Raw genomic sequence first — 57391 nt, forward strand, 5'->3', positions numbered from 1 at the left:
CGCTTATGCGCTGGCTTGCCAGGGACGTCACGAGGGCGGGCTCATGGCTTTTCGCCCAGGATTCGCAATAGCTGAGCGCTCCGCCCTCTATAGCGAGGTAGTTGGCCATCGCCAGGATCTGCCGGTGTTGTTTTTTAAATTATCCGAGTTAAAATCGGGTTAATATTTTCAGAATAGATTGACAAGAAGCAGCGGATCGTCGGAATAGGTGGGTCTCTCGGAAGAGAGGCCTTTTTGTTTTAGTAAGGGCGGTGAGTACTTGGCAGTTCCACCGCCCTTTGATCACGGCGAACTGCGAAGTTCACCCCCAAAGTGATGAGCGATGATAGTAGAAGTTGCCATTGATGTCAATCAGATAAATGCAAAAGACCAAGGCCGAAGCTATGATTGGCCAAAGCCGGCGCGATGCCCCCGGTGCTCGGGTGGCAAAACATGGGGACATGGTTTTGTATGGGCATTTTTTGAGGGTTTGCAGATGGGCTTGTATTTGAAGCGTTACCGTTGTCCCGTTTGCGGTTGTGTCATAAGGATGAAGCCATCCGGGTACTTCCCGAGGTTTTCCGTGACCGTGGAAAAGATTAAATCCAGTTTGACGTCCAAATTGGAGGGATGGTCATGGTTAAAATGTTTGGGCGTCAACCGCCAGCGACATTGGCTTCGGTCGTTGAGGCGCCAGGTAACGGTGCATTTGGGCATCGCGTGGCTGAATCGGTTGTTGGATGGTTTTGCCGCCTTGATCAGCAAGGGTATGGTCCCCGTAAGTCGCTCATTCAAGACGTAACTTTTAGTGCATGACAGGCTCCCTACCGCAGGGTGTCGTTGTCAGGTTGCTGTTTCTGTCGTAAGGCCCCGGAAAATACAAAAAGGAGGTCATTTTGATGACGGAAGAGCAGAAACAACGGGTGGCGGTGTTCCGATTCGGGATCATTCAAGAGTTTTTGGACGTTGTCCGACTGGATCATGGCGAACAGGAAGAGCTTTTACGACGGAAGTGCGACCGCCAGTGGGATATCCCTTTCTCCGGGCGGAGCAGTATCGGCCGCAGCACGATTTTACGGTGGGTTCATCAATACAAATCCAGCGGCGGCAGCCTGGAATCCCTCTACCCCCGGGCAAGAAACGACCGAGGGAAAGCTCGGGCTCTGGATGAGGAGACAAGCCTGGCCCTTCTGGAATGCCGGCGCAAGCTGCCGGGATTGACGGTTCCGTCGCTCATACGCACCATGGGCGAGCAGAAGCTCCTTCCCGCCGGAATCTCATTAAATTCTTCCACTGTTTACCGTTTTCTTCACAGTCACAACCTGATGACAAGAGAAAGCAGCCCTGTTGACCGGCGCAAGTTTGAAGCGGAATTGCCCAACGACCTGTGGCAATGCGACGCCATGCACGGTCCCGCGCTTTCGTCCGGCGGCAAGAAGCGTAAGAGCTATATGATCGCATTTATTGACGACCACTCCCGGCTTATTCCTCACGGGCAGTTTTACTTTTCCGAGGGGTTGCGCTGTTTCATGGATGCGTTTGCCCAGGCGTTGCTTAAACGAGGGTTGCCCCGGAAGTTATACACCGATAACGGGTCGGCCTTCCGTTCCCGGCAGTTGGAATATACCGCCGCGACCCTGGGCATTGCCCTTGTGCATGCAAAACCATACACGCCACAGGGAAAAGGGAAAATTGAACGATTCAACCGAACCGTCCAGACGCAGTTCCTTCCCGGGTTCAAAGGCGATACGCTCGAAGAGATCAACGAAGCCTTTGATCTGTGGCTTTCCGGGGATTACCATTCACGTCCTCACAGAGCAACCGGACAGCCTCCGTTCAAGCGTTTCACATCCCAAATGGAGTGTATGAGATCGGCGCCGGAGAATCTCATGGACTTTTTCCGCAGAAGTATCCATCGCCGCGTCAACAAGGATCGCTCAGTGATTGTGGAAAGGCGTTTGTTCGAAGCTCCGGTGGCGCTGATCGGTAAAAAGGTGGAGATACTCTACCACGAAGAAAACCCGGAAGAGGTGGAGATCCGCCATCAGGAGGAATCATGGGGTCTTTTTCGCCAGGTGGATTTGCACGTCAACAGCCGGGTCAAAAGAGACAAGAACAGCCAGATTGAACTTTCCGGAGAGGGCGCCTGCGAATCCGGACAACTGTGGGAGGAAGCGTGATGGACGACAGCTATCGGCAGTTTTTTGCCCTGAAGAGCGAGCCCTTCCGGGCTGACATCAAACGAGGCGATATTATGGTAACGCAGGCGCTTTCGGCTGTACAGGATCGCGTCCAGTACGCCGTCCGTCTGGGCGCCGTCGCCCTGATCACCGGCGAGATAGGCAGCGGCAAATCGACCGCGCTTCGCTATGTCATCGGCGATTTCCATCCCTCCGAATATAGGATCATTTACATCACCGCCACATCGGGGTCGATTTTGGAACTTTACCGACAAATCCTTGCCGAGATGGGCATAGACGTCAAAGGCGTTTCCAAGGCGACGATGACGAGGTTGATCAAACTGGAAATATTGGAATCGAGGAGCAAGAAGATAAAGATTGCGCTGATGATCGACGAAGCTTCTCTTTTGCGTCTTGAGGTCTTCGCGGAACTTCACACCCTGACCCAGTTCGAACAGGATTCCAAGCCGTTTCTGCCCATCATCCTTTCCGGTCAGATCAACCTTGTTGACAACCTTCAGTACCGGAACTCCCTCCCCCTGGCCTCCCGGGTAATTGCCAAAAGCCATCTCAAAGGGATTGATCTGAAAACCATGGATGATTACCTCAGGCATCATCTCGCGATTGCCGGAGTGAAACAGATGCTTTTTGACGATGCCGCTGTCACCGCCATTCACCAAGGCTCGGGCGGTCTCTTGCGCAAGGCAAATCACCTGGCCCGTGGCGCCATTATCGCCGCCGCCAGAAAAAAATCGACAACTGTTACGGCAGAGCATGTCCGTCTTGCCGCAACGGAAATATTATGACGATAAGGAGAATTTATGAATATCTATGAAGATGAATTGCTGGAACAAAAACTCGAAGAGTGTACCGACCTGTTGGGACACCTCCTCCTTGACCTTCTTATTGTGAGCCTCAAAAAAATAGCTGCAGAAAATCAGGTATTCTCTGATATAGCCGATTCAAAATTATCCGCCCGCATGGATTTGCATGCCGTCTAAAGCATCCCGGGGCTGGGAATGCTCAGCCCCGTTTTCCTATCCGCCTTTCACCGTATCTCATCCATTGTGAAAACTTGGGTGTTGTTCTCAAATATACTGAAAATCTATGTCCGGATAATGGGGAAGCTTACAGCGTCCATCCAGATTATTGAAAAAGGGGTAACGGACTTTTTTGAGACCTGCGGTAATACGGTTTATGAAAGCGGAGCCATCGCCAAACTCGCCGTTTATTGCGGCAGTATTGCCCGGCTGGAAGAAGAAGTATATCCGTATCTCACCGGGACAATGAATATCAGGCCGGATGAAATACTGAAATACCATAAAGGAAATAAAATCTATAAAACCACCAAAGAGGCGGAAACGGAATTTAATTCGCTGGATACGCCGATTTCAAAAAAGAAGATCATCCTGCTGGTTCAAATCGGGAAAGAAGGCTGGGACTGCCGCAGCCTTACCGGCGTCATTCTTTCGCAAAAAGGCGATTGCCCGACCAACATGGTTTTACAAACTTCCTGCCGCTGTTTAAGGCAGGTTGACAGAGGCAAGCATGAAACCGCCGTTATTTGGCTCAATGAAGAGAATGCCAAGATCCTGGACAAACAACTGCAAGAGGAACAGAATACCAGCATTCAGGAACTCACCACGCTAGGGAAAGACGGCGAGCCGGTCATGGTGGACCGCATTTCACGTATGGATTATCTCAAACTGCCGAAGGTTGATTTTTATCAACTCCATGTGGAATACGAAACCATCGCTGTCGAAGAAGCGGCTAATCCCGGACAAAATTTGTCAAACGTGAATGTCAAGGATCATTTCGACACGGCCACGATCATTGAACGCGGCTTTTCCCCGGATGAATTAAAAACCAAGGATATCCTTGCCCGGATTGAAGGGGGACGCGCGGGATTCGATTTATGGATATGCGTCATTTCCCGTGAAAGTATGGGAAGCATCGCCAGAAGCGACCTATACCCGTACCAGCGTGAACTGAAAAGCATATTTGACGCAATTACTTTTGAAAAAGGCGCATCCCGTTATTTTAACAGCCTTTTTCGGCAGGATGAGATACGCGCCCGTATCCGCCTTTCCTTTCACAAACACCGCGAACTGGAAATAAAATCAGAAATTGTTCCGAAAAGTGCAAGTTTATTGGTTATTGAAAAACTTGCCCCAGTGGAAGAACAAGAGAAGCTGTATCCCAATGCTGCCGATGTGAAACAGATCGTACAGGCGGACGCAACCGGCAAGGACATTGCCCTGCTCCAGAAAGAGGTGGAAGAAGCACAGAGAAAAATCCAGGAGTTTATCGCTTCTCAGCCGAATCCCGATTTGTTTGCTATGGCGGGCTTCAGCGCGCAAACTGCAAAAATATGCTCAAAGACCGTAATGAGCAAAGATCGGACATTTCATTATCTCCCTTACAATTTCTCTCAAAGCCGGTTTGAATTAAACTTTCTGAAAGAAGTCATCTCGCTTACGACATTCACGAAAAATAACCTGGAAGTGTATTATAACGGCGAAGGGCATCTGACCGAATTCCGAATTGCCTGTTATTCTAAAAAAAATGAGCGCTGGCGGCGCGTCGGGCTTTACACCCCTGATTTTCTGGTCATCCGGCGTAAAGACGGAAACATCCATAAAATCCTGATTGTGGAAACCAAAGGAAGCGGTTTTGCTGCGCAGCCGAAGTTTATAGCGCGCAAGAGTTTTGTGGAGTCGGAATTCTTGCCTATGAATAACGAGAAATTCGGCTATAACCGCTTCGACTATCTCTATCTCCCGGATGACCGGAAAATGGACGAAAACCTTCTGTTGTTCAAAACGAAAATTGATTTATTTTTTAAGGAGAATTAAGCCATGCCCGTGAAATACATACCCTATTATCCCAATACCGTAACGGGACAGGCGATACTGGACAACATCACCCGCACCCGCAGGGTGTTGCGCTACCGGGACAATGGCAAAGTGGTTGACCGCATCAAACGGGGAATGCCGTATTATGAACTGGAAAAGATCGAAAGCGTGGGAAGCAATGTCGATAATCTTCTCATCCGCGGCGAGTGCATTTCCGCCTGCGCTTACTTGCAAGATCAAGGCGTCAAGGTTGATCTTGTCTATATCGACCCGCCCTTTGCCAGCGGCGCGGATTACGCGAAGAAAGTGTACCTAAGGCGGAATCCTGAGTTTGCCGAAAAAATCGCCAACGCGGAAGAGGAAATGGATCTGGAAGAACTCCGCTCCTTTGAAGAAAAGATGTACGGCGACATCTGGAACAAGGAAGATTACCTGAACTGGATGTATGAAAATCTCACGGCCATTAAAAGTGTGATGAGTGAAACAGCCAGCATTTATGTGCACTTGGACTGGCATATCGGGCATTATGTCAAGGTGCTGATGGATGAGGTGTTTGGCGAGGATAACTATAAAAACGAACTGATATGGCAAAAAACGACGGCGCCAAAGGCTCAATCCGGACAATTTGCTAATGTACACGATATGATATATCTGTACTCATGCACTGATGATTATCTATTTAATAAACTTTACACAGAGTATAGCGAACAATACTTACAAGACTTTTATAAATATGAAACAACGGACGGTAGAAAATACAGGATTTCAGACTTTTCACAAGCTGGGCAAGGAAGCCCAATGTATTTTGGAAAAGACGGAAAATCACTTTTATTAGAGCCTCCATCAGGAAAACACTGGATATGGGGTCAAAATAAAATTACCGATGGTGTGATAAATAAACGTATTATTTTATCAACAAATAATGTCCCCGGATTAATACGTTATTTAGACGAAATGCCCGGGAATCCATTAAGAGATATATGGACAGATTTAAGGGCAATAGGACCTGGGGCAAATGAGAATGCCAACTACGTCACCCAAAAGCCCGAAGCCTTGCTCGAAAGAATCATCAAGGCATCTTCCAATGAAGGGATGATCATCGCCGATTTTTTCGGCGGCAGCGGTGTTGCGGCCCAAGTGGCGCATTACCTTGACCGCAAGTTTATTCATGTGGATGTGGGGATCAATAGCATTCAGACCACGCGTGACCGGCTGATTGCCGCCGGAGCGCAATTTGATATTTACGATATTCGGGACGGTATATCGCTTTTCCGCAACCCCGTGCAGACCATGGATAAATTGAAACGCCTGATTGCCGGCCTGAAAAATGAGGATTCTATAGACAGCTTCTGGGAAGGCGCGGTGAACGACAGCAAACTCGGCCTTATGCCGGTATATGTGCCGAACCTTCTTGACCACAGCACAAAGGTGCTCGACATACCGCTTATGAACCGCATCATGAACGAAGCGCTGCCCGATCTGCCGGACGGCGTGAAGCAGGTCATCGTTTACTATGTGGACATCGAAAACGAGCCGGAACTGAAAAAGTTTATCGCCGACTGTAATGCGACCAATATTCAGATTGAACTGCGGGATTTAAAGAGCATTCTCGATGAATGCGTTATCAACGATGAAGTGGATTATCAGCTCGAGGAAATGGAGAGCGGATTTGAAATAGAATTTAAGTCCTTTGTCAGCGACCGACTTATTCAGAAAATTGACGTCTACAACCAGAAAAAACTCTTAAGCGACGCTAAAAATGGATCGTTTGATGAAAACGGTTCTGCAAATGGCGATAACGGCAACGCCGAAAACGGCAATGGGAACGGCAGCAAAAAACCGTTTACTCCGATAGAAATCAGCAACAATGGGTTGGAACTAATCGAGCTTGTCAGCCTTGATTGTACAAATTCAGACGGCGTCTGGAAAAGCGATATGGAACTCAAAGTGGATAAGAACGGCTATGTCATTCTGAATGGCCGCAAGACAAAGGAATACTGGAACGGCAAAATCGTTGCCGCAAAGAAGCCGTTGCGAATGAAGATACGGAATATCGCCGGAGACGAGTCTGTTATTAATTTATAGCAGATACTTGCACTGTTGTAACAGGGGGCTTGCACCCGGCTGATAGTCGTTCTTGTAAACAGGAACATGCGCCAATTGGCAGGAGCGGGGTTGAGAAACCGCGGCACGGGGTCTTTGTCTATTCTGTAGCTTCCGCCCTCTTCGAAGGTGCGGAACAGATTCTTTCCGATAAAGAGTAGCGTTGGGGTGCTTTGAAAATAATTCGGGGCATCTGCCGCCAGATTGAGTGGTACGGCGACCACAAGGAACGTAAAGGGCTATGACGAAAACACTGATTGTTTATCACTCGCAGACGGGAAACACCGAAAAAATGGCGCAGGCCGTTGCCGAGGGGGCCCGCCTCATTGACGATACCGAGGTGCTGATAAAAAGGGCTCAGGAGGCCACAGTGGAAGACCTGTTGGCGGCAAATGGCGTGGCGCTTGGAACCCCGGTAACGTTTGGATATATGTCTGGAATGATAAAGGATTTTTTTGACCGTACCTTTTATCCTGCCCAGAACAAGGTGTTCATAAAACCGTATGTGGTCTTTATCAGCGCCGGCAACGATGGCGAGGGCGCCCTGAAGAGCGTCGAGCGGATCGCCTTGGGCTATAAGTTTAAAAAGGTTCACGAACCGGTTATAGCGGCGGGGCCCCTTACCGAAGAGATCCTGGAAAAATGCCGCAACCTGGGAGGCGTGCTGGCCGGCGGCTGTCAGATGGGAATTTTCTGAGCAGGCTCCAGGAACATTAGACAAGGAATATCAAGGAAAGCAGGCATTATCAAGCGATTGCATGATTGTTGCGTTGGAAGGGGGAAAGCGAAAGACTTGGAAATTGCTGGTGATTGCCACGTATGATAATCAGGGAAAATGGCGCGAGCTGTTGCGCTTATAGTTCGTATTTGTACGAATTGGTAATTAGAAGTTAATATATGTCTTTTTCCTCTTGTAATTTTCTCCTCCATCACTTATACAGATCGCCTGTTTTTGAGAAGCGCCCCTCCGGGGGAATGTTTCCAATAGATGCACTGGGCGAATGGATAAGCGCGGGAGAACTTTATTATGGAGGAGAAAAAAATGAAACAAAGATTAAAAAGCGGTTGGATGGGAGCGATTGTCGCTCTCGCATTGATAACAGTTATGGCGCTGCCTTCCTTCGCGGCGGGCCCGGCGCAGAGGAACATAATCCTGGCCACGACAACCAGCACGCAGGATTCGGGGCTCTTGGACGTCCTGATCCCGGTCTTTGAAAAGAAGACCGGTTATTTTGTCAAGACAATCGCCGTTGGTTCCGGTCAGGCGATGGCGATGGGGCAAAAGGGCGAGGCGGATGTGCTATTGGTGCATTCGCCCGAGGCGGAGAAAAAGTTCATGGCGGAGGGATACGGGGTGAACCGCCTGATCGTGATGCACAACGATTTCGTTGTAGTGGGCGCGCCTGCCGATCCGGCCGGGATCAAAGGGGCAAAAAGCACGCCGGAGGCCTTCGGTAAAATTGCTGCCGCGGGCTCATTGTTCCTGTCGCGGTCGGACAATTCCGGCACCCATGCCAAGGAAAAGGGCGTCTGGAAGGCCGCGGGGATCAACCCCGAGGGGCAGAAATTCTATCAGCAAACCGGCCTGGGCATGGGGCAGACGCTGAACGTCGCGGCCGAGAAGAAGGGATATACACTGGCCGACCGGGGAACCTACCTTTCCATGAAAAAGAATCTGGGCCTGGATATCCTGAAGGAGGGCGACCCGATCCTGCTTAACGTCTATCATGTGATTCAGGTCAATCCGGCGAAATGGCCGAAAGTAAATACCGAAGGCGCGAAGGCCTTTTCCGACTTCATGGTCTCCGCAGAAACTCAGGGAATCATCAAGACCTTCGGCATCGCCAAATTTGGAGGGGCGCTCTTCTTTCCCGATGCGGGCAAGAAGGAATAGCGGAAACGGGGCAATATGGAACTGATTATTGAGGGGTTCAGGCAGGCCCTTTATCTGATCTTTACGCTGGATCGGGAAGTCATCGGGATCACGCTGCTGTCGCTCAAGGTTTCGGGAAGCGCGACCGTGCTCAGCATGGTCGGCGGCATCTTTGTCGGCACAACTGTCGCGCTTGCCCGCTTTCCGGGAAGGCAGTTGGTCGTGAGCCTGATCAACACCGGGATGGGACTCCCGCCGGTCGTCGTCGGTCTCTTCGTGACGATTTTCCTCTGGCGCAACGGTCCTTTAGGTTATCTGGATATCCTCTATACGCCGACTGCGATCATCCTGGCCCAGACCGTCATTGCCGCCCCGATCGTCACGGGCATAACGCTCGCGGCCATCCAGAACCTGCCTCCCAATCTTCGCCTCCAGATCCTCGCCCTGGGCGCCACGCGCCTCCAGATGGTCTGGCTGCTGGTGAAGGAGGCGCGCCTGCCGCTTTTGGCCGCCGTGATGGCCGGCTTCGGCGGCGTCATTTCGGAGGTTGGCGCCTCCATCATGGTCGGCGGGAACATCAAGGGCTACTCCCGTGTCCTGACGACAGCGACGGTGATGGAGACGAGCCGGGGGAATTTCGAAATCGCCATCGCCCTTTCGGTAATTCTGATGCTGCTCTCCTTTCTTGTGAACGCGCTCCTCACGAGGATTCAGCAGCGGGAGAGACCCCGATGAGTCACGCGGGCGAGCCGGAGGTTTTACTCAAGGCCGAGAATTTGCTGGTGCGCCGGGGCGGGGCGACCGTGCTCGACATTCCCGAACTGAACGTTTTGCCGGGACAGTTCCTTGTTCTGATCGGGCCGAACGGCGCGGGGAAATCGACGCTGTTGTTGACCCTGGCCGGTCTGCTTGCCCCGGTCCGGGGAAAGCTGCTGTTTCGCGGCGCCGGTATTGGCGCAAGGGGTTTCGACTATCGCCGCCAGATTGCGATGGTTTTTCAGGAGCCGCTTTTGTTTGATGCGACCGTCTTTGATAACGTCGCGGCGGGTCTGAAAATTCGCGGGCTGGGGAGAGCGGAAATTGGCCGGATGGTTCCCGAATATCTCGAGCGCTTCGGCATAGCACATCTGGCGAAACGTTCCGCCCGGAAACTCTCCGGCGGGGAGGCGCAGCGCACGAGCCTCGCCCGCGCCTTCGTCAACAAACCCCAGATCATTTTCCTCGACGAGCCCTTCTCCTCGCTCGACCCGCCAACCCGCGACGCCCTTACCGGCGATCTCGAGCGGATCATCCGCGAAACCGGGACAACGGCGGTTGCCTCGACCCACGACCAGACGGAGGCGCTCCGGCTGGCCAACCGTCTGGCGGTAATGGCGGAAGGACGGATCGTACAGATCGGTACGCCCGCCGAGGTGATGTACCGGCCCATAAGCGAGACCGTCGCCTCCTTTGTGGGTGTGGAAACGGTACTGCGGGGACGGGTTGTGCGGTTTGCCGAAGGGGTCTTTACTGCTGCCGTGGAGGGGGGGGGAATCGAGGCGGTGGGGAATGTCCGGATGGGCGAGGAGGTGCTCTGCTGCATCCGACCGGAGCATGTAACCCTTTCCACCAATACCCCTACCCAGACTACAAGCGCCCGGAACGTCTTTTCCGGAACAATCCGGGAGATTACACCGCTCGGCCTTTTCCAGCGGATCCGCGTTGATTGCGGATTCGGCCTGGTCGCCTATGTGACGCGCCAGTCACTCGAAGAACTCCATCTTGAGGAGGGAATGAGAGTCACGGCCTCCTTCAAGGCAACGTCCGTCCACGTCATCCGCCGCGGCGGCGGGACAGGAATCGCTCTTTCTGCGCCTCCCCAGCCCTGAGCGGACCTTCTCGACTCACCAATCACGCCCCAGGTTCAGCCTTTCTGATCCCGACCGTGTTTTTTGCTCAACAAGATCATGCGGCAGTCATTATAAAAAGCGCTGAGTCCGGCGAGGTTTTGTGCTGAACTTTTTTATGAGGCCGCAAACCTTAAGAAAAGTGTGACAATGATCAGCGCGACCAGGACGGCGAAGGCGCCAAGATCATGCCGAAAAAAAGTGAACTCGCAAAGCGTCGTTCGCACTCCGCCGCGCTGGTAGCCCCTTGCCTCCATCGCGAGGGCGAACTCGTCGGCGCGACGAAAAGCGGACAGCAGCAAGGGGACGACAAGCGCCACGACGGCGCGGCCTCTCGGAACGAGGCCCCCGGTTGTAAAATCGGCGCCCCGCGCCATTTGCGCCATGCGGAGCTGTTCATACTCCTCTAACAGCAGCGGGACGAACCGCAGCGCCATCGCAATCATCAAGGCAAGGTCCTGCGAGGGGATTCCCACCCTGGAAAGCGGCCGGAGCAGACGTTCAATGCCGCCGACAAGGGCGGAGGGGGCAGTGGTCAGCGTGAGAAGGGCGGCGGCCAGGATGAGGCTGGCGAACTGCCAGGTGACGTAAAGCCCGCGGAGCAGGCCCTCCTTCGTGATCCGGAGCGGCAGCGGGGCAAGAGTGAAAAGGGGAGTACCCGCGGTAAAGAGGAGATGCACGAGAAAGATCAATGCCAGGAAAAACAGCACGGGCCGGAGCGCCTCCAGAACCCGTGCGGGCGTCATCCGGGCGGCAACAACGATGGCGACGAGAAAGGCGCTGATGAGCGGTATTTCCACCGCCGTCGCCCCGAAAATGAGGAGGCTAAGCGCGACCACGGAAACGATCTTTACCCGGGGATCGAGGCGATGGAGGAGGGTATCGTCCGGCAGGTATTGCCCCAAGCTGATCATTCCGCATTATCTCCCGGGGGATGAAGCCCACTTACTGTCAGGGGTCCGGGCTTGCCGAAGATTTCCTCCGGCGTTCCTGTGCGCAGGAGCAATCCTCGGTCCATGACCGCGACCCGGTCCGCCTCCGCGACGTCGCGCAGGTCGTGGGCAATGTGGATAATCGCCATCCCCTCCAGGTTCAACCGCCGGATGATCGCGAGGATCCGTTCCCGGCTTGCCGCATCGAGATAGGCGGTCGGTTCATCAAAGGCGATGTAACGGGGGTTCATCGCCAGCACCCCGGCAATAGAAAGGAGGCGCTTCTCCCCGCCGGAAAGTGTATGCGGGGCGCGTTTCTCAAACCCCGTCATTCCAACCATCTCCAGTGAAACAGCGACGCGCCGGCGTATCTCCGGGGCGGGAAGGGCGAGGTTACCCGGGCCGAAGGCCACGTCTTCTTCCACCGTCATCCCGACTATCTGGCTGTCCGGGTTCTGAAAGACCATTCCCACCCGCCGCCGGATCTCGCGGACGGAGGAGCCGTCGGTCGTCAGCATCCCGTCCACGCAGACCGTTCCGGAGGCCGGAAACAGGAGGGCGTTCAGGTGCTTGATAAGCGTGGTCTTGCCGCAGCCGTTCGGCCCGATCAGGGCTGCATGTTCGCCCTCGGCAATCTCGAGGCTGATTCCCCGGAGAGAGTCGGGGGCTGCGGCTTCGTAACGGTAAACCAGGTTTTCGACACGAATCATGGGAGCTGTCCGTGCAGGCGTTCCCGGAGTTTGATCGCGATCCAGGCAGTCAGGACGATCTTGAGCAGGTCGCCCGCGAGAAAGGGAAGAACGCCGACAGCCAGCGCCTTCGGAAGCGGCAAACGGGCAATGAGGCTAAGCTGCAAAACACCCAGCGCATACACGACCGCCGTTCCGGCAACGAGCGATACACAAAGCCACGCAAAGCCGGGCCGCTCCTTGAGTGCGGTGAGTTTGCCGATGACGAAGGCGGCGACGACGAAGCCGATCAGATAGCCGCCGGTTGGTCCGAAGAGCACGCCGATCCCCGCCTTGCCGCCGGCAAATACCGGCAGACCAATGATGCCGAGGAGGAGATAAACCACCTGGCTGAGCGCCCCGAGACGTCCCCCGAGCAGCGTTCCGGCGAGACCGAGAAACAGGGTTTGGAGGGTGATCGGCACCGGCGGGAGCGGGATGATGATGTAAGCGCCCACGGCGGTCAGCGCCCCGAAGAGAGAGGCATAGACCATGCCGCGGAGGGAGGTCTGTTCTGGATTCATTTTGGGCCTTTCAATCGGTGTCGAGTGTATTTTCTGCGAGCATACCGCTCTCCCGCCGGATTTTCAATCTTTAATTGCACCGGGACAGACTTCCCGCCGCTGGAGCGACAAAGGCAGTTCCAGGCTGTTTGCTTCGAGAAACGTCTGGTTGGAGAGGATCTCCGCCGCCGGGCCGTCGGCGACAACCCTGCCGCTGCCGATCACAATGCAGCGCTCACAGACATCGAGGATCAGATCGAGGTCGTGGGAGGCGATGATCTTGGAGTGTTTGAAGGTCTTGAGCAGCGTAATCAATGAGCGCCTTGACCGCGGGTCGAGGTTGGAGGCGGGCTCGTCCATCGCCAGGATATCCGGTTCCATGGCCATCACCGCTGCGATGGCGACAGCGCTCTTCTGTCCACTCGACAGATGGTGCGGCGGTTTGTCCTGCAGATTGAGGCTGTTGACCATAGCGAGGGCCTTTTGCACCCGCTTGCGCACGGTCGCCTCATCCATCCCGAGGTTGAGCGGGCCGAAGGCGACATCGTCAAAAACGGTCGGCATGAAGAGCTGGTCATCCGGATTTTGGAAGACGATTCCGACCTTCTTCCGGATCTCCTGCCGCGTTTTTTTGTTCAGGGGCAGATCGCCGATGGTGATCGAACCCGCAGTCGGCAGCAGGTAGCCGTTCATCTGCTGGAGAAGCGTGGATTTGCCCGCCCCGTTGGCGCCGACGACACCGACGGATTCGCCGTGGGTGATCCGGAAATTGATCCCGTTGAGCGCCTCCGTTCCATCGGGATAGCGGTAGGAAACATCTTTGAATTCAACTATATGATGGCTCATTAAAACAGCTCCTGCACGACCCGGCCGAGCTTCTCGGCAACGGGGAAAAAGCGGAAAACTCCCAGAGAGGCGATCATCGCCGACAGGAACAGCAGATCGGAAAGCGCAATATGGGACTGTTTGAGGGTCGGGATGTCTCCCTGAAACCCCCGGGAGAGCATGGCGTAATAGATCCTTTCAGCGCGGTCCACTGTGCGCAGAAAGAGGATCCCGATCAGGCGCACGAACATCTTCATGCCTGCGCCGTGCGACCCGAAGGAACGCATCTCCCTGGCCCGGATGATCCGCATCGCCTCTTCCATCAGGACAAAGAGGTAGCGATATAAAAAGAGGAGCTGCGAAACAAACAGGGCCGGAACGCCCAGACGCCGGAGCGCATGGCAGATACCCGGAAACGACGTCGTCGCGATCAGCAGCAGCGCCGCGCTGACCGTTAGCGCAAATTTCAGTAAAATCGCAAGAAAAGAGAGCCAACCGGCAGACACAGCAAAACCGAAGAGGACAACCGCCGTTTGCGTGTCCAAAAGCGGATTAAAGATGCCGATAAAAAATGCAAAGGGCGAAACAATGAGGATCTTTCTGAGCAGGAACCGGACGGGGATTGCGCCGACGGTTAAAAGCAGCGCTGGAAACAGAAAGAACGGCGCCAGCGCGGCGACCTCATACTTGGGGAAGGAGACAACGGTGAACAAAAACAGGATGGTGGCAATCACCTTGGCCCGCGGGTCGAGACGATGGACGAAGGAGCCCCCGTAGGAGAGCCGGTCCAGCCGGCCGATATCGAAATAGCGCGCATCAAAGGTCATGGTTGCGCATCTTTGCCTCGGCAGGAGCGGATGCTGACGCCGATAAGCACGATAATTCCGAGCACGGCAGCAGCGCCGACCAGCCCGGATACGGAGGTTCCTGTCCCGACGTTCGGCCAGGATGGAGGGGGTTCCGGTTTTTCCTGATAATTTTTCCCCCGCTTGAAGCCGTAATCCGGCAGGAAGGCCGTCTTTTGCTGAATTGTCTTGAGCGCCCGCGCAATCCCCTTTTCCGTGTCCCGGAGTTCGCCGTTGCCGGTCACCTTTGCTATCGACCATTCGAGCCCGTCAGGATTGGTTGAGGCAAGCAGGGAAAGCACCCCTCCGGCGAACACCGCCAACGCCGCGAACGTGATCAGCACCCTCCGCAGCGAAAGTGTCGCGCCCGGCAGCCGGGAGGGCGCCATGCTCTCGAGAAGTTCCGGCCGGGCGTTCTGCACATAGCTGATAACCCCTGCCGTCACAATGCCCTCCACGAGGCCGATGGCCAGGTGGATCGGCTGCATCAGCAGGGTAAAGGCGCCAAAGGGCAAATCGCTGTTCCCCGACAGCAGCGTCTCCAGCACGACGGAAAAGGCGCCGAGTTGCAGGGCAAGAATGACGCTGATCATGGAGGCGGCCAGAATCCGCCCGCGCTGGTTGCTGTTGCCAACCCATGGTTTGTAGATAAACGGGTAGATGAGAAAGCAGGCGTAGAAGCCCAGATTCCAGATATTGCAGCCGAGCGCCAAAAGTCCGCCGTCGGCGAAGAAGAGCGCCTGGACCGTGAGCACCGAGGCCATGACGAGAAAGGCCGCATAGGGGCCGAGGATGATGGCGAGGATCATCCCGCCTGCCAGGTGTCCGCTAGAACCAGTTCCGGGAATCGTGAAATTGATCATCTGCGCGGCGAAAATAAAGGCGCCGAGCACCCCCATCAGCGGGATCATTTTGTCATCGAGCTGAACCTTCAGCTTCTTCGCGGCATATCCTCCTGCCACTGCCGTTGTGGCCCACAAGGTCGTCCCCACGGCGGGGGAAAGCAAAGCATCCGCCATGTGCATTTTGTCCAATCTCCTTCCTCTCGCAGGCACTCCGAAAAGTCGCATCCCTGAGGAGTTCTGCCTGCAAAAAACAACCGGTTTATTCTCCCGCAATCCGTTGCGGCGCCGGATTATGCCATGAATGCAACATTCGTAACACGACTACGAAAAAAAATAATGCCCTACTCGATATCCCTCCCGGTGCTGGACATGCTCAAGGTCGCATGGCGGACCCCCTTGATGGAGCGGAGCGCATCGGCCAACCGCTGCACATCCTCCGCCTTGCCGCGGGCGGCCAATATTTCCAGGCAGTTATGGTGATCGAGGTGGATGTGCTGGGTAGAGATGATCACCTCCTGAAAGTCATGCTGGGTATCGGTTACCCGGCACATGATGTCTCTTTTGTGGTGGTCGTAGATGAGGGTGATGGCGCCGGCCACATCGCACCCCCCCTGCCACTCCCGCTCGACCAGTTCCCGGCGGATCATATCCCGCAGGGCCTCCGAGCGGTTGGTGTACTGCTTTGCCCGGATCAGGTCGTCAAACCTGTCGAGGAGATTTTTTTCTAAGGACACCCCAAAACGAACCAGCTCCGACATCATTTCCTCCGTGTTACGCTGCAGCGGTTTGTGACACACACTGCCGACGTTGTCAAGCCTTTTTCCAAGGAAACCGGCAACAATCTGTCTCTGACCCCGGTTTTTACCGGATAAAGTTGGTAACCACCTTCTCTTCTTTGGGGGGCGGCATGATTTTGTCGGCAGTGGCCTCCTGCATCTTTAACAACCAGGCCATATTCTTGCCCAGCACCCTCATGATCTGTGCCCCTTCGTCATCCTTTATTGCTTCGCCGGGAGTTCGGCCATGTATCACATTCCAATACCGCGATGTGGCAATGATCATTTCGGAGTAGGTGAGATAATGGGTCAAACTATCCAAAGCCGCAGAACCGCCTGTCCTGCGCACCGCTACGACTGCCGCGGCAACTTTATGACGAAATAAATTCCCGTTCGAGCCGGCGACAAAGAACATGCGGTCCAGAAAACTTTTCATCGTACCCGGTATCCCCGAGTAATAGACAGGCGCGCCCAGGATAATGCCATCGGCTTGTTTGACTATCTGTATTAAATCGTTCAGTTCATCAGATTGAATAGAGCATTTTTCATCTTGACTTATGGCGCATTTTCCGCAGGCAATGCAGCCGTGGATCATTTTATGGCCGATGGGTAGTATCTCGAACTCGATGCCGGCGGCTTTAAGTTCATTGCCGACCATGCTTAGTGCATGAAAAGTGTTGCCCTCTTTGTGGGGACTTCCGTTAATGGCGATTACTTTCATTGATTGCAGCACCCCTTGTCCTTTCTATCTCTGAAAAGATATTGTTATTTTGTCGGGAAAAATCAGCTCCCTCACTTCAGCGAATCAAACAGGTATTCCAGCCCGTTGACCTTTATTTCATAGACGGTGCGCAACATTTTCCCCAGTTCCCCTTCCGGGAAGCCTTTCTGGGAAAACCAGACAACATAGCGCTCCGGCAGATCAACGAGGCGATATCCCGCATATCTCCCGAAGGGCATAGTTGCCTGAGCCAGCTTCAGGAAGGCATCCGCATCCTGACGAAGAGGCGGAGAAATTATTTGCTCATCTGCAGTCATTAAATATTCTTACCAGCGCTTACCGCGTGTTTTGAACCATTCCGCCCCATGCTCATGACCGGTCAACAATAATCAGCGTCAGCTAATTTTCTGCCTTCTCCTCCGGCGCCGGTTCGGCTGTTTCCGCGTCTGCCGCGGGAGCGCCCGTTTGCAGATTCTCCTTCTGCTGCTTGGCGGCAATGCGTTTTGCCGTCTTTTCCAACTGTTTTTGCTGGCGTGCTTTTTCTTTTACCTGCTTGCCATAGCTGTACATGGATTTTCCCATCGTCATGCTCCTTTTTTACTAAACCGTTATCATCTTGCCTGAAAACACGGCAGGTTCGGCTAATGGGTCAACCCAGCGGCGCCTCACCCCTTGCTTGTAAGTCAGGGCTTGCGCTTTGGCTGCTTATCAAGCTTGTGTTTTGCATTTTGCTTCTGTTTTTCAGCAGACTGCTTCTGCCCCTTTTCCTTGTCCTTCTTGCCGCCCTTGTCTCCCATTTCGTTTCTCCTTTTCAGATGTAGGATTATGCTGCAAAAACGATAGACGCATCTTCAATTTACTGCAATCTTGCATACTATTGCACAGGAGTCAATGAAGCTTTGGTGAATTTTTGTTCTCCCCCTTGTCTAAACAGTTCATTTATTATACTCTGCTCCGGCAAAAAAACATTTATCTGCCAAGGAGGCAAAAAATGGACGGACGGGGATTGGAACAAACGTGTATCAACACGATTCGTTTTCTGGCGGCGGATGCCATCGAAAAGGCCAAATCGGGACATCCCGGCATGCCGATGGGGGCGGCGCCCGCGGCGTTTACCCTCTGGACCAAATATTTGCAGCATGATCCGCGCGCCCCGCTCTGGCCGGATCGCGACCGTTTTGTCCTTTCCGCCGGACACGCCTCGATGCTGCTCTATTCGCTCCTTTATCTGAGCGGCTATGACCTTTCCCTGGACGATCTCCAGTCCTTCCGGCAGTGGGGCAGCAAGACGCCCGGCCATCCGGAGCGCCAGCATCCGCCGGGAACGGAGATGACGACCGGTCCGCTCGCTCAGGGGCTGGCCGCGGCGGTCGGAATGGCGGCGGCAGAGGCGCACCTCGCCGCCCGGTTCAACCGTCCGGGGTACCCGCTCGTTGATCACCGCACCTATGTTTTTGCCAGCGACGGGGATCTGATGGAGGGCCTCTCCGCCGAGGCGTGCGCGCTGGCTGGCCACCTGGGGTTGGGAAAACTGACCGTCCTGTATGACGACAACCGGATCTCTCTTTCGGGGGCGACTGCCCTTTGTTTTACCGAGGATATCCCCAAAAGGTTCGAGGCCTCGGGCTGGCAGGTGATCGAAATCGAGGATGGCAACGATACACAGGCGATCGCCCGGGCGCTGGAGGAGGCGGCCCAGGAAACTGATAAACCTTCGCTTGTCCGGCTCCGTACGACAATCGGCTTCGGCGCGCCGAAAAAGCAGGGGACAAGTTCTGCACACGGTTCGCCGCTGGGGGCCGAGGAGCTGAAGGCCGCAAAGACAAATCTCGGCTGGCCGCCGGAACCACCGTTTTTTGTCCCGGCGGAGGCGCTGGACCGTTTTCGGCAGGCGGCTTCAGACAGGGCCAAAAAACATCTGGAATGGAAAGAACTGCTGCGTCGTTATTCCGAGACCTGGCCGCAGGAGGCGGCGGAGTTTGACCGGGTGACGAAGGGAGAACTGCCGGAGAACTGGACGGATTTGCTGCCTTTTTACCTGCCCGATACGAAGGATGTTGCCACGCGCAAGACCTCCGAGGCGTTCCTGCAGGCGGCGGCGGAAAAACTTCCCGAACTCATCGGCGGGTCGGCCGATCTGAACCCCTCCACTTTTTCCTGGTTGAAGGGAAAGGGCGATTTCCAAAAACCCGCCGCGAGCGTCACCCTCCCGGAAGGTGCCTGCGGCGGCGAGTGGGGCTATGGGGGCAGAAACATCCATTTCGGGGTGAGGGAACACGCGATGGCGGCAATCGCCGGCGGGATGGCGATCCACGGGGGCGTCATCCCTTTTACTGCGACCTTCTTCACCTTTGCCGACTACATGCGTCCCTCGATGCGGCTCGCCGCGTTGATGGGGCTCCGGGTAATCTACATCTTCACCCATGACAGCATCGGGGTCGGCGAGGATGGCCCGACCCACCAGCCGGTCGAGCACCTGATGAGTTTGCGCGTGATGCCGAATCTGACGGTAATCCGCCCGGCCGACGCCAATGAAACGATCGAGGCCTGGCGACTCGCCGTTGAAAACGTCTGTGGTCCGACCGCCCTTGTCCTCACCCGCCAGAACCTGCCCGTTGCCGACCGGCTGCTGGTAGGCGCTGCGGATGGAGTCCGCAGCGGCGGTTATGTCTTCTGGGATTCGGCGGAGGGGGAAGAGCCGCAGGTCTTGCTGATCGGAACTGGCTCGGAGCTTCAGCTTGCCGCCCAGGCGGGGAAGACCCTGGCCGAAGAGGGAATCCGCGTCCGCGTTGTCTCCCTGCCCTGCTGGGAGCTTTTTGACGCCCAGCCCGAGGAGTACCGGGATGCCGTGCTTCCTCCCGCCGTGCAGGCGCGGGTGGCGGTGGAGGCGGGGGCAAAACTGGGCTGGGAGCATTACGTGGGAGCAAAAGGGGCGGTGCTCGGGATCGACCATTTCGGCGCGAGCGCCCCGTATCAGGTGCTCTATGAAAAATTCGGGCTCACCGCGGAAAGAGTGGCGGCGGAGGCGCGCCGCCTTCTGAAAACAGCCGATTAAGGGAAATGCAAACAAGGGGTCGCCGGTTTTCACCGGCGGGCCACCTTCAGGATGTAAACGCAGGAAATGGGGGCAGGATGACAACAAAGATGAATTTTCGCCCGGGATTATTTCGGGATTGGGAAGCGGATATCCGTAAAAGGCTGGTGGCCGAGAAGATTGTCGAGCGGATTGCAAAGAAGGACTACACCGTCTGGAAACCCGCGCCGACTGAGATAGCCAACCGCCTCGGCTGGTTAGACAGCCCCGGGCTGATGCCGGGGAAAATAGCCGAGATAGAGGAGGCGGTGGCAGAGATTCGGGCAGACGGGTACAATTTTGCCCTCCTGCTCGGGATGGGTGGCTCCAGCCTCGCGCCGGAGGTATTGCGCAAGGTGTTCGGAATCGCCGCCGGCTATCTGAATCTGGAGGTGCTCGACAGCACCGATCCGGGGGCAATTCTCTCCCATGCGGCCTGCCTCGATTTTGCCAGGACGCTGTTTGTCGTTTCCACCAAATCGGGAGGAACGATCGAGACCCTTTCGCTGATGAAGTATTTTTACAACCTGACTGCCGAAAAACTCGGGAAGGAAAAAGCAGGCGCCCATTTCCTCGCGATTACCGATCCGGGCAGCAAATTAGCGGAAACAGCCCAACAAAACGGTTTTCGGCACATCTTTCTGAACGACCCGGAAATCGGGGGGCGCTATTCGGCCCTGTCGTTTTTCGGCCTGGTTCCCGCGGGCCTGCTGGGAATAGACATCCGGCGCCTCTTGGAAAAAACCGCCGCTGACAGCGGCGCGGCTGCCCTCCTGGGCGGAAGTCTTGGCGAATTGGCGCTGCGGGGACAAGACAAGTTGACCTTTGTTTTTTCGCAGCGGCTGGCCGCGCTGGGCGGCTGGATCGAGCAGTTGCTCGCGGAAAGCACCGGCAAGGAGGGGAAAGGCATCCTGCCGGTGATCGTTGAGCCTGCCGGCCCGCCCGCCTTCTACGGCGCCGACCGGGTTTTCTGCTCCGTCCGCCTGCAAAACGATGCGATCGGGGAGCCCCATTTGCGGGCGCTGGCAGCGGCAGGATTTCCCGTTGTGGATTTGACAATCGCCGACGACTATGATCTGGGAGGACTTTTCCTCTTTTGGGAGCTGGCGACTGCCGCCGCCGGGTGGCGTCTGGCGGTGAATCCTTTTGATCAGCCCAATGTTGAGTCCGCCAAGGCGCTGGCACGGCAGATGATCGACAAATATCTCCAGGAAAGAGTCCTTTTGGAAGAGGCGCCGGTTGTCGAGGCGGATGGTTTTTCCGTCTTCGGCCAGGTTGCGCTCGCCTACCCGGAGGACGTCCTGCAGGAATTTTTCTCACAGGCAACGCCCGGCGCTTACGCGGCTTTTATGGCATACCTTCCCCCGTCGCCCTGGGTTGACGATGCCGTACAGCGGCTGCGGGGGGTCATAGTGGAGAGATTCTCGCTTGCCACGACCTTTGGCTATGGGCCGAGGTTTCTGCACTCGACCGGGCAATTGCACAAGGGAGACAGCGGGCGGGGGCTTTTTGTCCAGTTTACCGCTGAGGACAGCGAAGACGCGCCCGTGCCCGAGGCAATGGGAAGCACCGAGTCAGCGCTGACTTTTGGGGTTTTGAAAAAGGCGCAGGCATTGGGGGATTTTCAGGCGTTAACGAAGGCGGGAAGAAAAATTATCCGGATTCATTTTCATGGGAATCCCGCCCGGGGCATTGACCGCCTGACGAAAAATCTTGCGAAAAAATCCTGAGTTTACGCCGCCGCATCGCAAATATTGGATGAGCTTTCGAGCACGGGCCCTTCGAGATTAGTTTCTTCGGTACGCGGTCAACGCAGAGGCAAAAAGTAACTGGCGGCCCCTCTGGGGGAAAAAGGAGCGAGCTAAAGATAAATTTATTGACAAAGGACGACGTCTTGGTTAAGGGTAACGAGGTTGCCGGCAGGAAATCGACATTGGTCAGAGACGGGCAATATTTTTTAAACTTTATGAATAGTTGGGAGGTATGCTGTGAGGAAAAAACCTGTATCAGTAATCGTTGCAATAGTATTTTCCCTGGTTTGTTTTGCCTTTTCCGCCGAGGCGAAGATTGTCGTCAAGTACGGCCACGTGGGACCGCCGATCCACCCGCAGCACCACGGCGCCGTGGCTTTCGCCAAATACGTGAATGAAAAAACGAATGGCGAGATCGAGGTGCAGGTCTTTCCCCTGGGCCAGCTCGGCGGCGAGCGGTCGATGTGCGAACAGGTGCAGGGCGGAACGCTCCATATGACCTCCGCCACGGCCGGGGTGCTCGCCAATTTTGTTCCGGAAATCGGGATCATCGAGCTGCCCTTTGTCTATCCGGACAGGGAGACCGCCTACAAGGTGCTCGATGACAAGGATGTCCGGGAACGTTTTGCGAAGTATGCCGAGGCCAAGGGGTTTGTCTTTATCGGCTATACGGAAAACGAGTTTCGGGACATGACCAACTCGAAGCGGCCTATCAAGAATCCGGATGATTTAAAGGGATTGAAAATAAGAGTGCTGGAAGCGCCCATGATGATCGACACCTTCAAAGCCCTGGGAACAAACCCGACGCCCCTGCCCTTCCCGGAGATATACAACGCCCTGCAGCAGAAGGTCATCGATGGTCAGGATAACCCGATCTTCACCTCGATTATGATGAAATTCACCGAGGTGAACAAGTTCGCGACGATCACCAACCATGTTCTCACCGAATGCCCAACCGTCGTCAGCCGGGATTTCTGGAAATCCCTTACCCCCCCTCAGCAGAAGATATTCCGGGAGGCTGCGGCGGTGCAGCTCAAGGTAAACCGGGAAGGCAACGCCAAAAACAGGCTGGTGGCCCTGGAGAAGGCGAAGGCCCAGAATGTGGATGTGCATGTTCTCACGGCCGGGGAGCGAGAGGCCTTCAAGAAGGTCGTCCAGCCGGTGTTGGAGAAGTACCGCGCCTCGTACGGGGCGGAATGGTTCGATTTCTACCTCAAAAAGATCGACTTCCACGCGAAGAAGAAGTAACCCGGCAAAAAGATGGATGGTATTTTAAGGAAGCTCAACAGGTTCGAGGAGGGGATGGTCGGCTTCGCCCTCCTCGGCCTGGCGCTGCTTACGGCTGTTGAAACCTGCCTTCGTTATACGATCTCTTATACCTTCAGTTGGTTCGGCGAACTCGCGAACTATACGATGATTTTCTGCGCCTACCTCGGCGCCTCGATCGGCGTGAAGTACGGGACCCACTTTTCGATGGAGGCGCTGTCCGAATATCTTCCCGACCGGGCGAGTCATGCGCTCAAGGTCCTGGCATACGGCATCTCGGGCGTCATCTGCCTGCTTTTCGTTTACTACGGGACCATCCATATTTTGAAAACAAGCGCCTTCGGCGTCAAGAGCCCCGCGCTGCAGTTGCCGATGTTCATCCCCTATCTGCCGATTCCGCTTTTTTCGGCGACGATGGGGTTCCGCTTTTTTGTCCTTTCCCTTCAGCACTTCCGGGGGTTTTTGAAAAACGAGCCTTTCGCGCGTATCAGGAGGAAGTAGCCTTTGACCTTGACTATCGTTTTGCTTTGTTTTTTGATATTTCTTGTCATAGGCATGCCGATCGCACTCGTTCTGGGGGCGACCACCGCTGTTTATCTGATTTTTATCGCCCACGCCCCCCTTACCTCGCTCATCCAGCAGCTCTTTAATGGGCTGGACAATTTTGTCCTGCTGGGGGTGCCGTTTTTTATCCTTGCCGGCAATATCATGGCGGAGGGGGCCATCTCCAAACGGCTGGTTGCGGTTATGAGGCTATGCGTGAGGAGATTTACCGGCGGACTTGCCATGGCCTCCGTTTTGGCCTGCCTGTTTTTTGCGGCCATTTCCGGTTCATCGCCGGCCACAGTAATCGCGATCGGCGGCATCATGATGCCGGCCCTCATCAAGGATGGCTACGGGGAGCGCTTTTCCGTCGGCCTTCTCACCTCCGCCGGTTCCCTCGGCATTTTGATTCCGCCCAGCATCCCGATGATTCTCTATGCACTGGTAATGAATGTCTCCGTTGCCGAGCTTTTTCTGGCCGGCTTCCTGCCGGGTCTGTTTATCGGGGGCGTCCTGATGACCTATTCCGTCATCAGGGCAAAAAGACAGGGATGGCGTTCCGAGGATAGCTACACCCTCGCGGAGGGGACAAAAATCATCAAAGAGGGACTGTGGGCGTTGTTTCTTCCCCTCCTGGTCCTCGGCGGGATATACGGGGGTATTTTCACCCCGACGGAGGCAGCGGCGGTTTCCGTTGTTTACGCCCTTTTGGTTGAACTTTTCATCTACAGGGAACTGAAACCGCGCCAGCTATTTTCCGTCTGCAGGGATTCCGCGATCCTGTCAGGATCGCTGCTCTTCATCCTCTCCTGTGCGATGAGCTTCATCTGGATGCTGACCGTCGAGCAAATTCCGGTAAAACTTGCCGAGGTCATCGTCTCGAACATCGAGAGCAAATGGCTCTTTCTACTGGCCGTAAACGGCGTGCTTTTGCTCATCGGCGGCCTCATGGACATCGTGACGGCGATAGTGGTAATCTCACCGATTCTGGCCGAGACGCTCAACCGGTACGATATCAATTACATTCACTACGGCATTATCATGATCGTAAATGTCGAACTGGGGTTCCTGACCCCGCCCTTCGGCCTCAATCTCTTTGTAGCAATGGCCGTTATGAGGCGCTCCCTCGTGGAAATAAGCAGGGCGGTGCTGCCGTTCATCCTCCTCTTTTTGGCCTGTCTTCTCATCATTACCTATGTCCCGCAGCTCTCCACGCTGCTGCCGGAGCTTTTCCTCAGGTAAATTTTTTCTTTACAGATCGGCCAATAACCGGGATAGTCCGAGACCCGCCTTCTCCAGCTCTTGCGAGGCGGCCAACGCCTTTTCGTAAAGCGGCGTGCCCTTGGTCTCGCTTGCCTTTTCCAGCCATTTGGAAAATTTCTGCCCATGCTGTGCGTTGCTTTTCGCCCATGAACTGATCAGCGTTTTCAGCCTGCCCTTTTCGTCGGAGGGGAATTTCTCGAGGATTTTGTCCACCATCGCCTTGATCGTACTTTCCGGAACCGCGCCGAGGATCTCGTCCACCTTCTGCCCGTCCACAAAAAACATCTGCATCGGGATGCTCATTATCTGATACTTGGTCGCTGTCTGCTGGTTCTCGTCCACGTTGATCTTGCAGAACTTGAATTTGCCATTGTAATCTTCGGCAAGCTTGTCGTAAAGGGGGCCGACCATCTTGCAGGGTCCGCACCACGGCGCCCAGAAATCCACTTCCACTGGCAAATCCGCCTGAAACACCTCTTCCTCAAAAGTATCGTCCGTAATGTCCACTACCTTGCTCATTGTTTCCTCCTCCATAATTTTATTTATCCATTTCATCACAAGAACAGTAGCGACGCTGCTATTCCAGCCAGTACCGGATAGAGCAGCTTGACCTTGAAGAATAGTGCGGCAAACGTCCCACCGGCGATGAGAATGCGAATCGCCTCCCAGGGGACCTTCAAGCCGAAGCGAATCGTTACGGAAAGGAGCAGCCCCACAAAGGAAAACAGGATGCCGTGCAGAGCCCGGCTGAACCAGGGAGATGTCCGGAGCCGATCGTAGTAGGGAACCATTCCGGCGATGATTACGAAGGAAGGCAGGAAGATCGCGGCAGTGGCAATGATGCCGCCTGCCAGGCCGTACTGCAGATAGCCGATGAAGGTGGCAGTGATGACAATGGGTCCCGGCGTGATCTGTCCGAGGGCGATTCCATCCAGAAAGGTCCTGGTGTCCATCCAGCCATGGACGGACACCACCTCGTTGAACATCAAGGGAACCGAGGAAAAACCGCCCCCGAAGGCGAACAGGTCAATCTTTGCCATCAGGAAGGCCAGCGTGAATAATTCTCTCTTCAACAGATAGAGCAGGATTAAGACCCCTGCCGCAACAAGGATTATCCAGGCCAGGGGCTTCGGGGAGAAGGAGTTCTGGCCGTCAAATGTCGCCTTGGTCGGGAAGGTCTGGCGATAATAAAACCCAAGCCCAAATAGCCCGGACAGGAGAATGACGCCAATGGGATGGACGCCGAAGCCGAACATTATGGCTGCGGCCAATGCAACCAGCGCCCCTTTCCAGTCCTTCAGCCAGGTTTTGCCGAAGGTGAAGGCCGCATGGGCGACGATGGCCACGACCACCGCCTGGAGGCCGCTGAACGCCGAAACGACGGCTGGCAACGCGTGCGCGCGGGTATAGAGGGCCGAGAGAATCAGCATGAGGATGACGGCGGGGAGGCCAAAGCCGACAAACGAAGCGGCGGCGCCCCCAATCCCCCGCGAACGCAAGCCGACATAAGCCGCCGCCTGCATGGCCGTCGCCCCCGGAATCATCTGGCAAAGCCCCGCACCCTCGCGGAAAGATTCCTCGGTGAGCCATTCTTTTTCCCCCACGGCCATCTTCCGGATTTCGGCAAGCATGGCCGGGCCGCCAAAAGCCGTCAATCCCAACCGGAAAAAGGACAAAAAAATATCGCCTGCCGTTGGCGTCTTAATCATTCAACTCTCCCCGTTACTCTTTTTTCTGCCCCGGGATATTCATCCCCCCAAGGCAAGCTCAAGGGTGCGCTCTGCTGGCCTGATTTTCCCCTGTTTCGATAAGCATACTTCCAAAAATGCGTCAAGGTTTTCCGGGGGCGTCTCCCTCCTCGGGCGCCTTGAATTTCTCACGGGATAAACCTCCCGCGCCGTCCCTTTTTAGATGACTTCAAACCTTGTCCAACTGGTTCTGCTTTTTTCCGAAGAGGGCGCGCCGGCGGCAAAGATAACGAGGTCGCCTTTTTTGATCAGGCCGCGGTTTAGCAGTAATTCCTTTGCCTCCTCTATGGCAAGGTGTTCCTTGTCAAAGTGGTCGCGAAACACAGAGGTTACCCCCCAGCGGAGACACAGGCGGTTCATGGTTTCAAAACTGTTGGATATCGCAATGATGCTGGCAGAGGGCCTGTACTTGGAGATAATTCTGGCGGTTCTTCCCGCGAAGGTAAAGACTACAATCGCCCGGGCATCGATCTGACCGCTCATTGCCACTATGGAATGCCCGATCGAGTCAAACAGTTTTTCCTGGAGATCGAAAGGCGAAAGGTACTTGATATTCCTCCGGTCTTCGGCATGCATCTCCGCATTGAGGACAATGTCCCTCATGATTCGCACGACGTCTATCGGGAAGGCGCCGACCGAGGTTTCTCCGCTCAGCATCACGGCATCGCTGCCGTCCCAGACGGCATTTGCAACGTCGGAGGCCTCCGCCCGAGTGGGAACCGGGGAGTGAATCATCGATTCGAGCATCTGCGTCGCAGTTATGACCAATTTGCCGGCGGCGTTGCATTTTTGAATGATGATTTTCTGCAGTACCGGCACATCCTGAGGCGGCAGCTCTACGCCCAGGTCGCCCCGCGCGATCATGATCCCGTCGGCGGCGGCGATTATGGCGTCGAGGTTGTCAACGGCTTCCCGTTTTTCTATCTTGGCAATAACCGGGATGTCTTCGCCCCGGTCGCTGAGCCAGTCTTTCAGTTGCGTAACGTCGGCGGCGCTTCTGACGAAAGACAGGGCGATGTAATCAACCCTGTGCTGCAGCGCAAAATCGAGATCCCGGAAGTCTTTGGCGGTGAGGGACGGGGTTGATAAATTCATCCCCGGCAGGTTCATCCCCTTTTTCGAGGTAACGAGACCCCCTGCATCGATCCTGCAGATGACGCTCTCGCCCTTCTTTTCGATTATAGTCAACTGAATAAGACCGTCATTGATTAAAATCCTGTCCCCGATTGCGGCATCCTGGACGAGTGGCTGGTAGGACGTGGAGATCATCTCCTTTGTTCCGAGGAGATTCTTGGTCGTTATTTCAATCAGCTCACCAGTTTGCAGGAGTATGCCCGGTTCCGCAATTTCGCCGACCCTGATCTTCGGCCCCTGCAGATCAACGAGAATCGCAAGCGGGGTGTTTTCCTCGGTGCAGGCTTTATGCAGGGCGTCAAAAACACCTTCAAAAAAGTCACCGCTGCCATGCGACATGTTCAGACGCACAGCGTCAATCCCCGCCCGGAGCAATTGACGGATTGTTGCCGCATTCCCGGTGGCCGGTCCTAACGTCGCGATAATTTTGGTCTTGGAGAATTTTGCTGCAATTTCTGCCATTTTCCCTCCTGTTTATTCGCTGACCCCGGCGGTGGTTCGCTGCGATGACGCTAAGGGGATTTTCGGGACAACCGAACGTACGGCAGAGCGATGTTTTCGTGGCGATAAGACTAACATTTGGTGTATAAGGTGTCAAGACCGTACGTTGACGCCGTTCAAGCTGTTTTTTCACAATAAATTCAAGCAGGAGGAAGTGAAGATGACGATAAAAATTAATTTTTATTGCTGGGCACGCTGAACCACCTGTCGCAAGGCGAAGGAGTTGCTTTCGCAAAAGCAGGTGGAAATCAATGACCGCGATTTTTTCAAGCACCCCTTCAGCCGGGCGGAAATAGTGGAACTTTTGGGGGAAAAGCCGGCGGCGGAGATGTTCAACTTCCGCAGCCCCTCCTTCAAGAAGCTGGGCGTGAATCGGGACAGCCTTGGCCCTGAAGAACTTATCGCTTTGATGCTGCAGGAGCCACGGCTGGTCCGCCGGCCGGTGGTGCGAATCGGGGAAGAGGTTTATTTCAGCGCCGACAGGTCAGTCCTGGAGGGTTTGCTTTAACCATCAGCAGCCACTCCTTGGCCACGGGCGGTCTTCGCCTGGGCTCCTTCCTGCTGATGCACGTCCGGACGCAGTGCGGGGAATTACAGCACTATAACAAGGTGGTTTTTGTCCGCCGCAGGCAATGTTATAAATATATTTGCGCAGAGAACGGCTTTGGGTATATACCTCTTCGAAACAAGCGGAAATACAATAAAATAAGGAGGAGAAATCGCTATGGCAAAGAAAATTCTGTTTTTGGTTGGCGACTACGTAGAGGACTACGAAGTCATGGTCCCGTTCCAGGCGCTGGCTGCGGTCGGCTACGCCGTTGAGGCCGCCTGCCCGGACAAGGCCGCGGGCGACGTGATACGGACTGCCGTTCACGACTTTGAAGGCGACCAGACTTACAGCGAAAAGCGCGGGCACAACTTTGGCCTGAACAAGACCTTCAGCGAAATCAAGGAGGCTGAATACGACGCCCTGGTTATCCCCGGTGGGCGAGCGCCCGAATATATCCGCCTCAACCCGCGCGTCCTGGAAATTACCCGCTATTTCTTTGCGGCCAACAAGCCCGTTGCGGTTATTTGCCATGGCGCGCAGGTACTGGCGGCAGCCGGCGTGTTGAAGGGACGTAAATCAACGGCCTACCCGGCAGTGGGTCCCGATGTCGTAAGCTCCGGCGGGGAATATATGCAGATACCCGTTGACAAAGCGGTGACGGAAGGAAACCTTGTTTCGGCCCCCGCCTGGCCGGCTCATCCCGATTGGCTTGCCCAGTTCCTGAAGCTGCTGGGCGCGAAGATCGAGTTATAGTCAAAACAGTCGGGGCTCTGTCCCTCTTTATATGCTGAAGGTCATTACCGACGAGGCGGCGATCAAGCGTTGCCAGGGACATTTTGTGAGGAGTTTCCGGCCATTTGCGTCCGCCAAGATTCCCGTGCGGCTCGGCCATCCGGGGGCGAGCGAGCAGGCGAAGGTTGTCTGGTCGGAGGGCCTCGGCATCTGGCACTTCTCCCGCAAGATTGCCGACAGCCGCTACTGGAATGGCTTCGGGAGCGGCCGCCCGGAGCCTGGAAGCGCTATTGCGATTACCTGCGAGATAAATTTCCCCCTCCGCGGCGTTGACAGAAGGATGGGCGGCGCCTTTGCCCAGGATCGCACCGGCCGCCTCTTCGTTGTCCACCGGGGCAAGTTGGGCGGCGGCAGAAAGGGGATCGGGAAATCGCTCTTCACAAGCAGCTACCGGGGAACCTGGGAGGTCTTGGATGACGGGGGCGATGAGACGCCGGTCGCCGTCATCGGGATTCTGCAATCACCTCGTTTTGCCAGACATATCGCCGAGTTCGTCCAAAAGATTGCCCAAATCAAGGAGACTGCCGCCGCCAGCTCTGCGCAGGCAGAGCTGCTCTTTGGCGAATTTCGTCTCCATGAAGAGCTGCTCGGCGCCCGCTACCGCGAACAGGAGAGGGAGACCGGCGCCGAATGCGACCACGGCCTCGTCGTCCGGGATCTGGCCGAAATCATGATGCAGGCCGGTCTGAGGGTGGGAAACGACGGGAACCGGGATTTGGCGGTGATGAACCGGGCCGGCCGGATCCGGGCGGTCTTTCAGATTCGGACGGATACGACTCTTGCGGAGATTCACGCCGCGGCGACGCAGCTTCTGCTGAGCGGCCTGAGTCTAACCGACAATCCGCTGCTGATATTGGCTCTTCCCCGGTTGCCGAAGTCTTCGCTGATTGACAAATTGAAGCGGCTGAATATTGCCGTTTTGATTTATGAATGGCAGGAAGAACGGGCGCTTTTCCCCGGCCTCGCCTCTCTCCTGCCGGCAATTGCCTCGTGACTGGCCAGTGGGGGAGAAACGATGATTCAAGCCCGGAGAACTCCCTCTGCCCTTCGTGTCATTGCGGCAAGCGAAGCTGCGAAGCAATCTGATGATTTATCGAATACTTACCGGATTGATTCGGCCGATGGCCTTCCCGCAATGACCAAAAATTAAAGCTGTCCCTCGTATAAGGAGAAGTTTATGGAATCAGAAATACAGCAGTATCTACAGCCTTCAGCGACCATTGACCATGACGACAAAGCGGTTGCCGCCTTTGCAAAAGGACATGCCGGCGATTCAGCAGATCACCGCGAACAGGCGGTCAGCCTCTATTATGCCGTCAGGGACGGCATCCGCTACGATCCTTACTCCATTGACCTGTCGATCGAAGGAATCCGTGCCAGCGCTACATTGAAAAGCGGCCGCGGCTGGTGCGTGGCCAAGGCGATTCTGCTGGCAGCCTGTTGCCGTACCACGGGAATTCCCGCCCGGCTAGGATTTGCCGATGTACGGAATCACCTGACCACCCAGCGTTTGCGCGACCAGATGAAGACCGACGTCTTTTTGTGGCACGGGTACACCTCTATTTTCCTGGATGGAGGTTGGGTCAAGGCCACGCCCGCCTTCAATATCGAACTTTGCCAGCGGTTTCGGCTGAAGCCCCTTGATTTCGACGGGCGCAGCGATTCGATTTATCACCCGTTCGATATGGAAGGGCGGAGACACATGGAGTACCTGAAGTATCGCGGTGAATTTGCCGAGGCCCCGCTTGAGCAGATTGCCGAAACATTCCGCCGTGAATATTTAAAGGATTCTTTCGGGGATGAAGCCGACTTCGAAAGCGACGTAGCGCAGGAGACCGGCGGCTTCTGAAAAAATAACTCTGTCCCTTTTTACTTCTTGACCCGGCCCACCCCTTTTTTCTCGTCAATGTCGCCGGGATACATAACCGCTTCCTGCCCGCGTTCCTTGGTGCGGATGCGGATTATCTCCTCCACCGGGGAGATGAAGATGAGTCCGTCTCCCGGTTCGCCGGTATAAGCGGATTTCAGGATGGCGGCGATGGTGTCCTCCAAATTGCGCTCGCCAACAACGATGTTGAGTTGAATCTTCGGCAACATGTCCACCTGATAAGTTCCGGACCGTCCCGCGAGCTTGATGCCGCTCTGCCGGCCATGCCCGCGAATTTCGAACATGTTCATCCCGACGATGCCGATTTCAGTTAAGGCGTCTTTGACATCCGTAATCTTGTCTTCCCGGATGATAGCCTCGATTTTTTTAACATTTCTGCTCTCCCTAAATATTTATTGAGGAAGCTCCTCTTCGAGCCGGCTTGTCTTATGAATAGGAACGCTCCTCGTGCGCGCTGGTATCCAGGCCTACCTCTTCTTCCGCTGCCGTTACCCGCAGCCCGATGCTCGCATTGAGCAGTTTGGCCAGCGCATAGGTAACGCCAAAACTAAAAGCGGCAGTCGCCACTATACCAATAATCTGAATGCTGAGCTGTCCGGGGTTGCCGAAGAAGAAACCGTTTCCGCCGGCGGCGTTCACTGCTGTTGTCGCAAACAGGCCAGTGGCGATCATTCCCCAGGTGCTGCCCACACCGTGGCAGGCCCAGACATCCAGCGACTCGTCCCATCTTCTCTTTTCCCGGAAACGCATGGCATAATAGGAAATTGGCGCTGCTACGGCGCCGATCAACATAGCAGCAAGCGGCGTGACAAAACCGGAAGCGGGCGTTACTGCCGCCAATCCGACTACCATGCCGGTGGCGATGCCCAGGGTGCTGGGACGGCAGTCCAGCCAGGAGAGCAGCATCCAGACCAGCCCGGCGGCCACGCCGGAGGTGCTGGTGGCGAGGAGCGCATTAACCGCGACGCCATCGGCAGCCAGGGCGCTGCCGGCATTAAAGCCGAACCAGCCCACCCATAATAACCCGGCGCCGATCACCGTAAGGGGGATGCTGTTGATTGGATTGACCATAATTCGTTACCTTTCCTTAAGACGTAGTGATTAATGCCAATTACTGCAAACGCAGCAAATATCTTGCCAAATATAAATTACTTGTATTATTAGTTAGATAAGATTTACGCTGACATATTATTGGGACGAAATTGTCACTGCTTAAGGCAGCAGTACATAATTGTGTTAAGATAAAATGGGGGAAAGAACATCTGGCGAAGGCCTCAGAAAGTCTTCCGGGATTTCCCTGATTGAAAACGCAGCCAATTTTCATGAAAGCTATTGACAAAGTTCCGGAAAGGTGTTCAATTTTTATGCGTACGGTACACGCAGGTTCAATCCGGAGGCTTATCTTGCGCAAGCTGCAATCGCCTCTGAAATAACGGCCGGAGACGCAACAGATATTAACGAAATCATTACAGAATTTTAGTGAGCGCTGCCGCTGGCAGAGGCGGCGGCTTGACCAGACAAGTTGACTGCTTGCACGCATGATTGAGCACGGCGTCAGCGCGATGATACAATACGGAGGAAAGCAATGGCGCCGCGGGTATTGAGCCTTAAGCAGAACAAACAGTTTGCTTCGATACGCGATTTACTCCAGAGGTGTTTAGCCCTGACAGAAAAGTGCTCGAACGCGGAGTCATCCCGGTTTCTCTTCGAACAAATTTCCCATCTTCAGTCCGCTGCGCTTTTCGTCATAGTCGGGGAGGTGAAGGCTGGCAAGAGCAGCTTTGTGAATGCGCTGCTTGGCGAAGAGATCTGCGAGGTTGCGCCTGAACCATGCACGGCCGGCATCCAGGAACTGGTTTACGGGGAAGAGCGATCAACGACGATCCTCGGAGATCATTGGGAAAAGGTCAGTCTGCCGAAAAAGGTCCTCAAGGAAATATCCATTGTCGATACACCGGGGACAAATTCGATTATTCGTAATCATCAGACCATTACAGAGAAATACATACCAAAAAGCGATCTTGTCTTGTTTGTCTTTCCGGCTAAGAATCCCCATACCGCTACCGCCTGGGATTTCCTGGAACTTGTTCGAAAGGACTGGCGCCGGAAGATAGTTTTTATTTTGCAGCAAGCCGACCTTGCAACGCAGCGGGAACTCGCTACCAACAAAGAGCGGGTGCAGCAGTATGCACGTGAGAGAAACATACAGAATCCAGTGGTTTTCACTGTTTCGGCCAAGCGGGAAGCTGAAGGCACATCGGATAGTGGTTTTGCAGAATTTCGGCAGTTCCTCCAAAGCGCCGTTGAGACGGGGGATGTCTGGCAGATGAAGGCCGAAGCGGCGCGGGACACGGCCGGCAAAATTGTCGGCAGCCTGCTGGCGCGTCTGCGGAAGGAACAAGCCGCTGTTGCCGATGACCGGGTTTTTTACGAGAATTTAATCGCCCGGGTGGAAGCGCGTCGCGAAAAGGCCAATGCACTCAGTCGCTTGGCCGTCGATAGCCTGTGCGTCTCCTACGACCGGCTTGCCGCCGGCTTGGAACGCGACTTCGCTGAAGGCTTAAGAGTGGGAACGATCTTGCGCCGGGCTATTCCGTTTGTCCGGGACAAGGATGTCAAGACATGGCTCAAAGAGCTCCATGCCAACTTTGAAAGTGTGTCGAAACAGGAGATTGACGCCGAGTCCGCACGAGTGTCGAAGGATATTTCTGATGAGATGATGACGATGTTCAGCGAGTTGACTGAGGCAATTGCCCATCGCCGCAATACCGTAAGCGAGAGTTTTTCGGCCCGGCATTCCGACCGCGCCGAGATTCTCTTGCGCCTGCAGCAGCAGCTTCAAGACCTGCGCATCGCAGACATTGTTGGCGATAAGGGGATTCAGGGGTCTGACATAGGAACGCTATCGCTGACCGGCGGAGGGATCGCGGCGCTGGGCGCAGTCATTGCGTTTGCCACTCAACTGGTGGTGCTTGACATCACCGGCGGCATCCTGGCGCTGGTTGGCGCCGGTCTCATCGCTGTGACATTGCTCTGGAAACGGTCAAGTATCGTTAAGGATTTCTCGCAGAAACTGGAACAGTCGCGCCAGGAGTTCCGGGATCGCCTGGATAAGGAGATTGCCTTGATCTTCGGGAAGCTTTTTGTGGAAATTGAGCAACGCTTGCACGAACCGGTGGCAACCCTCAATGCAGCCGATGACCGCTTGACTCCGCTTGTCGCAGAGGCGCAGCTTGTTGAGCAACTGGCGGGGGCGGTTTTTGATTGAAGTATCGCCGAACAGGATGGCTTCTGCACAGCCCCGGGCGGCTGCGGAGCTCGGACGAGTTAGCGTTGCCGCTTACAGAAGGGAGAATCAATGGAAACTACGGTGATCACAGAAAGAGAGAGGTCGGCAAAAACCCTTACGATAATCATTTATGCGCTGTATGCCGCGTTTTTTCTGGTTGGCATCACCGCCATCTTTGCGATCGTGCTCAACTACGTCAAAAAGGATGACATGGTCGGAACGTTTCTGGAAAGTCATTTTCGCTGGCAGATTCGCACCTTCTGGTTCGGGCTGCTGTGGGGCGTGCTGGGAGGAATCACCATGCTGATCGTTGTCGGATGGTTTGCGCTTGTCGCCGACGGCATCTGGATTATTTACCGCATAATCAAAGGCTGGCTGCGGCTTAGCGAAAATAAGCCGATGTACGTCGTCTGAAAAATCAAGCGGGATAACCCCGGGAGGCCCCGCCGACCGGCTGGCACTCAGAGGTCGTGCGGCCGGATGATCACCTTGAGGGAATCCTCGCCGGACAGAACAAGCTGAAATCCTTCCTGAATACGCGCAAGGGGCAGGCGGTGGGTGATCATGTCCCCGATTTTCACGGTGCGGCTTGCGAGCAGAGATATGGCGTGCGCGATATCGGGCGGGCCGCAATAATATGAGGTTAAAATCCGTATCTCTTTCCTCCAAAAGTCGTTCAGGGGAATCGTTACCTGTTTTTCCGGGCTCGGCACGGCGAAGAACGCGACCGCTCCCCCTTTGTCCACTGATGCCCATGCCTGGTTGATGACCGACAGAGGCGACGCGCAGACAATGACGACATCGGCTTTTTTACCGTTCTGCCTGACAACTTCCCCGGGAACATCGCCATTCGCGAGCAGCGCAATATCCGCGCCGTTTTGCGAGGCAAGGGCAAGTTTTCTGGGATTGATGTCCGTGGCAATTACTCGACATCCCTTGACTTTGGCGAGCTTTACGTGCAAAAGCCCGGACATGCCGCATCCCATGACCATGACCGTGTGGCGCTGCTCAATGCCCGCAAGCCCTTGTGCATGGCACACGCAGGCCAGCGGTTCGATGAAGGTGCTTTCCTCGAAGGAGAGGCGCTCCGGCAGCAAACAGGCGCCGCGCTCGATAAAGACTTGGGGGACGAGGATGTACTCGGCAAATCCCCCCGGCAGGCGCTCCTGTACCCCCGTGCAGAGCGGATATTTCCCGGCCTTGCAATAGTCGCACTCAAGGCAGGGCACCTTGGGCGCGATGAAGACGCGCTCGCCCACCCGGAATTTCGTCTGCAAGCTGCCGACTCGGACCACTTCGGCGCCAATCTCGTGTCCCGGCACCAGGGGGGCGCGCGGCAGCCTGTACCATTCGACAATATCGCTGCCGCAGATGCCGCAGGCATGGACCTTGACGAGCATCTCTTCGGGGCCGGGCACAGGCGTATCCACTTCTTGAATCCGAATGTCCGAGTTGTTGTGCCAGATGGCGACCTGCATCGCGCTTCACCGATTCTTGAGCGACAGGTAGAGCGCGAAGGCCTTGGCGGGCGTCTCGTTTTCGTGCACCACGGCTCTTACCGCCTGGATCATCGCCACCGCATCGTCGGACTGGAAGATGTTGCGGCCCATATCCACGCCGGCTGCGCCCTGCTGCACCGCTTTATACGCCATGGTCAGGGCGTCGAGCTCGGGAATCTTCTTCCCGCCCGCCATGACGATGGGAACCGGGCAGGAGGCCGTGACCGTCTCAAACCCCTCTTCCACATAGTAGGTCTTCACGTACTGTGCGCCCAGCTCCGCACAGATGCGGCAGGCAAGCCGGAAATACCGGGCTTCCCGCGCCATGTCTTTGCCCACTGCGGTCACGGCCAGCGTGGGAATGCCGTACCGCGTGCCGGCGTCCACCAGCTTCGTCATGTTGATAATGGATTGGCGCTCGAACTCGCCGCCGATGAACACCTGCACGGCCAGGGCGCAGGCGTTGAGGCGAATTGCGTCCTCGATGTCCAGCGCGATCTCCTCGTTGGACAGCTCCTTTAAAATGCTGGCGCCGCCGGATGCGCGCAGCACAATGGATTGCGATATGGAGGGCGGAATGACCGAGCGCAGAATTCCCCGGGTCAGCATCAGCGTGTCCGCGTAAGGGGCGAGGGGAACAATGCCGAGATCTATGCGCTCGAGTCCGGAGGTGGGGCCTTGAAAATAACCGTGGTCGATGGCCAGCATCACGGTGCGGCCGCTTGTGGGATTGAAGATACGGGCCAGGCGATTCTTCATTCCCCAACCCAGGGAATTAGCCCCCTTCAGAAAAAATCCCTCGGTGGACTGGGGGGTGTTCAAACCGAATTTTTCAGCCTCTTTTAAATCGTCGATATCGGGCATAATGCCTCTCCTTCTCTCCAGAGAATGCTACTCGAACCACTCCGGTTTCATTTGCACGGTGAGGCCGTCCGCGCTTTCCATGAGGCGGGGGGCGATGCCCTTTACCTTCGGGAGTTCATAGGCAAAAAAGTAGCGACTTGTTTGCAGCTTGCCCCGGTAGAAATTAGCTTCCGCCTCCGTGGTTGCCCTGCCGAGCGCCTCGGTCGCCTTCAGCCCCTGCAAGAGCCACTGCCAGGCGATCGTGACGATGCCGAAGAGCTCAAGATAGAGGGTGGCATCGGCCAGAAACAGCTCGATTTTGCCTTTCAGCGCCAGACCTGCAAGAGATAAGGTAATTTCTTTCAGAACTTCCACTGCTTCGGCAAGGGAACTGGCGAATTTCTCGCACTCGGGAACGGCCCTGCCGGCGGCGATTGTCATTTCCAACTCGGCCAGGAACAACCTAAACGCCTTCCCGTTTTTCATGATCACCTTGCGTCCCAGCAGGTCCATCCCCTGAATGCCGGTTGTTCCCTCGTGGATCGGGTGGATCCGGACGTCCCGGTAGTACTGCTCCAGCGGAAACTCGTCGCAGTAGCCATATCCGCCAAGGCACTGGAGACCCTGGCTGACCGAGAGAATGCCCATCTCTGCCGGATAGCTCTTGGCGATCGGGGTGAGCAGATCGAGGAGCAGTTCGTAATGTTCTTTTTCTTCCCCGGCGGTGACAGCGGACAAATCTACGTACCGGGAACACTGAAAAATAAGGGAAAGCGACCCCTCGACCACGGCGCGCTGAAAAAGCAGCATCCGCTTTACGTCGGCATGTTCGATGATCGGCGCCTGCGGCGTCAGCGGATCTTTCGCCTGCACCGGGCGGCCTTGCGGCCTCTGTCTGGCATATTCGAGCGCCGCGTAGTAGGCTGCCGAAGCAATCGCCGCCGCGCCCATGCCCACGTCGATTCGGGCCTCGTTCATCATCTGGAACATGCACGAGAGCCCCCGGTTGGGTTCGCCGACCAGCCAGCCGCGGCAGTCGTCGTTGTCGCCGAAGGCAAGCTGGGTGATCGGGGCGCCCCGGTAGCCCAGTTTGTGATAGATGCCGATGCAGGCCACATCGTTGGCAGTCAGACCTCCGTCCGCCTCCGGTCTCAGCTTGGGGACGACAAAGAGGGAAACCCCCTTAACGCCGGGAGGCGCCCCCTCGATCCGGCCAAGGAGCAGATGCACGATGTTTTCCGTTGATTCGTACTCGGAGCAGGAGATAAAGATTTTCTGCCCTTTTATTTTATAGTAGCCCTCTGTGGTCGGAAAGGCAGTGGCCGCGATATCCGTTAGGGAGGATCCGGCCTGCGGCTCTGTCAGCGCCATTGTTCCCTGCCACTCACCCGCAAACATTTTCGGGACATAGGCTTCAATAAGTTCCGGTGAGCCGAAAGAGGCGATCAGCCCGGCGGCGCCGGTCGTGAGAAACGGATAGACGGAAGCCGAGTAGTTTGCCGCGCCAAAGATTCCGCGGAAGGCGGTCATGATCATGCTGGGAATCTGCTGGCCGCCCATTTCATACGAAGCCTGCGCCCCGATCCAGCCGCCCTCGCCGCAGGCCTTCATGATCTGCGCGGCCAGGGGATGGACAAAAACCTTTCCATCCCTGAATTCCGGCGGCTGCTTGTCCATCTCGCCAAACGCCGGGAAAAGCATCTCCCTGCCCATGCGCATGGCCGTATCGACAACCATGTCGAAGGTTTCTTTGCCATGATCTTCAAAATACGGGTATTGTGTCAGGGCAACCGCGTCAAACACCTCATACAGCAAAAAATGCAGATTTCGGAGACTGATGAATTTTTCGGCCATGATGGAATTTCCCCCTCCCTGATGCATAAGCCCAGATATTGCAAAAAGGCTGTTTCCCTTTCATTAACACGGCGCTTTGCGTCGGGCAAGCCGTTTTTGGGGGCGACGGTTGTGAGGCCAAAGATGTTTTTTTCTTGACACGGTTGAGCGGGCAATGCTATTGACCGCCTCCACGTTGTCATTTCACAGCAGCGTGCTTCATTTATTTACATACATTTGAATGTAGAAATGCATCATTAATTGCCAGAACCTTATCCAATGGTGGAGACCGTCGCAATGGATTTTTCGGTGCTGCTCCAGATTGTCGTTGTCGGTATCGCCGCAGGCGGGGTGTATGGGCTGATCGCCCTGGGTTTTGTTCTCATTTACAAGGCGACCAGCATCCTCAATCTGGCAATGGGAGAGTTCATGACGCTCGGGGCGTTTGTCTGCTTCACTGCCCTTACCTCATTTCACCTGCCATTTTACCTGGCGTTTATCATTACGATCGTTTTTGCCGTCCTGCTCGGAATGGTTATCGAGCCGCTCATTCTACGGCCCATGATTGGAGAGCCGGTCATTTCGGTCATCATGGTAACGATCGGTCTGGGGGTGATCCTCAAGGGGCTGACTTACATGATCTGGGGGCCGGTTTACCGGGCCTTTCCGCCCATATTCCCCTCCAAACCGTTGCTGCTGGGGCCGGTTGTCGTTCCCTCGGGGCTTTTGTGGGGATTTTTGTTCGCGATCGCGACGATGGCGGTCTTTATCGCGATCTTCAAATTTTCCCGTACCGGCGTGGCAATGCGGGCGGCTGCATTCGATCAGCAGGCAGCCCTTTCGATGGGCGTCAGCGTCAGGAAGGTGTTTGCCCTGTCGTGGAGCTTTGGGGCGATTGCCGCCGTCATCAGCGGTGTCGTCATCGGCAACATGAGCGGCCTCAACATCTACATGGGGGATATCGGTCTGGCCGTGCTTTCGGTCATTATCCTCGGCGGGCTGGACAGCATCGGCGGGGCGATCCTGGGCGGCTTTATCGTCGGCATCCTGCAGAACCTGACGGGTTTTTATATCGACCCGCTGGTAGGAGGCGGCGCGAAGGACATCGCGCCCTACGTCATCCTCCTTTTGATCATCATGATCCGCCCGTACGGGCTGTTCGGAAAAGTGACAATCGAGCGGGTTTAGGGGAGGGTTATGCGTTCCGGAGATTTCAAGGAAAACTACATCAGCGACGAGGCGATCTTCCCGTCTCTTTTCGCCAGGTTCTGGGTCGCGGCGCTGTTTGTGTTGCTGCTGCTGTTCCCCTTTTTCGCCAACAACCACCTGCTGTACATAGCCAACATGATCGGATTTGCGGTGATCGGCGCGGTCGGTCTCAATCTGCTGACGGGCTTCACCGGTCAGATTTCCCTCGGGCACGCGGCCTTTATCGGCGTTGGCGCCTACACATCCGCGATTCTCGTTACCCGCTGCGGTTTTTCGTTCTGGCTTTCCGTTCCCTTGGCAGGAATGGCTTCCGCGCTGGCCGGAGCCTTGATCGGCATTCCGTCGCTCCGGGTCAAGGGGCTCTATCTCTGCATTGCCACCCTTGCCTCCCAGTTCATCTTCGGTTTTATCTTCGTCCACTGGGAATCGATGACCAAGGGGATAACCGGCATCCACATTCCGCCCCCGGCAATCGGCGCCTTGCATTTTGACAACGAACGGAAGTTTTACTGGATTACCCTTTTCTTTGTTGTACTGGGGGTCGGATACGCGCGGAACCTGATCCGCTCCAAAATGGGCAGGGCCTTCATGGCGGTGCGCGATCGCGATCTGGCTGCCGAAATTATGGGGATCAATCTGTTCCGCTACAAATTGAGCGCCTTTGCGATCAGTTCTTTCTACGCCGGCGTGACCGGCGCCCTCCTGGTGAACTTCCTGAAGGTGGTGGTTCCGGAACAGTTTTCGTTCATGGTCTGCATCGAGTATCTCGCGATGATCATTGTCGGGGGGTTGGGAAGCGTAATCGGGTCTGTTTTCGGCGCCGTATTCATGACGCTGGTTCCGGAGATTCTCAGTGTGCTTTCCGATATCGTCAAGGAGGCCGCACCGGAAATGGCGAGCCTGATCGTCCCGTTCAAGCAGGTGGTTTTTGGTTTTCTGATCGTCAGTTTTCTTATTTTTGAACCACGGGGGCTGGTGGAAATCTGGAACCGGATTAAGAAGTTTTTTCTGCTCTGGCCTTTTTCTTATTGATGTTCCAGGAGAAGTGAACAGGGCAGCGGGTTTGCAAAACTGGAAACAACGGGAAGATTTTTTTTGATTAAGGAGGGGGAGAGATGGTGAAGAAAACATTGATCAGCGTTATGAGTGCGTTTTTGTTAATCGGCATGGCGGGTATGGCGATGGCCGAGCAGTTGCCGACGATCTGCGCCGTACATCCCTATACCGGACGGTTTGCGTTCGCCGGGATTGAAGGGGCGGCCGCTATGCAGGATGTGGTTGACATGACCAACGAAGCCGGCGGAATAAACGGGAAAAAGCTTCAGTATTTCTGGGCCGACGGCGAGTACAAGGACGATGTCGGGATTGCCGCTTTCAAGCGTTTGTACGCCCAGCATAAGCCACAGGTCGCGTTCGGCCAGAGCACTGGAATGACGAAGGCGCTGGGACCGGAAATCAAGGATCGCTACAAGACGCTGTACAGCGCTTATACCTTTGCCGAGGAGGCGGCGAGACCCAAGGTCAATCCGTACCTCTTCCTGCCCGGGCCCACCTATGTCGATCAGTTCAGCGTTATTCTGAAACACATTGCCAAGGAAAAGCCGGGCGCAAATCTCGCGTTTTTTTACAGTGATACAGAATTTGGCAGGGAACCGATTGCTGCCGGCCGGGAGATGGCCAAAAAGCTGGGGCTGAAACTGGTTGCCGAAGAAATTTCGCAGGTCGGCGGCGTCGATCTGGCGACGCAAATTCTCGACATGAAGACCAAGAAGGTGGAGTACTGCATCTTCCAGGGGTTCGTCAGCAATCCGATCGCCTCGGTCGTAAAGCAGAGCAAGGATTACGGGATGAACATCAAGTTCATGGGGACGTTCTGGTCAACCGAGCAGCAGCTGCTCAATGAACTGGGCCCGCTTGCCGGCGAATACACGGGCGTGTCCGCGTATTCGTTCTACTACCAGGGCGATATCCCGGAGATCAAGAAGATCCAGGCGTGGACGAAAAAGAAGTACCCGAAGATCCAGTACCGCTCGCAGTCCTATATGGCGGTTTACATGTCCACGCTCCTTTTCGTGGAAAGCTTTAAACGCGCAGACAAGATGAAGGGCGGCTTCAACAATCCCGAAAATCTGGTCAAGGCGTTTCAGTCGATCAAGAACTTTGACGTCGGCGGTCTGATGCCGCCGGTAACGGTCAGGGATAACAGCATCCCGGTCGGACGTGCTTACCGGGGAAATCCGGCAACGGCGAAATTTGATCCGATCTCGGATTGGGTGCGCCTGGATTAGAAGATTTTCATGGGGGCACGGCGTGCCGCGCCCCCACGTGGTTAAACGGTCTGGCAGGATAAATGGAAAACGTAACGCTTCCGGTATTATTGAAAAAGAATGCCCTTCGTTTTGGCGACGGGAGGGTGGCCCTCCGCGAGAAGGAGTTTGGCATCTGGCAGACGGTTACCTGGCGTAAATACTGGGAAAATGTAAAAACTATCGCCCTGGGGCTCCATCAGCTCGGTTTCCGGAAGGGAAACAAGCTTTCGATCATCGGCGACAACCGGCCCGAATGGTTCTACGCGGAACTGGCCGCGCAGTCCTTAGGCGGGGTGGTGGTCGGCATCTACCCGGACAGCCACCTCGAACAGGTTGAATACATCATCAACCACTCCGATTCGCTCTTCGTTGTGGCGGGGGATCAGGAACAGGCCGACAAGATTCTGGCGATCAAGGATAAATGCCCCGGAATCACAAGGCTCATTGTCGATGATCCGAAGGGGATGAGGAGCTATGACGACCCCGGGATCGTTTTTTTGAAGGATCTTCAGAAGGCAGGCGTTAAGCTGGCTGAAAAAGAGCCGCAGCTTTTCGACGCCCTTCTGGACGGCGTTTCTCCTGATGATGTCGGCCTGCTCATCTACACCTCCGGGACAACCGGCATGCCGAAAGGGAGCATGATCACCCACCGGAGCATGGTCGCGGCCGGGTTGCTGCTCGATGAGGTGGATCAGGCGCGGGAAAGGGACAACTACGTCTCGTTTCTGCCCCTCTCCTGGATAGGTGAGCAGCACTACGCAATTTACTGGAGTCTGGCTGCGGGATTTACAGTTAATTTCCCGGAGAAGGTGGAGACAACGCAGACCGATATGCGGGAAATAGCGCCGGATATTATGCTGGCGCCGCCGCGAATCTGGGAGAAAATGTGCTCAGATGTGCAGGTGAAAATTCAGGATGCCGCCTGGATCAAGCGCAAGGCCTTCCAGTTTTTACTGCCCGTCGGCTACAGGGTGGTTGATTGCAAGCTGAAGGGTGAAAAGCCGCCGCTCTACCTCGGGTTTCTCAAGTGGGTTGCCTACTGGCTTTTATTCCGGTCGCTGAAGAACTACCTGGGGCTGGCCCGGGTGCGTAATGTCTATACCGGCGGGGCGCCGCTTGGCCCGGAAATATTCAAGATGTTTCAGGCCCTTGACGTCAATATCAAGCAGGCCTACGGGATGACGGAACTCTGTGGGGGGGTCATTATTCACCGCACGGACGCCATCCGTCTGGATACGGTCGGGAAGCCGCTTCCGGGTCTGGAGGTGATGATCTCGGACGAAGGCGAGATGCTCGTCAAGGGGCCAACCAATTTCATCGGTTACTACAAGAACCCCGAGGCGACAAAAAAAGCCCTGACCGACGGCTGGTTTCATACCGGCGATGCGGCGATTGTCGATGAAGACGGCCAGATCGTCATCATCGACCGGATGGCCGATGTGATGAAACTGGCCGACGGCAGCCGGTTTTCTCCCCAGTTGATCGAAAACAAGCTCAAGTTCAGCCCCTATATCATCGATGCGATCGTGATCGGGCAGGATCGGCCGTTCATCACGGGGATGATCAGCATCGACATGAACAATGTCGGCAAATGGGCGGAGAACAACCAGCTTCCCTATACGACTTTTGCGGATCTGTCCCAGAAAGAACGGGTCTATGAACTCATCGCCAAAGACGTGGCCAAGATCAACAAGACCCTGCCCAAGGTCGCCCGGGTAAAAAGGTTCGTGCTGCTTTACAAGGAATTGGACGCGGATGACGAGGAACTTACCCGCACCCGCAAGGTGAGACGGAGCTTTGTCGCCGAGAAATACAAGGATCTGATCGCCGCCCTGTACGGCGATAAAAGGGAGCTGGAGGTAGAGTCCAATATCCGCTACCGGGACGGCAAGGAATTTCAGATGAAGACAAAAGTCAGGGTAGAGCATGTTGAGAGTTGACAGATGACAGAACCCGAAGAAGGCGGCATTCAACTTCAGATAGAGGATCTCCACCTCGGTTTCGGCGGCTTGAACGTCCTCGACGGCGTCAGTACGAACGTCCGGAAGGGGGAGATTTTTTCGATCATCGGGCCGAACGGGGCCGGCAAGACCAGTCTTTTGAACTGCATCAACCGGTTTTACAAGCCGTCCCGGGGAAAAATCATCTTCGAAGGGCAGGATCTCCTTAAGTTCAAGCCGCATCAGATTGCCGCTCTGGGGATCGCCCGGACATTTCAGAACGTGGAACTCTTCAAGCACATGACCGTCCTCGACAATATCAAGCTGGGGCATCATATTCATCTCAAATCGGGCTTTATGTCCGGGGGAATATATTACGGGAAAACCCGCCGTGAAGAGATAACGCTACGGCAGGAGGTCGAGGAACGGATCGTCGATTTTCTCGAGATCGAGCAGATCCGCAAAAGCGTCGTCCATACCCTGCCGTTCGGCCTGCAAAAAAGGGTTGAGCTGGCGCGGGCGCTGGCGATGAAGCCGAAACTGCTTTTGCTCGACGAACCGGCGGCGGGAATGAATCTCGAAGAGACGGAGGATATCGTCCGCTTTGTCCTCGATATCAACGAGGAATGGGGTGTGACCATCATTTTGATCGAACACGACATGGGGGTGGTGATGGATATCTCCGACCGGGTTTGCGTGCTCGATTTCGGGGAAAAAATCGCCGAAGGAAAACCCGAGGAGGTGCGCCGGAACGAACAGGTGATCAAGGCCTACCTCGGGCAGGCGGATCTCGCTCTTTCCAGACTGGGGGCATAGGTGGAGCCGTTACTGCTGGTCAACAACATTGAGGTGATCTACCATAACGTCATTCTGGTGCTGAAGGGGATGTCGCTGCAGGTGGGCGAGGGGCAGATCGTGACGATCCTCGGAAACAACGGCGCCGGCAAGACCACGACGCTCAAGGCCATCTCTGGTCTGCTTTCTTCCGAAAACGGCAAGGTGACGGACGGTTTCATCAATTTTCGGGGGGAGCGAATCGACCGCACCTCGCCGGAGAAGATCGTCCGCAAGGGGATCTTTCAGGTGATGGAAGGAAGACGGGTATTCGGCGATTTAACGGTCGAGGAAAACCTGATAGTCGGGGGGCATACCAACAAAAGCGCCCGCCGGATGAAAGAGGATATCGAGAAGGTGTACAATTACTTCCCCCGTCTGGCGCAGCGGAAAGAGACGCTGGCCGGCTACATCAGCGGGGGGGAGCAGCAGATGCTCGTGATCGGCCGGGGACTGATGGCTAAGCCCCGACTGATGCTGTTAGACGAACCGTCGATGGGTCTTTCCCCGTTGCTCGTTGCCGAAATATTCGAGATCATCAGAAAGATCAACAAGGAAGAGGGAATGACGATCCTCCTCGTCGAGCAGAACGCGCGGCTTGCCCTGTCGATCGCCGATCATGGCTATGTCATGGAGAACGGCCGGATCGTCCTCGACGATGAGGCCTCCAAACTGGAACAGAATGCCGACATTCAGGAGTTCTATCTGGGCTTGACGGAAGTAGGCAAAAAAAGCTACAGGGACGTGAAGCACTATAAGCGGCGGAAGCGCTGGCTGACATAAACAAAGATAAGGAGTGGAGCTATGGGACTGAAGGACTTTACCGTTTATGATGTATTCAAAAGGAATGCCGGCTTTTTTCCCAACAAGCCGGCGGTTGTTTTTGAGGAGCGGGAAATAACATACGCAGAGCTGCTGACGATGGTCGAGCGTGCGGCGGGATGGTTTGCCCTGGCGGGAATAAAAAAGGGCGACAGGGTGGCCGTCCTGAGCAAGAACTGCCCGGAGTTTTTTGTTTTGGCCGGGGCGATTGCCGCATCCGGGGCGATTATGGTGCCGATCAATTTCCGGCTTTCCGTCGAGGAAATCGGCTACAATCTTGAAAATACAAAACCGGTGGCGGTTTTTGTCGATCCCGATTATCACGAAACGATCAACGGCCTCAAGGCGGGTTTCCCCGATGTGAAAAAATGGGTGAGTATGAGTGCGGCGGAGAATAGCGGCTTTGACTCGTTTTCGGTTCTTTTGGACAGCGAACCATTGCCGGCTGCGGACGTGAGCGGCGATGATCCATTTGTCATCATCCACACCGCGGCGGTGCAGGGAAAGCCGCGCGGGGCCGTGCTCAGCCACGGCAACATGATCTACGGCGGGCTGCAAAGCATGGCCGCAATTGGCTTGAGCGGGGACGATGTTTACCTGAACATCCTGCCCCTGTTCCATATTGGCGGCCTGATTGCGGCGTTCACCACGATGCATGCGGGCGGGGTCAACTTGATCGTGCCGAAGTACGATCCGGCCGAATGCGGCAGGATCATCGACAGAAAGCATGTTACCCTGATTGGCGACTTCCCGCCGATCCTGGCCCAACTGCTCGATGCCAGGGACGCCGGTCACTGCACGCTTGCCTCGCTCTCGAATGTCTATGGACTGGAGCGCCCGGAAACGATCAAGCGTTTCGAGGATTTGGGCACTGGCAACTTCTGGATGATCTACGGGCAGACGGAAACGATGGGGATTACCTGTCTTGCCAGGAACACCGACAAACCTGGCTCCGCCGGACGCCCGGGGTTGTTGTCCGCTGTCATGATTGCCGATGAATTCGACCGTCCCGTCGCAACAGGCAAGGTGGGAGAGATACTGGTCCGGGGACCGCTGGTCTTTCTGGGATATTGGGGCGAAGAGGAGCTGACGGCGCTTACTTTCCGCGAGGGTTGGCACCATACCGGGGATCTGGGGCGTCTCGATGCGGAAGGATTTCTCTGGTTTGCCGGACGCAAGGCGGAAAAGGAGCTGATCAAACCGGGCGGGGAGAATGTTTACCCGATCGAGGTGGAAAAGGTTGTCCTCGAACATCCCGACGTGTTTGAGGTTTCCGTCATCGGTGTGCCCGATCCGAAATTCGGGGAGGGGATCAAGGCGATCTGTGTGGTAAAACAGGGTGTCAATCTGACTAAACAGGCACTGATCGATTTTGTCGCCGCCCGGATCGCCCGTTACAAAAAGCCGAATTATGTGGAGTTTGTCGAGTCTTTGCCGAAAAAAGAGGACGGCTCCATCGACAGGAGCAAGGTAAAGGAACTCTACGGTTAGCGTTTCATAGTGCTCGCTACGGGAGATTTTCGCTTCCCCGCAGCCGCGTTGCCGGGAAAAGCCCCTGCTTATAGGCTTCTGCGCAGTACCAGTGAGGCGCCCAGAGATCATGGTCTCTGTAGTAATTCTGCGCGATGCAGCTTCCGAGGCAGACGTTTTTGAGAAGGCATTCTGCGCAGATCCCCCGAAATCGCGAGGGAAGTCCGGCGCGAATATCCTTCAGCACCGGGGAAGTTTCCCATACCTCCTTAAGTGAGTTCTGGCCGGCGTCGCCGAAGACAAGTTCGGAAACGGTCTCGCCGATGCCGCAGAGGGCGTACGCGCCGCTGGCAAGCACCCCCAGAATGCCGGATATTCCACAGGTGTGACAGCCGTCACCGGTTTTGGCGTTGAACATTCTTCTCAGCGAGCGGAAAGCCGGCGGCTGATCGTAGTATAAAGACAGGCTGGTTGTTGCTGACAACTCTTCGTCCACCCATTTGCCGAGCAAGATCAGTTCAGCGATGTCAACCGTTTCCCCTGCGGCAAACATCTGTTCGCCCCGCGCGGTCGGCTGGATTATGTTGAATTTGACGGAGCCCGCGCCGAGCGCTTCAGCCATGCGGACAATCTGCGCAAGCTGATCTTTATTCCGCTGCATGACCGTCATGATGATCTGAGGACGCAGCCCTGCTGCGACCAGGTTTTTAATGCCGGCCACAGCCTCGTCGAAGCAACCCTTTTTGCCTCTAACCCACTCGTGCACCTCCGGGTCGATTGAATCGATGCTAACCGAGACAAAGGCGTTTCCCACAGAAGCGATTTTTTCGGCTATTTCAGAAGAGCACAGGGTGCCGTTCGTTTCCACGACGAGACGCAATCCCCGTTTTTGCACAGCGCTGATCAAGTCGGATAGCCGGGGATGCAGCAGCGGCTCGCCACCGGTAAATTTTACCCCGTTTAGCCCCAGGGCGCCCGCCTGATCGAGAATCTTCGTGAACAGCGCCGAATCCAGATATGACGAAGATTGGGAGGCCGGAAGGTAATGGGGTTCTATCCAGCAATGACGGCAGCGCAGATTGCAGTCGCTGGTCAGATAAAAATATAGCTGGCGCAGCGGGTAAAATGGCTTTACATCCGGCTCGTTATTGGTCATTGCGCTGTCACCGGCCGATGATTAAGCAAACATTCCGGCAGACATCCTCCCTGCTGTTCGAAAAGGCGCAGACAGGCGTCTGGGCTCGGGCTGTTGACCTTGCCCGTCAGATTGTAGGACAAGGCAGGACAGTTGCCTGTGCAATAGTCCCGATAAGGGCAGTCTTGACAGAGTGCAAACGAGGAAAGGGGAATAAGTTTGCGGTTTCTCAGATTCCACAACGCTGGATGATTTTGCCAGAGGTCGCAGAGATCATCGCGATTGATTTGCCCCAGGACTATGTGGCCCAACTGTGAGCAGGGGACATAGGCCCCGTCCGCCCGTACAGAAATGCTCTGAAACGGGCATCCGCAACCTGTCAGAAATCCCCGGCCCGCCATGGGTGGCTTTTTCTCCCGGCCGGCCTCCTTCATCTCGGCCCACATGCGCGCGTCGGCAAGGGGGCCGGCGGTGGCGCTGATGCGGTTGCCGTATTTATCGCTGAGGCCAAGCAGCGTTTCCATCGCCGCCGAGCGTTCCGCGACGGTCAATTGCGTCTGTTCGGTATTTTTCCGACAGAGGCCCATATACGAGGCGGCGTTGGTTGAAAAAGAGGGCAGGCCAATCTCTTCAAGAAGCAGTGCGGCGATTGCTTCCAGTTCGTGGACATTTTTACGGTGGATCGTGACGCGCACGGTTACCGGCAGATTGAACTTCTGCAACATTCTGATCCCGCCTAAGGCCTTGACAAAATTTCCCTCGCCCCGAAAGGCGTCATGGGTAATGTCAAGCGCGCCGTCAAGGGAAACCTGAACAGAGTTGCAACGTCCGGTAGCGGCAAGAAAAGCTGCCATCTCCGGTTTGATCAAGGTGCCGTTGCTGAGAATCGAAAAGCGCATCCTGTTTTCGACGATGGAGGCGATGATTGCCTGCAGATCTTGCCGATAAAAAGGTTCTCCTCCGGAAAGGGTGACATTCATCACCGCGCAGCGCTTGAGCTCAGAAAAAAAGCGCCGCCAGTCGTCCAGGGGCATATCCCGGCCAACGTCTCCAGGCGCCGAGAAATGGCTGCAATAGGTGCAGCGCAGGTTGCACCCATTGGTGATCTCGATATCAACAGAGCGGGGCGTTTTCATCAGGGAGCGCATCATGGAGCGATTTCTCCGTCCCCGGCGGCGAGGCCAAGTCTGGCAATTTCCCGGATAAACTCTTCTACCTGACTTTCCACCTCAGCCGGCACGTCCTCAGCCGCTTCCCTGATTGCCTCGGTTATTGCCGCCAGGGTCTGCTGGCCGTCAAGCAGTTTCCAGATGAAAACCCCCCAAGGGTTCAGCGTAAAGGTATTGCCTGTGTCGGGATTAAACAGCAGCGCCCAATCGTCAAACTCCTCTCTGAGGACAATCAAGGGTTTGGCTGTCATTTTTATGTCAGAGTATCCACCCACCAGTAATTTCTCCGTATCCGGCTTGTTCCCCTTCTTTTCAAAAGGCGGGACGGCCAGCTTCCTTTGCTGTAAAATTTTCAGTTCTTTTTCTTTCGGCAATTTGCTATATTGACCAACAGAAAAAAGCAAGTTCTATTTTGCCGTTCTGTATCGGGTACCTTGTAAAAAAAGCGCCGCGGCTGCTGTGCGATCTGGATATTTATGAATGTTTTATTTGTCTGCACCGCAAATATTGTCAGAAGTTTTATGGCGGAGGCCATACTTACGCACAAACTCAAAATGAAGGGGAGAAGGGATATAGCCGTTTCGTCTGCTGCTCTGATCGACATGAAGGGGAAGCAGGCAGACCCCTTTGCCGTCAAAATACTTGAAGAAAACGGGATTGAAGGCGGCAGTCATATCTCGAGGTTGCTGACAGATGACATGGTTGTCAATGCGGATTTAATCGCGGTTATGGAGGAAGGGCACCGAACGCAGTTGTGCGAAAGATACCCTGACGCGGCGGTAAAGATACGGCTTCTCAAATCTTTCGTAAAAGGATATCAAGCTGTTGACTCAGACATTAAGGATCCTTACCACTTGACGATCTACCATTACCGGCTCTGTTTTGCGGAGATTTCCCTGGCCGTAGGCGGCATGCCGGGGGTACTGTAGAAAAAAAGCTCCTTCGTTACAAACGGCGGCAATGATTCAGTGCGTACCAGGACAAAGGGCCGTAGGCAACCGGTTCTGAGGTGGCAAGAGAGGCCGGGCTGCCATCAAAAGTTAATTTTTTCATGAACCAGTTGTTATTATGTATGTTATTGGCGACATTGTTTGCCCCCGGAGGATGCGCTGAGAAAATATTTATTGCTTTTAAGGGGTGCGAGGCGTAGTAATCCGTAACGGTCGAAATTGAGGGCGCCGGTCAATCCAGTCCTGGAATAAGCAGAGAGAGGATTGCTAATGAAAAGGGCAAGGAGAAATTTCCTGGCGATTGCGGGCGGGGTAGCCGTAATGTTGCCGATAACGAAGTCCCCGACGCCAGCAAACGTTTATGAACACCTGCAAGGGCTCTGGAGTTGGTATGAAACAGAGGATTTGTTAAACGGAATGCCCGTTAGACAAAGCGGCGTTTCACTGCACAAAGGCGACGCTTTTCCGGTTCTTTCCGGTCCCGGAAGGGGACTGATACGCCTCAATCCGACGGCTGTGCGGATATGGGAGATGTGCGACGGAAAAAACAGTCCGGCAAACATAGCCAGGACTATCAGCGAAAATTGCGATGTTTCCCCTGGCGTTTGTTTTAAGGACGTGATCATTGCGCTCAGAACTTTTAAACGACAGGGCCTGATTGTTATGACGTGAAGAAGATATTGACTCGCCAAAGGCGAGGAGTTTTGGGCAGCAACGATTCTTATATTTAGGTGAAAGTCCTATGACGACCAGCAAAAAATTGCCCTATGAACCGCCGCTCATCATTGATTTGAGCGGGAGCACCGCCTATGCCGCAAAACCATGCAGAACCGGCGCCGCAATATCGGGAGGGGGAAACTGTTTGCCGGGTGGGTCTCCCCTGCAGGCGTGCCTGCAGGGGTCCGCGGCCACCGGCGGGGAGTGCAAACCGGGGAATTTTGCGTCCGAATTCTGCCTGACAGGCGGCTCTGCGCAAATCAGCACGTGCAAACCGGGGGCTGCCGCAAACACCAATTGCCTGTCGGGTACAGTTGCAGCAGGAACCTTGTGCCAAAAGGGCTCAGCGGCCGGAGGAGTCTGCAACCGCGGGAGCGCTCCGCTTACATAGAAGTGACCCGCTCCTCCGCTTTGCCTCTTGTCAATTTGTGGGACCGCTGATTGCGGGCGCTTTCCGGTTGGCTTTGCCGGTTTGTCAATTGGAGGGAGTTGAGTGCTCCGCCAACATTTCTTTACAGCAGTGTAAGGAAACTGTTGTCCTTCTGAAAATGCATATCAAACGAGGGAATTGACGCGCACAAATCGCAGCAACAATTAAATACAGAGGTCTTTAATTCCCGATCCATCAAGTTGAAATAGTGGATGTGGAAGAGCAGCAGTTCCGCCAGCGCTGCTTGCCTGTCCCTCCTATTCAGGGCGAGCGGTTCCGCTTTTTTCAGGAAGATAATCCTTGCCAGCGGGCATTCTTGCCGATAATGATTTTTCCCTTTTCTTGCGAGGCTGTTAATCTGGGAAAACGGGGATGGGTGGATTTTGAACAACCCCCCCCTTTCTTCAACCACTGTTGCATCATCGGAAAGCACATCCCCAATCGGGACGTACCCGGCCACGGTGCTTTTCCCGGCGCCGGACAACCCTAAAAAAAGATTCCCCTGACGGTTGATCCGCAGACCCGCCCCGTGTACCAGCAGCCTTTTATTGTCCACCATCAACAACGAAGTCAGGATAAAAAGCAGTTTGTACAAACTGCCCATGAGGAAATTTTCTCCTTTCGACCGGAAAAGGAATATATGAAATTTGTGTGAATGGACATTGTACGCAAGCACTCCGTTCAAGAATCCGATCAGCAGAGTTTTTTCCGATATCGGATAGCGCTTGGCGACATGGTTGATGATGCGTGTCGTTTCTCTGTCTTTGGCTGTTGATATCCGTAGGGGTTCAGCTTTGAATTTGCGGAGATGTACAAAATTTTCATAGGAAAGGGCAACTTCTGTCGCAGCATCGCCTCTGGGCAGCAGAAAGCCGCGGAAGAGCCCTTTGAGCGGTGTCAAAAGTGGAGCCGCCTTTTCATCCCCGCTTATCGCAACTGCTATTCCGGCGATGACAATGATCAGTTCTTTCATCTACTTGGGCAGTTCCCATTCGGCGACCACGTCAACAATATTAAGAACGTTGCTGGTTGACAGATCCGTGTGTTCTTCCTCGACGCTCCGATTGCCCAGACCGTCGAAAATAATTCTTACCAAGGGTTTTACTGGTTGCGACTTGTTGGTTTTTATCACCCGGCCAATGGCCCCGTTGTTTAACTTGACGTAGCTGCCCACCGGGTAAAGCGACATCTCGTCGAGAAAAACCTTGAGAATCCGAGGCGCAAACAATCGCTCTTTCGCTTCAATCAATTGTCTGACGGAGGTAAATTGCAGCAGCGCCTTTTTCTGGGGTCGATTATGGGTCATTGACTCATACGAGTCACAAATACCTATTATTTGTGCATATTCACCTATCTTTTCACCCTTTAGTCCCTGCGGATAGCCTTTTCCGTTCTCCCGTTCGTGGTGCTGATAAACCGCCTCTACAACGGCGGGGAAGTCCTTCTGGAAGGGCAGCAGGAGATCACGGCCGTTTTCCGGATGTTTTTTTATGGCGGCAATCTCCTCATCTGTCAGACTGCCCGTTTTGCCAATTATGGCATCCGGCACCAGAAACATTCCTAAGTTTTGCAGAAGCGCAGCCAGGCCCAGTTCCGTAAGCCGTTTCCGGAGATAATGCAGGCGCAATCCTATTTTAAGGGCATAGATCATGGTGTGGATCGGCTGCAGGATATAATAGTCCTGCTCGTTAGCAAATGTGAGCATCCTCGGATTAATGCCGGCGAGAACCTCCGGTGAATCGACTATTTTGGCGATCATTTGAATAGCGGGATCAAGTCCAACGCCAGCGCCATCCCCGATGCCGACGCGGACATCCATCATATATTCCTGCAGTGCTGAGTAAATGGATTCCGTATCAAGACTATTATTTAAGATAAGTGTTTTTCCGCCGTTCTTGGGGGCGGTGGGATCATCTACAGCGGGTGCGTCCGGGGGCGTAGGGGGCGGGGCGCCGAAAATCCGGCTGAAACGAAAGGGCGTGGCGCTGCGGTCGCCTTCGGCCTTGGGTGTTTCATCTTGACCCCTTACGGTATCGGTTGCTCTCATAATAATCGCCGGCATCTTTCTTTATTTATTTTAGCGTTCACGAAATCGTGACAATGTATCAGCGTCTGCAGATTCTCTTTTCAAAAAGGACATTCCCAGCATGCTGGTCAGAAAACTCTGAATGTCCTGTTCCAGCCGTGCACCAGGAACGTCATAAGCAGCGGCCAATTGAGCCGTTATCTCCTCCTTGGTATTGCTGCCGTTGCAAAGCTCCAAGAGCAGCGCCCCGGTCTTGTTGGCATACACGAGCTTTCCGGATTCTGGATCAAACAGGTAGGCGCCGTCGCCTTCTTTTCTAAAAATTATTCGCTCATTGCGAATAAAGATTGTTTCTTCTATTGTGCACCTCTTTAAAAAACAGTGTTGTGCTTATTCCTATAATTTTATGAAGAATCAATATATAAATATTTAACTATTTACAAGAAAAAAACGCTATTGTTTACAAACCTCAACTCAAACCACGAATTTTTTTAACTGCCTTCGGGGAACGATGGACATAGCTTCTCTTCTTGCTGCTCAGTGCCAACTCTGCCGGACGGGCGGACTTGTTGCCGGGCCTTAACTCCCAAGCTTGCGGAAACGCAGCGACCGAAAAAGAGGCGGTAAAACAAAAAACCCCTCTTGGGATGACGATTTTTACCGTCATCCCAAGAGGGGGCCCGTTAGTCGCTTTTCGTGAACCGCCGGTCAGGCTCTTTCTTCTATTGCCAGAGCTTGTTTCCCCGCCGCAGACTGACGCGCGGCGCCCTCTCTTTTCTTGAGCGAACTGACCTTGTCCGCCGTGACAAACTCAATAGCTTTTACTTCGCAAAACCGGGCGCACTGAGGATCGCCGTCGCATAAATCGCATTTAAAAACCTTGCGCGCCATCGTATTGTAATTCATCGCCCCGAAGGGACAGATGCTGACACACGAACGACAGCCGATACAGACATCGTAATTGACCTTCATAAAGCCGAATTCCTTGTCCCGGGAAATGGCGCCCACCGGACAGACGCTCTGACAGGGCGCATCCTCGCACTGCTGGCAGATCATCGGAACATATCGGCCTTCATCCTCCCATTTCACGACTTGGATTCTGCTTTTTGACGGGTTGGACACCCCTTCATGTTTAACAGAACAAACGAGTTCGCAGAGGCGACAGCCGGTGCATTTTTCGTAATTAACCGTCAGAATTTTCTCCATTATTCTCTCCTCTGTTTTTATCTAAAGCAAATGGGTTGGCTCTTGCTCCAGCCCCAGTCGTGTTAAGGTTGCTTGCGTCGGGACGCCTTCTTTGTCCCAGCCGTGATGTCCATAGAACTCATCAACCATAACGTCGAACTTCTTCCGATCGATCATGATGCCGATAACATCCGGCGCTCCTCTGAGACAAGGCTCATCAAAATAACGATGATTGAGCATATCGCCCTTGACCAGATCGTAGCGCGTCAGCCCCTCCCGCAAATTGAAAAGCCTCTCCATATTGTTGCTGCGCTCGGCAGCGTCCCAAATATCCTTGGGGGTCAGCTCAAGACCCGTGTTGAGATAAATCGCCCGGGGCCAATCCTCGAAATTCGGCAACGTCGCCCCTAAAAACGTAGTGTGATATTTGCAGATTCCTATAGAATCAACCGCCATGTAGCAGTTTTCCTGCCAAAAAACCTGCCAGGGTTTCCCAATATACTCCATTGAATCGGAGGAGAGAGGGCCTTCGTAGGGGACCGGGCTGCTGTAAATCTTGCGCAGCACGCTCTCGGGAAGGTGATACAGGTCGATGGCAGGCCGACTCCGCAAATGGTCGGAACCGCGGGACGAGGTTGCTATATTCAAAGCGAGACCGGGGGTGGCTCGTTCATCGGAATGGAGGTTGTTCATCCCTTTGACCTGGATCAGATAATCGAAAGAATGCTTGCCGATTTTCTCGGATGCCGGGATTCCCCCATCGGCCAGAACATTGCCCAGCCAGCCTTTGCGGGTACAAATGCGGTGGATCATCTCTATTAAAGCGTCCGCATTGCTGAACCGGAGATCAATGCCGTCGGTTTCCTTGCTGGTGATGATTCCCAATTCGTAGAGTTCCATCGCCCAGGAGATGATGCTGCCGATTTCCAGATTATCCACGCCGTACTGATTCACCAGATAGTTGGCGGTCAGAACCGTCTCGGCCTTGTTGCAATCCGGCTCACTGCCGAAAGCGCCGAAGGACGTATATTCGGGTCCCTCATTGTATATCCCGGCATAAGGGCCGGATGGTATTCTGTACTGGGCGCGGCAATGCACCTGGCAGCCGAAACACCCCGTCATGTGATACGGCCCCATGGTTTCGGTCGCGATATCGTCCAGTGATTCCGGTTCAAGTTCGTCAGCATTCTCCATCTGATTGAACTGGAAGTTCCTGGTGCGAATGCCTCCCCAGCTATTGGTGGCCCCCCAGATAAAATGCGTTCCCAATGTGCCCTGGGTTTTGTTAACCTTGGCGGTGGTGATCTGCTCGATGAATTTTTTGTTGAATTCCAGAGCTTCCAACGGGTGGGCGATTTTGACATCCATTGTGCCGCGGACGGCAACAGCCTTGAGGTTTTTCGAGCCCATCACGCATCCCATGCCGGTGCGTCCGCCGGCATTCTTAATTCCGGTCATCACATTGGCATACGTTACAAGATTTTCTCCGGCCTGACCGATGACGGCGCTTTTTATTTCCTGATCCCCCAATTCCTCGCGGATGGCCCATTGAGTCTCCGTTGATGATTTGCCCCATAATTTCACGGCGTCGCGGATTTCAATCTGGCCGTTGTGGATCCACAGATAGACTGGTTTCTCCGCCTTGCCGGTAATGACCAGGTGGTGGAAGTCCGCCCAGGCCATTTCCGCGGAGAAAAACCCCCCCATGTTCGTACTCCCCAAAAGACCGGTAAGGGGGGATTTGGCCATGATGTGCGTTCGCGATGTAGCGGAGGCGCAGGTGGCTGTAAGCAATCCCCCGCTGATGATTAAGGTGTTTTCCGGACCAAGCGGGTCACAGCCTTGCGGTGCGTTATTGAAAAGCAGATAGGCGTCCAACCCCCGGCCGCCTATAAATTTCTTTCTTACTTCCAGGGGAATGGGCTTGATCTCTGATTTACCGGTAGAGAGATCAATGTATGCTATTTTCCGGTCCAATGCCATTTTGCGTTCCTCCTCTTCTTCTATAGGGAACCGTCTTTAGACGCTTCTAATTTTTTTTTCGCCATTACCTCTTCCGCTAACTTGCGGTTAACCTCCCAGACAGGACCGCGGATTCTCGGCAGCTCCGGCGTCACCCAGAAAAGTCGATATGACATCCCGCAGACCGGGCAGGTAATCTGCATGCTTCC

At 54.9% G+C, this 57391-nt stretch carries 57 protein-coding genes (1 of these 57 cut by a window edge); 30 read left to right on the top strand and 27 right to left on the bottom strand.

Annotated features, from left to right (window positions below; all coding sequences use genetic code 11):
• The first annotated feature begins 878 nt into the window (after nt 1-878).
• The 9 genes from K0B01_06740 to K0B01_06780 all read left to right on the top strand — a co-directional run bounded on the left by K0B01_06740 (nt 879) and on the right by K0B01_06780 (nt 10858).
• Nucleotides 879-2159, top strand: a complete 1281-nt coding sequence (locus K0B01_06740; GenBank protein MBW6485831.1) for a DDE-type integrase/transposase/recombinase — start codon at nt 879-881, stop codon at nt 2157-2159.
• Nucleotides 2159-2965, top strand: coding sequence for an AAA family ATPase (locus K0B01_06745; GenBank protein MBW6485832.1), 807 nt, complete (start codon nt 2159-2161; stop codon nt 2963-2965). Before K0B01_06740 ends, K0B01_06745 begins: the two co-directional genes overlap by 1 nt.
• Before the next feature lie 15 nt (nt 2966-2980).
• Nucleotides 2981-3160 carry a hypothetical protein gene (locus K0B01_06750; GenBank protein ID MBW6485833.1) on the top strand — a complete coding sequence of 60 codons (180 nt, stop codon included), beginning with the start codon at nt 2981-2983 and terminating at the stop codon, nt 3158-3160.
• A 78-nt stretch (nt 3161-3238) separates the two neighbouring features.
• Nucleotides 3239-5014 carry a hypothetical protein gene (locus K0B01_06755; GenBank protein ID MBW6485834.1) on the top strand — a complete coding sequence of 592 codons (1776 nt, stop codon included), beginning with the start codon at nt 3239-3241 and terminating at the stop codon, nt 5012-5014.
• 3 nt (nt 5015-5017) lie between these two features.
• Nucleotides 5018-7099, top strand: coding sequence for a site-specific DNA-methyltransferase (locus K0B01_06760; protein ID MBW6485835.1), 2082 nt, complete (start codon nt 5018-5020; stop codon nt 7097-7099).
• Between the two features lie 259 nt (nt 7100-7358).
• Nucleotides 7359-7814 (top strand): NAD(P)H-dependent oxidoreductase, encoded by a 456-nt coding sequence (locus K0B01_06765; protein ID MBW6485836.1) that lies wholly within the window; start codon nt 7359-7361, stop codon nt 7812-7814.
• A 345-nt stretch (nt 7815-8159) separates the two neighbouring features.
• Complete coding sequence (locus K0B01_06770; GenBank protein MBW6485837.1) at nt 8160-9011, top strand: substrate-binding domain-containing protein; 852 nt, start codon at nt 8160-8162, stop codon at nt 9009-9011.
• A 15-nt stretch (nt 9012-9026) separates the two neighbouring features.
• The gene (locus tag K0B01_06775; protein MBW6485838.1) at nt 9027-9725 is read left to right on the top strand and encodes an ABC transporter permease; all 699 of its coding nucleotides are present in this window, start codon (nt 9027-9029) and stop codon (nt 9723-9725) included.
• Complete coding sequence (locus tag K0B01_06780) at nt 9722-10858, top strand: ABC transporter ATP-binding protein (protein MBW6485839.1); 1137 nt, start codon at nt 9722-9724, stop codon at nt 10856-10858. Before K0B01_06775 ends, K0B01_06780 begins: the two co-directional genes overlap by 4 nt.
• Nucleotides 10859-10992: 134 nt before the next feature.
• On the opposite strand, the gene K0B01_06785 is transcribed toward K0B01_06780, so the two are convergent.
• The 10 genes from K0B01_06785 to K0B01_06830 all read right to left on the bottom strand — a co-directional run bounded on the left by K0B01_06785 (nt 10993) and on the right by K0B01_06830 (nt 17633).
• Nucleotides 10993-11790, bottom strand: coding sequence for an energy-coupling factor transporter transmembrane protein EcfT (locus tag K0B01_06785; GenBank protein ID MBW6485840.1), 798 nt, complete (start codon nt 11788-11790; stop codon nt 10993-10995).
• Nucleotides 11787-12518, bottom strand: a complete 732-nt coding sequence (locus tag K0B01_06790) for an ATP-binding cassette domain-containing protein (protein MBW6485841.1) — start codon at nt 12516-12518, stop codon at nt 11787-11789. The genes K0B01_06785 and K0B01_06790 overlap by 4 nt, the downstream gene beginning before the upstream one ends.
• Entirely contained in the window at nt 12515-13060 is a 546-nt protein-coding gene (locus tag K0B01_06795; GenBank protein MBW6485842.1) for a biotin transporter BioY, read from the bottom strand. Before K0B01_06795 ends, K0B01_06790 begins: the two co-directional genes overlap by 4 nt.
• Before the next feature lie 63 nt (nt 13061-13123).
• A complete protein-coding gene (locus K0B01_06800; protein ID MBW6485843.1) occupies nt 13124-13885 on the bottom strand; it encodes an energy-coupling factor ABC transporter ATP-binding protein in 762 nt (253 codons plus the stop codon).
• Nucleotides 13885-14691, bottom strand: a complete 807-nt coding sequence (gene cbiQ / locus K0B01_06805) for a cobalt ECF transporter T component CbiQ (protein MBW6485844.1) — start codon at nt 14689-14691, stop codon at nt 13885-13887. Before cbiQ ends, K0B01_06800 begins: the two co-directional genes overlap by 1 nt.
• On the bottom strand, nt 14688-15734 hold the full coding sequence (locus tag K0B01_06810) for an energy-coupling factor ABC transporter permease (protein ID MBW6485845.1): 1047 nt from the start codon (nt 15732-15734) through the stop codon (nt 14688-14690). The genes cbiQ and K0B01_06810 overlap by 4 nt, the downstream gene beginning before the upstream one ends.
• A gap of 161 nt (nt 15735-15895) precedes the next feature.
• Nucleotides 15896-16312: a nickel-responsive transcriptional regulator NikR gene (gene nikR / locus K0B01_06815; protein ID MBW6485846.1), complete on the bottom strand. Its 417-nt coding sequence runs from the start codon at nt 16310-16312 to the stop codon at nt 15896-15898.
• Nucleotides 16313-16415: 103 nt separating this feature from the next.
• On the bottom strand, nt 16416-17051 hold the full coding sequence (locus K0B01_06820; GenBank protein ID MBW6485847.1) for a flavodoxin family protein: 636 nt from the start codon (nt 17049-17051) through the stop codon (nt 16416-16418).
• A 71-nt stretch (nt 17052-17122) separates the two neighbouring features.
• The gene (locus K0B01_06825; protein ID MBW6485848.1) at nt 17123-17368 is read right to left on the bottom strand and encodes a DUF3820 family protein; all 246 of its coding nucleotides are present in this window, start codon (nt 17366-17368) and stop codon (nt 17123-17125) included.
• An 82-nt stretch (nt 17369-17450) separates the two neighbouring features.
• On the bottom strand, nt 17451-17633 hold the full coding sequence (locus tag K0B01_06830) for a hypothetical protein (protein MBW6485849.1): 183 nt from the start codon (nt 17631-17633) through the stop codon (nt 17451-17453).
• 409 nt (nt 17634-18042) lie between these two features.
• Here K0B01_06830 and tkt point away from each other — a divergent pair, with 409 nt between their 5' ends.
• The 5 genes from tkt to K0B01_06855 all read left to right on the top strand — a co-directional run bounded on the left by tkt (nt 18043) and on the right by K0B01_06855 (nt 24926).
• Nucleotides 18043-20106: a transketolase gene (tkt, locus tag K0B01_06835; GenBank protein MBW6485850.1), complete on the top strand. Its 2064-nt coding sequence runs from the start codon at nt 18043-18045 to the stop codon at nt 20104-20106.
• Between the two features lie 77 nt (nt 20107-20183).
• Nucleotides 20184-21854 (top strand): hypothetical protein, encoded by a 1671-nt coding sequence (locus tag K0B01_06840; GenBank protein ID MBW6485851.1) that lies wholly within the window; start codon nt 20184-20186, stop codon nt 21852-21854.
• 258 nt (nt 21855-22112) lie between these two features.
• The gene (locus K0B01_06845) at nt 22113-23123 is read left to right on the top strand and encodes a DctP family TRAP transporter solute-binding subunit (GenBank protein ID MBW6485852.1); all 1011 of its coding nucleotides are present in this window, start codon (nt 22113-22115) and stop codon (nt 23121-23123) included.
• Nucleotides 23124-23135: 12 nt separating this feature from the next.
• Nucleotides 23136-23642: a TRAP transporter small permease gene (locus tag K0B01_06850; GenBank protein MBW6485853.1), complete on the top strand. Its 507-nt coding sequence runs from the start codon at nt 23136-23138 to the stop codon at nt 23640-23642.
• A gap of 3 nt (nt 23643-23645) precedes the next feature.
• Nucleotides 23646-24926, top strand: a complete 1281-nt coding sequence (locus K0B01_06855; GenBank protein MBW6485854.1) for a TRAP transporter large permease subunit — start codon at nt 23646-23648, stop codon at nt 24924-24926.
• Nucleotides 24927-24935: 9 nt separating this feature from the next.
• On the opposite strand, the gene trxA is transcribed toward K0B01_06855, so the two are convergent.
• The 3 genes from trxA to pyk all read right to left on the bottom strand — a co-directional run bounded on the left by trxA (nt 24936) and on the right by pyk (nt 28291).
• Nucleotides 24936-25466, bottom strand: a complete 531-nt coding sequence (gene trxA / locus K0B01_06860) for a thioredoxin (protein MBW6485855.1) — start codon at nt 25464-25466, stop codon at nt 24936-24938.
• Between the two features lie 35 nt (nt 25467-25501).
• The gene (gene chrA / locus K0B01_06865; protein MBW6485856.1) at nt 25502-26656 is read right to left on the bottom strand and encodes a chromate efflux transporter; all 1155 of its coding nucleotides are present in this window, start codon (nt 26654-26656) and stop codon (nt 25502-25504) included.
• A gap of 198 nt (nt 26657-26854) precedes the next feature.
• The gene (gene pyk, locus K0B01_06870) at nt 26855-28291 is read right to left on the bottom strand and encodes a pyruvate kinase (GenBank protein MBW6485857.1); all 1437 of its coding nucleotides are present in this window, start codon (nt 28289-28291) and stop codon (nt 26855-26857) included.
• A gap of 262 nt (nt 28292-28553) precedes the next feature.
• On the opposite strand from pyk, the gene K0B01_06875 reads away from it, so the two are divergent.
• The 4 genes from K0B01_06875 to K0B01_06890 all read left to right on the top strand — a co-directional run bounded on the left by K0B01_06875 (nt 28554) and on the right by K0B01_06890 (nt 31521).
• Nucleotides 28554-28838, top strand: a complete 285-nt coding sequence (locus K0B01_06875) for a hypothetical protein (protein MBW6485858.1) — start codon at nt 28554-28556, stop codon at nt 28836-28838.
• Between the two features lie 216 nt (nt 28839-29054).
• Nucleotides 29055-29633 (top strand): DJ-1/PfpI family protein, encoded by a 579-nt coding sequence (locus K0B01_06880; protein ID MBW6485859.1) that lies wholly within the window; start codon nt 29055-29057, stop codon nt 29631-29633.
• 31 nt (nt 29634-29664) lie between these two features.
• Nucleotides 29665-30666 (top strand): hypothetical protein, encoded by a 1002-nt coding sequence (locus tag K0B01_06885; GenBank protein ID MBW6485860.1) that lies wholly within the window; start codon nt 29665-29667, stop codon nt 30664-30666.
• A gap of 183 nt (nt 30667-30849) precedes the next feature.
• Nucleotides 30850-31521: a transglutaminase family protein gene (locus K0B01_06890; GenBank protein ID MBW6485861.1), complete on the top strand. Its 672-nt coding sequence runs from the start codon at nt 30850-30852 to the stop codon at nt 31519-31521.
• Nucleotides 31522-31541: 20 nt separating this feature from the next.
• Here the strand turns inward: K0B01_06890 and K0B01_06895 are convergent, their stop codons facing one another.
• Nucleotides 31542-31952, bottom strand: a complete 411-nt coding sequence (locus tag K0B01_06895; GenBank protein MBW6485862.1) for a P-II family nitrogen regulator — start codon at nt 31950-31952, stop codon at nt 31542-31544.
• A gap of 34 nt (nt 31953-31986) precedes the next feature.
• Nucleotides 31987-32631, bottom strand: a complete 645-nt coding sequence (locus tag K0B01_06900; GenBank protein MBW6485863.1) for a hypothetical protein — start codon at nt 32629-32631, stop codon at nt 31987-31989.
• Between the two features lie 514 nt (nt 32632-33145).
• Here K0B01_06900 and K0B01_06905 point away from each other — a divergent pair.
• Together K0B01_06905 and K0B01_06910 are read left to right on the top strand one after the other, a co-directional pair.
• The gene (locus K0B01_06905) at nt 33146-34828 is read left to right on the top strand and encodes a dynamin family protein (GenBank protein MBW6485864.1); all 1683 of its coding nucleotides are present in this window, start codon (nt 33146-33148) and stop codon (nt 34826-34828) included.
• Nucleotides 34829-34918: 90 nt separating this feature from the next.
• The gene (locus K0B01_06910; protein MBW6485865.1) at nt 34919-35263 is read left to right on the top strand and encodes a hypothetical protein; all 345 of its coding nucleotides are present in this window, start codon (nt 34919-34921) and stop codon (nt 35261-35263) included.
• 47 nt (nt 35264-35310) lie between these two features.
• Here the strand turns inward: K0B01_06910 and K0B01_06915 are convergent, their stop codons facing one another.
• Genes K0B01_06915 through K0B01_06925 form a run of 3 tightly spaced genes read right to left on the bottom strand, consistent with a single transcriptional unit; the run spans nt 35311 to nt 39045 of the window.
• Complete coding sequence (locus tag K0B01_06915) at nt 35311-36327, bottom strand: alcohol dehydrogenase catalytic domain-containing protein (protein MBW6485866.1); 1017 nt, start codon at nt 36325-36327, stop codon at nt 35311-35313.
• Nucleotides 36328-36333: 6 nt separating this feature from the next.
• A complete protein-coding gene (lsrF, locus tag K0B01_06920; protein MBW6485867.1) occupies nt 36334-37212 on the bottom strand; it encodes a 3-hydroxy-5-phosphonooxypentane-2,4-dione thiolase in 879 nt (292 codons plus the stop codon).
• A 27-nt stretch (nt 37213-37239) separates the two neighbouring features.
• Nucleotides 37240-39045, bottom strand: coding sequence for an acyl-CoA dehydrogenase (locus K0B01_06925; protein MBW6485868.1), 1806 nt, complete (start codon nt 39043-39045; stop codon nt 37240-37242).
• A 276-nt stretch (nt 39046-39321) separates the two neighbouring features.
• Here K0B01_06925 and K0B01_06930 point away from each other — a divergent pair, with 276 nt between their 5' ends.
• From K0B01_06930 to K0B01_06960, 7 genes are all read left to right on the top strand, one after another.
• Nucleotides 39322-40212 carry a branched-chain amino acid ABC transporter permease gene (locus K0B01_06930; protein MBW6485869.1) on the top strand — a complete coding sequence of 297 codons (891 nt, stop codon included), beginning with the start codon at nt 39322-39324 and terminating at the stop codon, nt 40210-40212.
• A gap of 9 nt (nt 40213-40221) precedes the next feature.
• Complete coding sequence (locus tag K0B01_06935; protein ID MBW6485870.1) at nt 40222-41265, top strand: branched-chain amino acid ABC transporter permease; 1044 nt, start codon at nt 40222-40224, stop codon at nt 41263-41265.
• Between the two features lie 83 nt (nt 41266-41348).
• Entirely contained in the window at nt 41349-42521 is a 1173-nt protein-coding gene (locus tag K0B01_06940; GenBank protein ID MBW6485871.1) for an ABC transporter substrate-binding protein, read from the top strand.
• A gap of 62 nt (nt 42522-42583) precedes the next feature.
• On the top strand, nt 42584-44482 hold the full coding sequence (locus K0B01_06945) for an AMP-binding protein (protein ID MBW6485872.1): 1899 nt from the start codon (nt 42584-42586) through the stop codon (nt 44480-44482).
• 3 nt (nt 44483-44485) lie between these two features.
• Entirely contained in the window at nt 44486-45298 is an 813-nt protein-coding gene (locus K0B01_06950) for an ABC transporter ATP-binding protein (protein MBW6485873.1), read from the top strand.
• Between the two features lie 69 nt (nt 45299-45367).
• Entirely contained in the window at nt 45368-46099 is a 732-nt protein-coding gene (locus tag K0B01_06955; GenBank protein ID MBW6485874.1) for an ABC transporter ATP-binding protein, read from the top strand.
• A gap of 21 nt (nt 46100-46120) precedes the next feature.
• Entirely contained in the window at nt 46121-47629 is a 1509-nt protein-coding gene (locus K0B01_06960) for an AMP-binding protein (GenBank protein MBW6485875.1), read from the top strand.
• Nucleotides 47630-47645: 16 nt separating this feature from the next.
• Here the strand turns inward: K0B01_06960 and scmF are convergent, their stop codons facing one another.
• Genes scmF through scmD form a run of 3 tightly spaced genes read right to left on the bottom strand, consistent with a single transcriptional unit; the run spans nt 47646 to nt 50163 of the window.
• Nucleotides 47646-48764 (bottom strand): SynChlorMet cassette radical SAM/SPASM protein ScmF, encoded by a 1119-nt coding sequence (gene scmF, locus K0B01_06965; protein ID MBW6485876.1) that lies wholly within the window; start codon nt 48762-48764, stop codon nt 47646-47648.
• Nucleotides 48761-49879, bottom strand: coding sequence for a SynChlorMet cassette radical SAM/SPASM protein ScmE (gene scmE / locus K0B01_06970; GenBank protein ID MBW6485877.1), 1119 nt, complete (start codon nt 49877-49879; stop codon nt 48761-48763). Before scmE ends, scmF begins: the two co-directional genes overlap by 4 nt.
• A gap of 11 nt (nt 49880-49890) precedes the next feature.
• Nucleotides 49891-50163 (bottom strand): SynChlorMet cassette protein ScmD, encoded by a 273-nt coding sequence (scmD, locus tag K0B01_06975; protein ID MBW6485878.1) that lies wholly within the window; start codon nt 50161-50163, stop codon nt 49891-49893.
• Nucleotides 50164-50388: 225 nt separating this feature from the next.
• Here scmD and K0B01_06980 point away from each other — a divergent pair, with 225 nt between their 5' ends.
• From K0B01_06980 to K0B01_06990, 3 genes are all read left to right on the top strand, one after another.
• The gene (locus K0B01_06980; GenBank protein ID MBW6485879.1) at nt 50389-50841 is read left to right on the top strand and encodes a hypothetical protein; all 453 of its coding nucleotides are present in this window, start codon (nt 50389-50391) and stop codon (nt 50839-50841) included.
• Between the two features lie 291 nt (nt 50842-51132).
• On the top strand, nt 51133-51534 hold the full coding sequence (locus tag K0B01_06985) for a PqqD family protein (protein ID MBW6485880.1): 402 nt from the start codon (nt 51133-51135) through the stop codon (nt 51532-51534).
• Between the two features lie 70 nt (nt 51535-51604).
• Entirely contained in the window at nt 51605-51970 is a 366-nt protein-coding gene (locus K0B01_06990) for a hypothetical protein (protein ID MBW6485881.1), read from the top strand.
• 121 nt (nt 51971-52091) lie between these two features.
• On the opposite strand, the gene K0B01_06995 is transcribed toward K0B01_06990, so the two are convergent.
• From K0B01_06995 to K0B01_07020, 6 genes are all read right to left on the bottom strand, one after another.
• The gene (locus K0B01_06995; protein ID MBW6485882.1) at nt 52092-52982 is read right to left on the bottom strand and encodes a hypothetical protein; all 891 of its coding nucleotides are present in this window, start codon (nt 52980-52982) and stop codon (nt 52092-52094) included.
• Nucleotides 52983-54056 (bottom strand): HD domain-containing protein, encoded by a 1074-nt coding sequence (locus K0B01_07000; GenBank protein ID MBW6485883.1) that lies wholly within the window; start codon nt 54054-54056, stop codon nt 52983-52985.
• Nucleotides 54057-54086: 30 nt separating this feature from the next.
• Entirely contained in the window at nt 54087-54302 is a 216-nt protein-coding gene (locus K0B01_07005) for a PqqD family protein (GenBank protein MBW6485884.1), read from the bottom strand.
• 441 nt (nt 54303-54743) lie between these two features.
• The gene (locus K0B01_07010; GenBank protein ID MBW6485885.1) at nt 54744-55241 is read right to left on the bottom strand and encodes a 4Fe-4S dicluster domain-containing protein; all 498 of its coding nucleotides are present in this window, start codon (nt 55239-55241) and stop codon (nt 54744-54746) included.
• Nucleotides 55242-55262: 21 nt separating this feature from the next.
• Nucleotides 55263-57203, bottom strand: coding sequence for an aldehyde ferredoxin oxidoreductase family protein (locus K0B01_07015; protein MBW6485886.1), 1941 nt, complete (start codon nt 57201-57203; stop codon nt 55263-55265).
• A gap of 20 nt (nt 57204-57223) precedes the next feature.
• Nucleotides 57224-57391 carry the 3' portion of a hypothetical protein gene (locus K0B01_07020; protein ID MBW6485887.1) on the bottom strand. The gene runs 114 nt beyond the window's last position, so only the last 168 of its 282 coding nucleotides appear in the window; its start codon lies beyond the right edge, outside the window; it ends in the stop codon at nt 57224-57226.

The organism is Syntrophobacterales bacterium (assembly GCA_019429105.1).
Classification (GTDB): domain Bacteria; phylum Desulfobacterota; class Syntrophia; order Syntrophales; family UBA5619; genus DYTH01.

Coding starts and splice junctions, on each gene's coding strand:
- K0B01_06740 (MBW6485831.1), top strand. CDS start 879: ATGACGGAAGAGCAGAAACAACGGGTGGCGGTGTTCCGATTCGGGATC.
- K0B01_06745 (MBW6485832.1), top strand. CDS start 2,159: ATGGACGACAGCTATCGGCAGTTTTTTGCCCTGAAGAGCGAGCCCTTC.
- K0B01_06750 (MBW6485833.1), top strand. CDS start 2,981: ATGAATATCTATGAAGATGAATTGCTGGAACAAAAACTCGAAGAGTGT.
- K0B01_06760 (MBW6485835.1), top strand. CDS start 5,018: ATGCCCGTGAAATACATACCCTATTATCCCAATACCGTAACGGGACAG.
- K0B01_06765 (MBW6485836.1), top strand. CDS start 7,359: ATGACGAAAACACTGATTGTTTATCACTCGCAGACGGGAAACACCGAA.
- K0B01_06770 (MBW6485837.1), top strand. CDS start 8,160: ATGAAACAAAGATTAAAAAGCGGTTGGATGGGAGCGATTGTCGCTCTC.
- K0B01_06775 (MBW6485838.1), top strand. CDS start 9,027: ATGGAACTGATTATTGAGGGGTTCAGGCAGGCCCTTTATCTGATCTTT.
- K0B01_06780 (MBW6485839.1), top strand. CDS start 9,722: ATGAGTCACGCGGGCGAGCCGGAGGTTTTACTCAAGGCCGAGAATTTG.
- K0B01_06785 (MBW6485840.1), bottom strand. CDS start 11,790: ATGATCAGCTTGGGGCAATACCTGCCGGACGATACCCTCCTCCATCGC.
- K0B01_06790 (MBW6485841.1), bottom strand. CDS start 12,518: ATGATTCGTGTCGAAAACCTGGTTTACCGTTACGAAGCCGCAGCCCCC.
- K0B01_06795 (MBW6485842.1), bottom strand. CDS start 13,060: ATGAATCCAGAACAGACCTCCCTCCGCGGCATGGTCTATGCCTCTCTC.
- K0B01_06800 (MBW6485843.1), bottom strand. CDS start 13,885: ATGAGCCATCATATAGTTGAATTCAAAGATGTTTCCTACCGCTATCCC.
- cbiQ (MBW6485844.1), bottom strand. CDS start 14,691: ATGACCTTTGATGCGCGCTATTTCGATATCGGCCGGCTGGACCGGCTC.
- K0B01_06810 (MBW6485845.1), bottom strand. CDS start 15,734: ATGCACATGGCGGATGCTTTGCTTTCCCCCGCCGTGGGGACGACCTTG.
- nikR (MBW6485846.1), bottom strand. CDS start 16,312: ATGTCGGAGCTGGTTCGTTTTGGGGTGTCCTTAGAAAAAAATCTCCTC.
- K0B01_06820 (MBW6485847.1), bottom strand. CDS start 17,051: ATGAAAGTAATCGCCATTAACGGAAGTCCCCACAAAGAGGGCAACACT.
- K0B01_06825 (MBW6485848.1), bottom strand. CDS start 17,368: ATGACTGCAGATGAGCAAATAATTTCTCCGCCTCTTCGTCAGGATGCG.
- K0B01_06830 (MBW6485849.1), bottom strand. CDS start 17,633: ATGGGAAAATCCATGTACAGCTATGGCAAGCAGGTAAAAGAAAAAGCA.
- tkt (MBW6485850.1), top strand. CDS start 18,043: ATGGACGGACGGGGATTGGAACAAACGTGTATCAACACGATTCGTTTT.
- K0B01_06840 (MBW6485851.1), top strand. CDS start 20,184: ATGACAACAAAGATGAATTTTCGCCCGGGATTATTTCGGGATTGGGAA.
- K0B01_06850 (MBW6485853.1), top strand. CDS start 23,136: ATGGATGGTATTTTAAGGAAGCTCAACAGGTTCGAGGAGGGGATGGTC.
- trxA (MBW6485855.1), bottom strand. CDS start 25,466: ATGAGCAAGGTAGTGGACATTACGGACGATACTTTTGAGGAAGAGGTG.
- chrA (MBW6485856.1), bottom strand. CDS start 26,656: ATGATTAAGACGCCAACGGCAGGCGATATTTTTTTGTCCTTTTTCCGG.
- pyk (MBW6485857.1), bottom strand. CDS start 28,291: ATGGCAGAAATTGCAGCAAAATTCTCCAAGACCAAAATTATCGCGACG.
- K0B01_06880 (MBW6485859.1), top strand. CDS start 29,055: ATGGCAAAGAAAATTCTGTTTTTGGTTGGCGACTACGTAGAGGACTAC.
- K0B01_06885 (MBW6485860.1), top strand. CDS start 29,665: ATGCTGAAGGTCATTACCGACGAGGCGGCGATCAAGCGTTGCCAGGGA.
- K0B01_06890 (MBW6485861.1), top strand. CDS start 30,850: ATGGAATCAGAAATACAGCAGTATCTACAGCCTTCAGCGACCATTGAC.
- K0B01_06900 (MBW6485863.1), bottom strand. CDS start 32,631: ATGGTCAATCCAATCAACAGCATCCCCCTTACGGTGATCGGCGCCGGG.
- K0B01_06905 (MBW6485864.1), top strand. CDS start 33,146: ATGGCGCCGCGGGTATTGAGCCTTAAGCAGAACAAACAGTTTGCTTCG.
- K0B01_06910 (MBW6485865.1), top strand. CDS start 34,919: ATGGAAACTACGGTGATCACAGAAAGAGAGAGGTCGGCAAAAACCCTT.
- K0B01_06915 (MBW6485866.1), bottom strand. CDS start 36,327: ATGCAGGTCGCCATCTGGCACAACAACTCGGACATTCGGATTCAAGAA.
- lsrF (MBW6485867.1), bottom strand. CDS start 37,212: ATGCCCGATATCGACGATTTAAAAGAGGCTGAAAAATTCGGTTTGAAC.
- K0B01_06925 (MBW6485868.1), bottom strand. CDS start 39,045: ATGGCCGAAAAATTCATCAGTCTCCGAAATCTGCATTTTTTGCTGTAT.
- K0B01_06930 (MBW6485869.1), top strand. CDS start 39,322: ATGGATTTTTCGGTGCTGCTCCAGATTGTCGTTGTCGGTATCGCCGCA.
- K0B01_06935 (MBW6485870.1), top strand. CDS start 40,222: ATGCGTTCCGGAGATTTCAAGGAAAACTACATCAGCGACGAGGCGATC.
- K0B01_06940 (MBW6485871.1), top strand. CDS start 41,349: ATGGTGAAGAAAACATTGATCAGCGTTATGAGTGCGTTTTTGTTAATC.
- K0B01_06945 (MBW6485872.1), top strand. CDS start 42,584: ATGGAAAACGTAACGCTTCCGGTATTATTGAAAAAGAATGCCCTTCGT.
- K0B01_06950 (MBW6485873.1), top strand. CDS start 44,486: ATGACAGAACCCGAAGAAGGCGGCATTCAACTTCAGATAGAGGATCTC.
- K0B01_06955 (MBW6485874.1), top strand. CDS start 45,368: ATGTCGCTGCAGGTGGGCGAGGGGCAGATCGTGACGATCCTCGGAAAC.
- K0B01_06960 (MBW6485875.1), top strand. CDS start 46,121: ATGGGACTGAAGGACTTTACCGTTTATGATGTATTCAAAAGGAATGCC.
- scmF (MBW6485876.1), bottom strand. CDS start 48,764: ATGACCAATAACGAGCCGGATGTAAAGCCATTTTACCCGCTGCGCCAG.
- scmE (MBW6485877.1), bottom strand. CDS start 49,879: ATGAAAACGCCCCGCTCTGTTGATATCGAGATCACCAATGGGTGCAAC.
- scmD (MBW6485878.1), bottom strand. CDS start 50,163: ATGACAGCCAAACCCTTGATTGTCCTCAGAGAGGAGTTTGACGATTGG.
- K0B01_06980 (MBW6485879.1), top strand. CDS start 50,389: ATGAATGTTTTATTTGTCTGCACCGCAAATATTGTCAGAAGTTTTATG.
- K0B01_06985 (MBW6485880.1), top strand. CDS start 51,133: ATGAAAAGGGCAAGGAGAAATTTCCTGGCGATTGCGGGCGGGGTAGCC.
- K0B01_06990 (MBW6485881.1), top strand. CDS start 51,605: ATGACGACCAGCAAAAAATTGCCCTATGAACCGCCGCTCATCATTGAT.
- K0B01_06995 (MBW6485882.1), bottom strand. CDS start 52,982: ATGAAAGAACTGATCATTGTCATCGCCGGAATAGCAGTTGCGATAAGC.
- K0B01_07000 (MBW6485883.1), bottom strand. CDS start 54,056: ATGAGAGCAACCGATACCGTAAGGGGTCAAGATGAAACACCCAAGGCC.
- K0B01_07010 (MBW6485885.1), bottom strand. CDS start 55,241: ATGGAGAAAATTCTGACGGTTAATTACGAAAAATGCACCGGCTGTCGC.
- K0B01_07015 (MBW6485886.1), bottom strand. CDS start 57,203: ATGGCATTGGACCGGAAAATAGCATACATTGATCTCTCTACCGGTAAA.